Source organism: Streptomyces sp. ID05-39B (genome assembly GCF_033794725.1).
GTDB lineage: Bacteria > Actinomycetota > Actinomycetes > Streptomycetales > Streptomycetaceae > Streptomyces > Streptomyces bobili.
Genome location: NZ_JARGEF010000004.1, coordinates 1 through 57,671 on the forward strand (window position 1 = coordinate 1; position 57,671 = coordinate 57,671).

45 protein-coding genes and 6 pseudogenes (1 of these 51 running past the window's edge) are annotated in these 57,671 nt (G+C 69.7%); 30 read left to right on the top strand and 21 right to left on the bottom strand.

What is annotated here, in order from left to right; translation table 11 throughout:
* Nucleotides 1–596 precede the first annotated feature (596 nt).
* From P1P75_RS01955 to P1P75_RS01970, 4 genes are all read left to right on the top strand, one after another.
* The gene (locus tag P1P75_RS01955; RefSeq protein ID WP_319251158.1) at nucleotides 597–1,175 is read left to right on the top strand and encodes a TetR/AcrR family transcriptional regulator; all 579 of its coding nucleotides are present in this window, start codon (nucleotides 597–599) and stop codon (nucleotides 1,173–1,175) included.
* A 42-nt stretch (nucleotides 1,176–1,217) separates the two neighbouring features.
* Nucleotides 1,218–1,889 (top strand): enoyl-CoA hydratase-related protein, encoded by a 672-nt coding sequence (locus P1P75_RS01960; RefSeq protein ID WP_319251160.1) that lies wholly within the window; start codon nucleotides 1,218–1,220, stop codon nucleotides 1,887–1,889.
* Between the two features lie 251 nt (nucleotides 1,890–2,140).
* Entirely contained in the window at nucleotides 2,141–4,396 is a 2,256-nt protein-coding gene (locus P1P75_RS01965) for a molybdopterin-dependent oxidoreductase (protein ID WP_319251162.1), read from the top strand.
* Nucleotides 4,397–4,647: 251 nt separating this feature from the next.
* A complete protein-coding gene (locus tag P1P75_RS01970) occupies nucleotides 4,648–4,830 on the top strand; it encodes a hypothetical protein (protein ID WP_319251164.1) in 183 nt (60 codons plus the stop codon).
* A gap of 58 nt (nucleotides 4,831–4,888) precedes the next feature.
* On the opposite strand, the gene P1P75_RS01975 is transcribed toward P1P75_RS01970, so the two are convergent.
* On the bottom strand, nucleotides 4,889–5,098 hold the full coding sequence (locus tag P1P75_RS01975; protein ID WP_319251166.1) for a helix-turn-helix domain-containing protein: 210 nt from the start codon (nucleotides 5,096–5,098) through the stop codon (nucleotides 4,889–4,891).
* A 481-nt stretch (nucleotides 5,099–5,579) separates the two neighbouring features.
* Here P1P75_RS01975 and P1P75_RS01980 point away from each other — a divergent pair, with 481 nt between their 5' ends.
* The 8 genes from P1P75_RS01980 (at nucleotide 5,580) to P1P75_RS02015 (ending at nucleotide 15,133) form a co-directional block, all read left to right on the top strand.
* Nucleotides 5,580–5,987 (top strand): FAD-binding oxidoreductase, encoded by a 408-nt coding sequence (locus tag P1P75_RS01980; RefSeq protein ID WP_319251342.1) that lies wholly within the window; start codon nucleotides 5,580–5,582, stop codon nucleotides 5,985–5,987.
* A 159-nt stretch (nucleotides 5,988–6,146) separates the two neighbouring features.
* On the top strand, nucleotides 6,147–7,304 hold the full coding sequence (locus tag P1P75_RS01985; RefSeq protein WP_319251168.1) for an XdhC/CoxI family protein: 1,158 nt from the start codon (nucleotides 6,147–6,149) through the stop codon (nucleotides 7,302–7,304).
* 110 nt (nucleotides 7,305–7,414) lie between these two features.
* Complete coding sequence (locus P1P75_RS01990) at nucleotides 7,415–7,942, top strand: nuclear transport factor 2 family protein (protein WP_319251170.1); 528 nt, start codon at nucleotides 7,415–7,417, stop codon at nucleotides 7,940–7,942.
* Between the two features lie 282 nt (nucleotides 7,943–8,224).
* On the top strand, nucleotides 8,225–8,866 hold the full coding sequence (locus tag P1P75_RS01995) for a (2Fe-2S)-binding protein (protein ID WP_319251171.1): 642 nt from the start codon (nucleotides 8,225–8,227) through the stop codon (nucleotides 8,864–8,866).
* 9 nt (nucleotides 8,867–8,875) lie between these two features.
* Nucleotides 8,876–9,856, top strand: coding sequence for a xanthine dehydrogenase family protein subunit M (locus P1P75_RS02000; protein ID WP_319251173.1), 981 nt, complete (start codon nucleotides 8,876–8,878; stop codon nucleotides 9,854–9,856).
* Complete coding sequence (locus P1P75_RS02005) at nucleotides 9,853–12,045, top strand: xanthine dehydrogenase family protein molybdopterin-binding subunit (RefSeq protein WP_319251175.1); 2,193 nt, start codon at nucleotides 9,853–9,855, stop codon at nucleotides 12,043–12,045. Before P1P75_RS02000 ends, P1P75_RS02005 begins: the two co-directional genes overlap by 4 nt.
* 778 nt (nucleotides 12,046–12,823) lie before the next feature.
* Complete coding sequence (locus tag P1P75_RS02010; protein WP_319251177.1) at nucleotides 12,824–14,212, top strand: amidohydrolase family protein; 1,389 nt, start codon at nucleotides 12,824–12,826, stop codon at nucleotides 14,210–14,212.
* Nucleotides 14,213–14,605: 393 nt separating this feature from the next.
* Complete coding sequence (locus P1P75_RS02015) at nucleotides 14,606–15,133, top strand: MarR family transcriptional regulator (protein ID WP_319251179.1); 528 nt, start codon at nucleotides 14,606–14,608, stop codon at nucleotides 15,131–15,133.
* A 680-nt stretch (nucleotides 15,134–15,813) separates the two neighbouring features.
* Here the strand turns inward: P1P75_RS02015 and P1P75_RS02020 are convergent.
* The 3 genes from P1P75_RS02020 to P1P75_RS02030 all read right to left on the bottom strand — a co-directional run bounded on the left by P1P75_RS02020 (nucleotide 15,814) and on the right by P1P75_RS02030 (nucleotide 19,252).
* Nucleotides 15,814–16,560 (bottom strand): SDR family oxidoreductase, encoded by a 747-nt coding sequence (locus P1P75_RS02020; RefSeq protein WP_319251181.1) that lies wholly within the window; start codon nucleotides 16,558–16,560, stop codon nucleotides 15,814–15,816.
* A gap of 284 nt (nucleotides 16,561–16,844) precedes the next feature.
* Nucleotides 16,845–18,116 carry an amidohydrolase family protein gene (locus tag P1P75_RS02025; protein WP_319251183.1) on the bottom strand — a complete coding sequence of 424 codons (1,272 nt, stop codon included), beginning with the start codon at nucleotides 18,114–18,116 and terminating at the stop codon, nucleotides 16,845–16,847.
* Between the two features lie 464 nt (nucleotides 18,117–18,580).
* Nucleotides 18,581–19,252, bottom strand: a complete 672-nt coding sequence (locus P1P75_RS02030) for a DNA-binding response regulator (protein ID WP_319251185.1) — start codon at nucleotides 19,250–19,252, stop codon at nucleotides 18,581–18,583.
* A 72-nt stretch (nucleotides 19,253–19,324) separates the two neighbouring features.
* On the opposite strand from P1P75_RS02030, the gene P1P75_RS02035 reads away from it, so the two are divergent.
* From P1P75_RS02035 to P1P75_RS02045, 3 genes and pseudogenes are all read left to right on the top strand, one after another.
* Nucleotides 19,325–20,173: an aldo/keto reductase gene (locus P1P75_RS02035; RefSeq protein WP_319251187.1), complete on the top strand. Its 849-nt coding sequence runs from the start codon at nucleotides 19,325–19,327 to the stop codon at nucleotides 20,171–20,173.
* A gap of 730 nt (nucleotides 20,174–20,903) precedes the next feature.
* Nucleotides 20,904–21,098, top strand: a pseudogene (locus P1P75_RS02040) (metallophosphoesterase); the annotation flags it as partial.
* Between the two features lie 1,671 nt (nucleotides 21,099–22,769).
* A pseudogene (locus P1P75_RS02045) lies at nucleotides 22,770–23,033 on the top strand (ABC transporter ATP-binding protein); the annotation flags it as partial.
* A 30-nt stretch (nucleotides 23,034–23,063) separates the two neighbouring features.
* Here the strand turns inward: P1P75_RS02045 and P1P75_RS02050 are convergent.
* A pseudogene (locus P1P75_RS02050) lies at nucleotides 23,064–23,186 on the bottom strand (XdhC family protein); the annotation flags it as partial.
* 385 nt (nucleotides 23,187–23,571) lie between these two features.
* On the opposite strand from P1P75_RS02050, the gene P1P75_RS02055 reads away from it, so the two are divergent.
* The 3 genes from P1P75_RS02055 (at nucleotide 23,572) to P1P75_RS02065 (ending at nucleotide 25,659) form a co-directional block, all read left to right on the top strand.
* A complete protein-coding gene (locus tag P1P75_RS02055) occupies nucleotides 23,572–24,153 on the top strand; it encodes a TetR/AcrR family transcriptional regulator (RefSeq protein ID WP_319251189.1) in 582 nt (193 codons plus the stop codon).
* 171 nt (nucleotides 24,154–24,324) lie between these two features.
* A complete protein-coding gene (locus P1P75_RS02060) occupies nucleotides 24,325–24,978 on the top strand; it encodes a phytanoyl-CoA dioxygenase family protein (protein WP_319251190.1) in 654 nt (217 codons plus the stop codon).
* Nucleotides 24,979–25,182: 204 nt separating this feature from the next.
* Nucleotides 25,183–25,659: a tautomerase family protein gene (locus tag P1P75_RS02065; RefSeq protein ID WP_319251192.1), complete on the top strand. Its 477-nt coding sequence runs from the start codon at nucleotides 25,183–25,185 to the stop codon at nucleotides 25,657–25,659.
* A gap of 28 nt (nucleotides 25,660–25,687) precedes the next feature.
* Here the strand turns inward: P1P75_RS02065 and P1P75_RS02070 are convergent, their stop codons facing one another.
* Nucleotides 25,688–26,272 (bottom strand): TetR/AcrR family transcriptional regulator, encoded by a 585-nt coding sequence (locus tag P1P75_RS02070; protein WP_319251194.1) that lies wholly within the window; start codon nucleotides 26,270–26,272, stop codon nucleotides 25,688–25,690.
* A gap of 388 nt (nucleotides 26,273–26,660) precedes the next feature.
* On the opposite strand from P1P75_RS02070, the gene P1P75_RS02075 reads away from it, so the two are divergent.
* The 8 genes and pseudogenes from P1P75_RS02075 (at nucleotide 26,661) to P1P75_RS02105 (ending at nucleotide 33,473) form a co-directional block, all read left to right on the top strand.
* Nucleotides 26,661–27,173 carry a PaaI family thioesterase gene (locus P1P75_RS02075; RefSeq protein ID WP_319251196.1) on the top strand — a complete coding sequence of 171 codons (513 nt, stop codon included), beginning with the start codon at nucleotides 26,661–26,663 and terminating at the stop codon, nucleotides 27,171–27,173.
* A gap of 172 nt (nucleotides 27,174–27,345) precedes the next feature.
* Entirely contained in the window at nucleotides 27,346–28,389 is a 1,044-nt protein-coding gene (locus P1P75_RS02080; RefSeq protein WP_319251198.1) for an AraC family transcriptional regulator, read from the top strand.
* A 104-nt stretch (nucleotides 28,390–28,493) separates the two neighbouring features.
* The gene (locus P1P75_RS02085; RefSeq protein ID WP_319251200.1) at nucleotides 28,494–29,987 is read left to right on the top strand and encodes an NAD(P)/FAD-dependent oxidoreductase; all 1,494 of its coding nucleotides are present in this window, start codon (nucleotides 28,494–28,496) and stop codon (nucleotides 29,985–29,987) included.
* Between the two features lie 2 nt (nucleotides 29,988–29,989).
* A complete protein-coding gene (locus P1P75_RS02090; protein WP_319251201.1) occupies nucleotides 29,990–31,129 on the top strand; it encodes a serine hydrolase domain-containing protein in 1,140 nt (379 codons plus the stop codon).
* Between the two features lie 51 nt (nucleotides 31,130–31,180).
* Nucleotides 31,181–31,423 (top strand): annotated as a pseudogene (locus tag P1P75_RS41965) (AMP-binding protein); the annotation flags it as partial.
* Between the two features lie 67 nt (nucleotides 31,424–31,490).
* Nucleotides 31,491–31,883: a hypothetical protein gene (locus P1P75_RS02095; protein ID WP_319251203.1), complete on the top strand. Its 393-nt coding sequence runs from the start codon at nucleotides 31,491–31,493 to the stop codon at nucleotides 31,881–31,883.
* Nucleotides 31,884–32,055: 172 nt separating this feature from the next.
* On the top strand, nucleotides 32,056–32,379 hold the full coding sequence (locus tag P1P75_RS02100) for an antibiotic biosynthesis monooxygenase family protein (RefSeq protein WP_319251205.1): 324 nt from the start codon (nucleotides 32,056–32,058) through the stop codon (nucleotides 32,377–32,379).
* Between the two features lie 74 nt (nucleotides 32,380–32,453).
* Nucleotides 32,454–33,473: an alcohol dehydrogenase catalytic domain-containing protein gene (locus P1P75_RS02105; RefSeq protein ID WP_319251207.1), complete on the top strand. Its 1,020-nt coding sequence runs from the start codon at nucleotides 32,454–32,456 to the stop codon at nucleotides 33,471–33,473.
* A gap of 547 nt (nucleotides 33,474–34,020) precedes the next feature.
* Here the strand turns inward: P1P75_RS02105 and P1P75_RS02110 are convergent.
* The gene (locus P1P75_RS02110; protein WP_319251209.1) at nucleotides 34,021–34,812 is read right to left on the bottom strand and encodes an alpha/beta hydrolase; all 792 of its coding nucleotides are present in this window, start codon (nucleotides 34,810–34,812) and stop codon (nucleotides 34,021–34,023) included.
* 689 nt (nucleotides 34,813–35,501) lie between these two features.
* Here P1P75_RS02110 and P1P75_RS02115 point away from each other — a divergent pair.
* Nucleotides 35,502–37,814 carry a beta-L-arabinofuranosidase domain-containing protein gene (locus P1P75_RS02115; RefSeq protein ID WP_319251211.1) on the top strand — a complete coding sequence of 771 codons (2,313 nt, stop codon included), beginning with the start codon at nucleotides 35,502–35,504 and terminating at the stop codon, nucleotides 37,812–37,814.
* Nucleotides 37,815–37,912: 98 nt separating this feature from the next.
* Here P1P75_RS02115 and P1P75_RS02120 read toward each other — a convergent pair whose 3' ends face one another.
* The 3 genes and pseudogenes from P1P75_RS02120 to P1P75_RS02130 all read right to left on the bottom strand — a co-directional run bounded on the left by P1P75_RS02120 (nucleotide 37,913) and on the right by P1P75_RS02130 (nucleotide 40,528).
* Nucleotides 37,913–39,424, bottom strand: coding sequence for a glycoside hydrolase family 43 protein (locus tag P1P75_RS02120; protein WP_319251213.1), 1,512 nt, complete (start codon nucleotides 39,422–39,424; stop codon nucleotides 37,913–37,915).
* 286 nt (nucleotides 39,425–39,710) lie between these two features.
* Nucleotides 39,711–40,178, bottom strand: a pseudogene (locus tag P1P75_RS02125) (GAF domain-containing protein); the annotation flags it as partial.
* Nucleotides 40,179–40,345: 167 nt separating this feature from the next.
* Nucleotides 40,346–40,528: a hypothetical protein gene (locus tag P1P75_RS02130; RefSeq protein ID WP_319251215.1), complete on the bottom strand. Its 183-nt coding sequence runs from the start codon at nucleotides 40,526–40,528 to the stop codon at nucleotides 40,346–40,348.
* 348 nt (nucleotides 40,529–40,876) lie between these two features.
* Between P1P75_RS02130 and P1P75_RS02135 the strand changes: the two genes are divergently transcribed.
* On the top strand, nucleotides 40,877–42,061 hold the full coding sequence (locus tag P1P75_RS02135) for a type III polyketide synthase (protein WP_319251216.1): 1,185 nt from the start codon (nucleotides 40,877–40,879) through the stop codon (nucleotides 42,059–42,061).
* A 105-nt stretch (nucleotides 42,062–42,166) separates the two neighbouring features.
* On the opposite strand, the gene P1P75_RS02140 is transcribed toward P1P75_RS02135, so the two are convergent.
* From P1P75_RS02140 to P1P75_RS02170, 7 genes and pseudogenes are all read right to left on the bottom strand, one after another.
* Nucleotides 42,167–44,344 (bottom strand): SpoIIE family protein phosphatase, encoded by a 2,178-nt coding sequence (locus tag P1P75_RS02140; RefSeq protein ID WP_319251218.1) that lies wholly within the window; start codon nucleotides 44,342–44,344, stop codon nucleotides 42,167–42,169.
* 223 nt (nucleotides 44,345–44,567) lie between these two features.
* A complete protein-coding gene (locus tag P1P75_RS02145; protein WP_319251220.1) occupies nucleotides 44,568–46,376 on the bottom strand; it encodes an RICIN domain-containing protein in 1,809 nt (602 codons plus the stop codon).
* Nucleotides 46,377–46,415: 39 nt separating this feature from the next.
* Entirely contained in the window at nucleotides 46,416–48,551 is a 2,136-nt protein-coding gene (locus P1P75_RS02150; RefSeq protein ID WP_319251222.1) for a beta-galactosidase, read from the bottom strand.
* Nucleotides 48,552–48,604: 53 nt separating this feature from the next.
* A complete protein-coding gene (locus tag P1P75_RS02155; protein WP_319251344.1) occupies nucleotides 48,605–49,492 on the bottom strand; it encodes a carbohydrate ABC transporter permease in 888 nt (295 codons plus the stop codon).
* Between the two features lie 62 nt (nucleotides 49,493–49,554).
* On the bottom strand, nucleotides 49,555–50,424 hold the full coding sequence (locus P1P75_RS02160) for a sugar ABC transporter permease (protein WP_319251224.1): 870 nt from the start codon (nucleotides 50,422–50,424) through the stop codon (nucleotides 49,555–49,557).
* A gap of 1 nt (nucleotide 50,425) precedes the next feature.
* Nucleotides 50,426–51,813 (bottom strand): annotated as a pseudogene (locus P1P75_RS02165) (ABC transporter substrate-binding protein).
* A gap of 362 nt (nucleotides 51,814–52,175) precedes the next feature.
* On the bottom strand, nucleotides 52,176–53,333 hold the full coding sequence (locus tag P1P75_RS02170; RefSeq protein ID WP_319251226.1) for a LacI family DNA-binding transcriptional regulator: 1,158 nt from the start codon (nucleotides 53,331–53,333) through the stop codon (nucleotides 52,176–52,178).
* Between the two features lie 251 nt (nucleotides 53,334–53,584).
* Between P1P75_RS02170 and P1P75_RS02175 the strand changes: the two genes are divergently transcribed.
* The gene (locus tag P1P75_RS02175) at nucleotides 53,585–54,388 is read left to right on the top strand and encodes a VOC family protein (RefSeq protein ID WP_319251228.1); all 804 of its coding nucleotides are present in this window, start codon (nucleotides 53,585–53,587) and stop codon (nucleotides 54,386–54,388) included.
* Nucleotides 54,389–54,398: 10 nt separating this feature from the next.
* Here P1P75_RS02175 and P1P75_RS02180 read toward each other — a convergent pair whose 3' ends face one another.
* Nucleotides 54,399–54,527, bottom strand: coding sequence for a hypothetical protein (locus tag P1P75_RS02180; protein WP_319251230.1), 129 nt, complete (start codon nucleotides 54,525–54,527; stop codon nucleotides 54,399–54,401).
* Between the two features lie 174 nt (nucleotides 54,528–54,701).
* Between P1P75_RS02180 and P1P75_RS02185 the strand changes: the two genes are divergently transcribed.
* The gene (locus tag P1P75_RS02185; RefSeq protein WP_319251232.1) at nucleotides 54,702–54,965 is read left to right on the top strand and encodes a hypothetical protein; all 264 of its coding nucleotides are present in this window, start codon (nucleotides 54,702–54,704) and stop codon (nucleotides 54,963–54,965) included.
* Nucleotides 54,966–55,098: 133 nt separating this feature from the next.
* Here the strand turns inward: P1P75_RS02185 and P1P75_RS02190 are convergent, their stop codons facing one another.
* The 3 genes from P1P75_RS02190 to P1P75_RS02200 form a co-directional block, all read right to left on the bottom strand.
* A complete protein-coding gene (locus tag P1P75_RS02190) occupies nucleotides 55,099–56,577 on the bottom strand; it encodes a glutamate--cysteine ligase (protein WP_319251234.1) in 1,479 nt (492 codons plus the stop codon).
* Between the two features lie 100 nt (nucleotides 56,578–56,677).
* Nucleotides 56,678–56,932: an EF-hand domain-containing protein gene (locus P1P75_RS02195; RefSeq protein ID WP_086771806.1), complete on the bottom strand. Its 255-nt coding sequence runs from the start codon at nucleotides 56,930–56,932 to the stop codon at nucleotides 56,678–56,680.
* Nucleotides 56,933–57,105: 173 nt separating this feature from the next.
* Nucleotides 57,106–57,671, bottom strand: the 3' portion of a protein-coding gene (locus tag P1P75_RS02200; RefSeq protein ID WP_319251236.1) for an SAM-dependent methyltransferase. It continues 250 nt past the right edge of the window; only the last 566 of its 816 coding nucleotides appear in the window; the start codon falls outside the window, past its right edge — the gene reads right to left on this strand; it ends in the stop codon at nucleotides 57,106–57,108.

Here is a 57,671-nt window from a genome sequence, read left to right on the forward strand (position 1 = left end):
CGGTGGTTCCGGAGGCCATGTGCGCCACTTCCTCGTGTGCGGTGGGGACGGGTGGGTGTCGGAACACCGTAGGAAAGCGCAGGTCAAGGGCACATGTGGTGGGGCAACATAGTTCGCGGGCGGTGTGTGCGTGCGGCCACCATGCCGGCTCGGGGAAAGGCGGTTCAGGGGATCGATGGTGGTCGAAACGAGCGCCGTCCGGGACGCGTAGTTCGGGGTGATTTGGTGGTGCGGTGCTGACTCCCGTGCTGTTTTGGTGCTGACCAAAAGCCCATGTCATCACCCGTCTTCACCTGTCCCGTGCTGACTACGCTCCGTTGGTATGGGCAGGGTGCTGCGCCCAGGCGCGGTGCGCGTTCGTCCCGGCAGATTCTTCGTCTGCTGGTGGTACACCGTCCCGACCGCTCCTGGCCTGCGAAAATGGCCTATGTCATGTAGCATAAGTTACCGTTAGGTAGCTTCATGGTGTACTTCACCCATGCAAGGAAGGCGCACAGCATGGTCAACAGTCCGCTGTCCGAGCGCGGGCTCTTCGGACACGCAATCGTCGGGGTAGCGGCCGTATGAGCCCGCGCAAGGGTGGCAGCCGGGATCGAATGGTGCTCAGTGCCGCGGTGCTGCTGCGCGAGTACGGAGCGAGCGCGACCAGCATCGACCGCGTGCTCGGGCACAGCGGTGCCCCGCGCGGCTCGGTCTACTACCACTTTCCCGGCGGGCGGGCGCAGTTGATCGACGAGGCAGTGACGTTCGCCGGTGACTTCATCGGCAGTCTGATCGAGAACATGACGCAGGCCCACGACCCGGTGGAGGCGATCGACGCCTTCTTCTCCATGTGGCGCGAGCAGCTCGTTGACAGCGAGTTCCGGGCCGGCTGCCCGATCGTGGCTGTGGCAGTGGAGAGCAACGACGAGGCCCCGCAATTGGCCCGTTCCGCGGCCGCGGTCTTCGGGCGATGGCAGGAGGCGCTTGCCGCCAAGTTCGTCCGGCACGGACTGCCCGAGGAGCGGAGCAAGCGGCTGGCCGCCTTCGTCGTCGCCGCGGTCGAAGGCGCGGTGATCATGTGCCGGGCCGAGCAGAGCGCCGCCCCGTTGGAGGCGGCCGCAGCGGAGATCCATGACCTGTTGACCTACGCCCTGCGCGACCTGCCCGACACCGGCCCAACACAACGACCTTGACCACCTGTCACCCGGATTTCCCTCCCATCACAAGGAACCGCAATGCCCACGCTCGATCGCCAGGACAACGTCTTCGTCCTCGACCTCGGGGACGGCGAGAATCGCTTCCACCCCGACTGGCTCGCCGCCGTCAATGCCGCGCTGGACGAGGTGGAGAAGGCGGACGGGTCGCGTGCTCTGGTGACCACCGCCACTGGGAAGTTCTACTCCAACGGCCTGGACCTGGACTGGCTGTTCGCCCACGCCGACCAGCGAAAGGAGTATGTCGCCAGCGTCCACGCACTCCTCGCACGGATGCTGTCGCTGCCTGTGATCACCGTGGCCGCCCTGCAGGGGCACACCTTCGCAGCCGGCGCGATGTTCTCCCTCGCGCACGACTTCCGTGTGATGCGGGCCGACCGCGGCTACTGGTGTCTGCCCGAGGCCGACATCAACATCCCCTTCACCCCGGGGATGTCCGCGCTGATCCAGTCCCGGCTGACCCCGCAGACCGCGCACGAGGCCATGACCACGGCCCGCCGCTACGGGGGCCAGGACGCCCTCGCCGTAGCCCTCGTCGACCGCGCGGTGGACGAGGATGCCGTAAGCCGGACCGCCATCGAGATCGCCCATGCTCAGGTCGGAAAGGCCGGCGACACGCTCGGCACCATCAAGGCCCGTATGTACGCATCCGCTCTGGACGCCTTGCGGGACGGGGACATCTCTCTCGGCTGACTCCGCCCCGGGCACCGGGTGCCCGTTCGTGAACGGCTCGTCTCCGTGGTCGATCCCGGACAGCGGCGGCGAGCGGGCAACGTGTCGGGCCGCCCGGAACGGTCCGCCAACCTGCGCGGCTTGAGTGCGCAGGTCCACTGCCTGCGTCCGCACACGGCACCTGTCGTTCGCGGACGCGGAAGCGGACCGAACCAGTACAGCCGCACGGCTGTTGAGACGGCCACACGGCTGTCGATGAGGAGGACGAGCAGATGACGCACCCGCCCCAGGCCACCGAGGCCACCTGGCACAAGACCGCCTGCATTCTGTGCGAGAACAATTGCGGGGTGCAGATCCAGACCGACGGCCGCCGCTTCGCGAAGATCCGCGGCGACAAGGACCACGTCCTGACCAACGGATACACCTGCAACAAGGCCCTGCGCCTGGACCACTACCAAAACGGTGCGGAGCGGCTGACCACGCCCCTGCGCCGGGAGGCGGACGGCAGCTTCACCCCGCTCGACTGGGACACCGCCATCCGCGAGATCGCCGCCCGGCTGAAGGCGGTGCGCGACACCCATGGCGGTGAGTCGATCTTCTACTACGGCGGCGCGGGGCAGGGCAATCACCTCGGTGGCGCGTACAACGGCGCCCTCATGCGCGCCCTGGGCGCCCGCTACTCCTCCAACGCTCTTGCCCAGGAGAAGCTCGGCGAGGCCTGGGTCGACGCCCATCTGACCGGTGGGCACACCGCGGGCGAGTTCGAGCATGCCGAAGTATCGATGTTCATCGGCAAGAACCCCTGGCAGACACACGGTGTGCCGCGCGCTCGCACCGTGCTCAAGGAGATCGCCAAGGACCCGACCCGCACGATGATCGTGATGGATCCGGTGCGCACCGAGACCGCCGACCTCGCCGACGTTCACCTTCAGGTGAAGCCAGGGACCGACGCCTGGTGCCTGGCCGGCATCCTCGGCGTCCTGGTCCAGGAAGACCTGATCGACCACGCGTTCCTCGAGGCCCACACGGTGCAGGCCGAGGAGGTGCTTCCGCACCTGAAATCCGTGAACGTCGCCCGGTGCGCCGAGGTGTCCGGCCTGGACGAGGATCTGCTGCGCACCACCGCGCGGCGCATCGCCGCCGCCTCCAGCGTGTCGACGTACGAGGACCTGGGCGTGCAGCAGGGCCCCAACAGCACGCTCATCTCGTACCTCATCAAGCTGATATGGCTGCTGACCGGGAATTTCGCCAAGCCGGGAGCCATGCAGCCGCACTCGTGGAGTGCCCCGCTGGCCCGTTACACCACCCGGATCCGCCGCACCCCCGTCACCGGTGCCCGCATGCTCGGAGGCGTGGTGCCCTGCAACGTCATCGCCGAGGAGATCCTCACCGACCATCCGAAGCGGTTCCGCGCGATGCTCATCGAGTCGTCCAACCCGGCCCACTCCCTGGCGGACTCCGCCGCCTTCCGGGAGGCGCTCGCGGCCCTCGACCTGGTCGTCGTCATCGACATCGCGATGACCGAGACCGGCCGCCTGGCCGACTACGTGCTGCCCGCGTCCTCGCAGTTCGAGAAGTGGGAGGCCACCTTCTTCAACTTCGAGTTCCCGCGCAACTCCTTCCATCTGCGGGCCCCGGTCCTCGACCCGCTGCCCGGCACGCTGCCCGAACCGGAGATCCACGCCCGCCTTGTCCGGGAACTGGGAGTCGTCCCCAACATCCATCTGGCGGTGCTCCGCACAGCAGCCCGCCTGGGCCGGACCCCCTTCAAGCTGGCGTTCGCCGCACTGGCGGCTGTCGACAAGAAGGTCCTCGGCATGGCCCCGTACCTGCTGTACGAGACCCTCGGCCCGACCCTGCCCGACGGCGCCCGGTCGGCCGCCGTGCTGTGGGCGCTCGCCCAGCGCATCGGCCGCGAGTATCCCCAGGCCATGCGCAGGGCCGGACACACGAATGCCGACGCCCTCTTCGACGCGATGCTGGCCGGCCGTTCCGGCATCACCTTCACCCAGGACGAGTACGAGGACGCCTGGCGGTACGTGGCCCACCCCGGCCACCGCATCCCGCTGCCCATCCCCGAACTTCTCGGCCTGCTCGATGCCTTGGACAAGACTGCATCGGTGCACACCACGGAAGAGTTTCCCTTCGTCCTGGCCGCCGGACAGCGCCGGGCATTCACCGCGAACGCCATCTTCCGCGACAACACCTGGCGCAAGCGCGATCCCGACGGCGCCCTACGGATCAACCCGCACGATGCGGAGCAACTCGGCCTGACCGACGGCGCCCGCGCCCAGATCACCACCGGGCGGGGAACCGCCCAGGCCACCGTGGAGGTCGACGGCCGCATGCAGCCCGGCCACGCCGCCCTGCCCAACGGCTTCGGCCTCGACCTCCCCACCGCGGACGGCACCACCGAACGCACCGGCGTCGCCCTGAACACCCTCACCGACCTGCGCTGGCGCGACCCGATCGCCGGCACGCCGTGGCACAAGCACGTGCCTGCCCGCATAGAGGCCCTCCGGGACTGAGGAGCGCTGGGTGACCACAGACCGGTGCAGGAACCGAGACCCGGTCCGCCAGCGAGCGGACCGGACCCGTCGGGCAGTACCCGGCGATGAAACAGCGGCCGCCGTAGATCATCTCAGTGTGGCCGTCGCCGAACGGCAGGTAGCAGTCCCCGCGAGCTGGAGCGTCTCACAGTGAGACTCCCCCCTTCGGTGCCCTCCGACATGCTCAGGACGACGCCTCACGGTGGAGCGTGACGAGTGGGAGGGCGGACATGGCGAAACAGCTGTGGGGGCACCGAGAACGGCTGTTGGCCCTGGGCGGTGCGGTGGCGACGGTCGCGGGTGCCCCGGCCGGTCCCGGGGTCGCCGTCACGGGTGTCGTACTGGGGTGCTGGGAGGCGTGCGGCCTGTGGCTGTGGAACGCCTGGACCCGAGGAGCGAGGAAGGGCACATGACGCTGACGGCGTCCACCCACCGGATCGAACGCTGTGGGCGCCACGTCACCTCCCGGCGTCAACCCTTCTCCGGCCCCAGCCGGATCCCGTACGCCGTGATCTTGCGGTAGATCGTCGCCCGGGAGATGCCCAGCGCCTTGGCCGCCTTCGCCCTGTCTCCGCCGTGGTCGAGGAGGGACTGGACGATCAGGTCGCGTTCTGTTGACTCCCAGGCGGACAGGGGGTGTTGAGCCTGGGAGAGCAGGGACGGCGGGAGGTCGGACTCCACGATCAGGGGCCCGAACGGTGCGCCTGCGCGTATCGGAGTGAGCCGTCGAGTTGGCGGACGTTCCCTGGCCAAGGCGTCCGGGAGAGGGCTCGCAACGCGTCGTCCGTGCACCGGATGCCTCCGCTGTCGCCACCCTGGCGGGACAGCAGGCAGGTCACGAGCGCAGGGATGTCGGTCGTACGGTGTCGCAGCGACGGGACCGTGACCTCGGCCCCGAACCGCGCCCGCACCGCGGCGGCGGGTTTCGCCTGCCGGGACGAGACCCGGCCGGCGGGACGAGCGCGGCCGGGACGGCGGGGACGGGGACCCCCGCCCCGTCGGCTACGTCCTGCTGTGCCGTGTGCACGCTTACGGCGATCTCCACGTCGAGCTCATCAACTACGACGAGGAGATGCTCCTCTCCGGCATCCCGCCGCGTGAGGCCCGCACCACCGTCGCCGCGGTACAGCCCCTCACCCATGACATCGTCCGGCTCGGCCTGATGATCGACCCGGCTGACGAACTGCCGTACCGCACCGGGCAGTACCTGGACATCCAGGTGCCCGGCACCGACCAGTGGCGGTCGTTCTCCATGGCGGGCCTGCCCGCTGAAGGGCCCGGCGGCCGACTGGAGTTCATCATCAGGCGCTACCCCGGCGGACTGTTCTCCAGTTTCAGCAGCTCGGGGAGTCGTTGGCAACGCGTCGTGACAACAGCGTCTTGCCGTCGGTGTCCAGCGCGAGGCTGTGATGGTGTCCCTTGCCGCTGTCGAGTCCCGCCCGTATCCGTTTCCGATTGCGCTGCGCGTTCGAGCGCTGAGGCTCGTCCCGCCTCAACTCCACTCGCTCTCCTCCTGGGTTCACTTCAGCCCTTGCTAAGCGGACTGCAGTCCGCTACGTTCTCGCAGTAGCGGACAACGATCCGTTTAGCGGCACTTCAGCACCGGATACGGCTAAGACCCATGGCCGACTACCGGCCTTCGTGCCCAGCAATGCGCCGGTACGCGACCGGCGTACGTCACCACACCTGCCCATCCGACCCAATCGCGTTCTGTCTGCGGAGGGACCAAGTGCTTGACATCGCCCAAGAGTTGAGTCGATGGGCCGAGGAGGGCCGCGAGTTCGCCGTGGCCACCGTTGCCGGTGTGAGCGGCAGCGCGCCACGCGGACTCGGGGCGGCCCTGGCCGTCGACCGCGACGGCACCGCCATCGGATCGGTCTCCGGCGGTTGTGTGGAAGGAGCCGTCTACGACCTCTGCACGCAAGCGCTCGCGGATGGCAGGTCGGTCGTCGAACGGTTCGGCTACAGCGATGAGGACGCCTTCGCTGTCGGTCTCACCTGCGGCGGGATCATCGACATCCTGGTCACGCCGGTCACCGTCGACGCACCGGTCAGGACGGTGTTCCGGTCCGCACTGACCAGCGCCGCCCGCAACGAGCCGGCCGCCCTCACGCAGGTGATCCGCGGCCCGGCCGAGCTCCTGGGCAAGAGCCTGCTCGTTCGCCCCGACGGCACGTACGAGGGATCGCACGGAGACGACCAGGCTGTGCTGGACCGGACCGCGGCCGCCCAGGCGCACGCCCTGCTGGAGGCCGGCCGTACCGGCACCGTCGAGATCTCCGAGGACGGATCGCTCTGCCCCGGTGGTCTCGCCCTGCTCGTCGAGGCGAACACGCCTCCTGCCCGCATGATCGTGTTCGGGGCGATCGACTTCGCGGCGGCGCTGGTCAGGGTCGGCAAGTTCCTCGGCTACCACGTCACCGTGTGCGACGCCCGCCCCCTCTTCGCCACCCGGGCCCGCTTCCCGGACGCCGACGACATCGTCGTCGACTGGCCCCACCGCTACCTCCGGAGCACATCGACCGACGCGCGCACCGTCCTGTGCGTTCTCACCCACGACGCCAAGTTCGACGTACCCCTGTTGCAGGAGGCCCTGCGGATGCCGGTCGCCTACATCGGTGCCATGGGCTCCCGCCGCACCCACGCCGACCGCGAGCGCCGATTGCACGAAGTCGGCCTGAGCGAGCGTGAGTTGGCTCGGCTCAGGTCACCGATCGGCCTCGACCTCGGCGCCCGTACGCCCGAGGAGACCGCCCTGTCCATCGCGGCGGAGATCATCGCCACCCGACACGGCGGCACAGGCGTCCCTCTCACCGACGCCCAGATGCCAATCCACCGCGACGCAGGTCAGCTGGCCGTACTGCGAGCCGTACTGGGAGTCGCCTGAAGGCCGCGCCCGACGCGTCACCAGCAAGGCAACCGAGCCTCTCCGGGCCTTTCGGGTGTGGAGACGAGCAAGACCACATCCATATACCGCAGATCAATTTGGAGACTGTCATGAAGTCCCACATTCTCAGCCGCCGCGTCACTCTCATCGGCGTCGGTGTCCTCACCGCAGCCGCACTGACCGTGGGCACCACTGCCTTCGCCGGCACGGACACCACACCGAAGTCGTCCGCCGCGGCTTCGTTCGCCTCCCAGGAGGCCAAGGAAGCGCGCAACAAGCGAATCGCGCTCGCCTTCGTGGACCTCGCCCTCAACAAGAAGCAGCCGCAGAAGGCCGCCGACCTTTATCTGCGCGATCCCTACATCCAGCACAATCCCCAGATCACCAACGGCAAGGCGGCGTTCGTCACCTGGGCGACGAACTTCATCAAGGCTGTACCGGACGTCGAAGTGGACTTCAAGCGGGCCATCGCCGACGGCGACCTCGTAATGATCCACAGTCGGCTGACCACCTCCGCGACGGACCGTGGCACCGCGGTTGCCGACATTGTCCGGTTCAGGAACGGCAAGATCGTCGAGCACTGGGACGTCCTTCAGGCCGTGCCCGAGACCGCGGCCAACGGCAACACCATGTTCTGACCTCGTAGGAGCCCTGCACCTGATGGCGCCGCCCTGTGCGGGTCCTGTCCGGCTCGCCGTGCTGCGGCCGGGGGAGTCGGAGTGCCGAGGGTCGGTCCGCCGCGCTCAACGCAAACCTGGTCGCGGTATCCCGCCCTGCCGTCCGGCGACAACCACCCTGTTCCTGCCGCTCGTTGACGGAACAGCAGCCCGCCTGGGCAACGGGCACGGGGCACCCTCGCTGGGCACGGCCACCGGTAGGCCCCTGACAACCACCCGTACCCCAACGAGGGAGAGTGGACGATGTCCATCGAACTTCCCGACTCAGCCGTATCCGAATCCGCCGAGCCCTCCTCGGCGCCGACCCGGCGTACCTTCATCGCGACGACCACTGTGGTCGGAGGGGTGGCCCTGGCCGGCGGCCTGGTCGCGGTGTCGCCCGGGCTCGGTGCCGATGAGGCGGAGGCCGCCGAGGCGCCGCCCGGCAGTCGCGTTTCTCTGACGGTCAACGGTGTCCGGCGCACAGTCACGGTCGACAACCGCACCTCGCTGCTGGACCTGCTGCGCGAGCACCTGGATCTGACGGGTTCCAAGAAGGGTTGCAACGCCGGTGCCTGCGGCGCCTGTACGGTCCTGGTCGACGGACGCCGGGTCAATTCCTGTCTGACGCTGGCGGTGCGGCTGGAGGGTGCCGAGGTCACCACGATCGAGGGCCTGGAGAAGGGCGAGCGGCTCCACCCGCTGCAGCAGGCGTTCATCGACCAGGACGCCTTCCAGTGCGGCTTCTGCACCCCCGGCCAGATCGTGTCCGGTACCGCGTGCATCCAGGAGGGCCACACCGGCTCCTCGGAGGAGATCCGGGAGTGGATGAGCGGCAACCTCTGCCGCTGTGGCTGCTATGTGAAGATCGTGCGCGCGGTCGAGCAGACCGCCCGCGGGAAATGAGGCCCGGCCATGTATCCCTTCTCCTTCACCAAGGTCTCCGACACCCGGGGCGCGCTCGACGCCGGTCGCCGAGGCGGGCGTTACATCGCCGGTGGCACCACGCTGGTCGACCTGATGCGTGAGACCGTCGAACGCCCTGACACGCTGGTCGACATCAGCGCTCTGCCCCTGCGCGAGGTGACGGCCACCGAGCGCGGCGGTCTGCGGATCGGCGCGCTGGTGCCGATGGCCGAGGCCGCGGCCCACTCCAAGGTGCGCACCCTGTATCCCGTGATTTCCGAGGCGCTGGAGCTGAGCGCGTCGCCCCAGCTGCGGAACATGGCCACCATCGGCGGCAACATCATGCAGCGCACCCGCTGCACCTACTTCCGCGACGTGTCCGCCGACTGCAACAAACGCGAGCCGGGCTCCGGTTGTGCGGCCCGCGAGGGCTTCAACCGCACCCACGCGATCCTGGGCACGTCCGAGTCCTGTGTGGCGACGCACCCTTCCGATGTCGCCGTGGCCTTCGCGGCGCTGGAGGCGAGCGTGCACCTGCTGGGCCCGGACGGCGGGCGCACCGTTGCGTTCGCCGACTTCCTGCTGCGGCCGGGCAGCACCCCGAACGACGAACAGGCGCTGCGGAAGGGTGAGTTGATCACCGCCGTGGAGATCCCGGCCCTCCCGCGCCCGCTCAGGTCCGGCTATCTGAAGGTGCGTGACCGGCAGTCGTACGAGTTCGCCCTCACCTCGGCGGCCGTCGCGCTGCACATCCGCGGTGGTGTGATCCGGGAGGCGAAGGTGGCCGCCGGAGGCGTGGGCACCGTGCCCTGGAAGCTGCCCGCCGTCGAACGGCAACTGATCGGCGAGCGGCCCTCGAAGGCCCTGTGGGCCGAGGCCGCCGAGCACGCCGCGGCCGGGGCCCGCCCCCTTCGGCACAACCGTTTCAAGGCCGAGCTGCTCAAACGCACCGTCGAACGCCAGTTGCGTACCGTAGGAGGCACCAAGTGAGCCAGCCACAGGCAGCCGTCGGCGCGTCGGTGCCCCGGGTCGACGCACGGCTGAGGGTCACCGGGAGATCGAAGTACGCCGGCGACAACAGCCCCGACGGGGTCGTGCACGCGGTCATCGTCGACAGCACGGTCGGCCGCGGCCGTATCACCGGCATCGACGCCCGCGCCGCCGAAGCCCAGACCGGCGTGGTGAGGGTGATCAGCTACCTCAACGCGCCCAAGCTCCCGCCTCTGGAGGGGTGGTATCCGCCCCCCTCAACGCTGCGCGCCTTCCAGGACGATCGGGTCCGGTTCTTCGGGCAGCCCGTCGCGGTGGTGGTGGCGTCCACGCTGGAGGTGGCACAGCACGCCGCGAGTCTGGTGAAGGTCTCCTACGACGCCCAGCCTCCCTCGACCGACATCAGCGCCGCCGAGCCTGCGGATGATCCCGAGACCTATGCGCGCGGCGACGCGGAGGCGGCTCTGGAGGCCGCCGACGTCAAGCTGGACCTGGCGTACCGGATGGCCCGCAACCACCACAACCCGATGGAACCGGCCAACACCGTCGCCCGCTGGGACGGTGACAAGCTCACCCTCTGGGAGAAGACCAACTGGGTGAGTGGCACCGTGATGGCCATGACCGCCGAGTTCGGCCTGCCGCCGGGCAATGTCCGCGTCATCGCGCCGGTCCTCGGCGGCGGCTTCGGCAGCGCCGGCCGGACCTGGGTGCACACCGCCATCGCGGCCATGGCCGCCCGCGAGGTGAAGCGCCCCGTGAAACTCGCGCTCACCCGCAAGCAGACGTACTTCGGCGTGGGATTCCGGCCCGCATACGAGTACGGACTGCGGCTGGGCAGCGACCGGCGGGGCCGCCTGCGCGCGTCGGCGCACGACGTCCTCGCCGAGACCTCCAGCTACGAAACGCACAGCGAAGGCGTTCTCGAACCCGGCCGGATGCTCTACAGCACGCCCAACGTCCGTCAGGTGTACGCGCACGTACCGCTGAACGTGAACACGCCGACCTACATGCGCGGCCCTGGCTACGCCAACGGCGCCTTCCCGGTCGAGTCGGCGATGGACGAACTCGCCCACGAACTGGGCCTCGACCCGATCGAGCTCCGGCTGCGCAACGAACCCGCCGAGGACGAGTCCACCGGGCTGCCGTTCTCCACCCGCCGCCTGCGCGACTGCTACCGCGTGGGCGCCCGTGAGTTCGGCTGGCACCGGCGCAAGCCCAAGCCCCGCTCGACGCGCGACGGTGACTGGCTCATCGGTATGGGTATGGCCTCCGGGGTCTACGACACCGCGCGCAGCGAGGCCGAGGTCTCGGTCAGGCTGGACGCCGACGGCACCGCCCTGCTGCAGTCCGGCACCAGCGACATGGGTCCCGGCACGGCCACGTCCATGAGCCAGGTCGCCGCCGACGCCCTCGGCCTGACCATGCGTCAGGTCACCTTTCGGCTCGGCGACTCCCTCATGCCCCAGGCCCCCGTCCACGCCGCCTCGCAGACCATGGCCAGTGTCGGCTCCGCCGTCCAGGACGGCAGCGACAAGCTGCGCAAGCAGGCGATCAAGCTCGCGGTCGAGGACGAAGGGTCACCGCTGCACGGCGTCGACCCCGCCGACGTCGTGGTACGCGGCGGCCGGCTGCACGTCAAGAACACCCCCGCGCGCGGGGAGACCTACCAGCGGCTCCTGGCCCGCAACGACCGCACCCACCTCGAAGCGCTCGGCTCGTACGCCGGGGCGCCCGAAACGGGGGGGAAGTTCTCCTTCTACGCCTACGCCGCGACCTTCGTGGAAGTAGCCGTCGACGCCCGCCTCGGCCTGGTACGGGTCCGGCGCATGGTCGGTGTGTACGACGCCGGCCGGATCATCAGCCCGAGACTCGCCGACAGCCAGGGCATCGGGGCGATGATCGGCGGCATCGGCCAGGCCCTCCTGGAGCACACGGTCACCGACCACCGCGACGGCAGGATCGTCAACGCCAACCTCGCCGACTACCTCGTGCCGACCCACGCCGACATCCCCAAGGACCTGAAGGCCTTCTTCATCGACGGGGAGGACTATGCGGCCGACCCGATCGGCGTCAAGGGCCTCGGTGAGATCGTCATCGTCGGAGTGGCGCCCGCCATCGCCAACGCGGTCTTCAACGCCACCGGCCGCCGCATCCGCGAACTGCCCATCACCCCCGAAGCACTGCTCTGAACGCCAGGCCGGGTGGGTCCACCCGCTGGCCACCCGGGCGTTCCCACCCACGTCCGGCGGCTTACTCCCCCTCGCCGCCGGGCATCAGGGCCGCCGCCGAACCACCCTCCCCCGGGGCGCGACGGCGGCCCGCCCAAGCAACCCGCCTCTGATCATTGCGCATCATCGTCACCGGGCGCTGGACTACCGGGGCTCCGCCGCCGTCACCGCGGCCGGGTATGACGACGTCACCATGGCGCAGAGCAAACTCCCGCAGCACGTGTACGCCGACGCCATCCGCCTCGGTGAACTGGCTCGAGCCCCTCTGGTGACCAAGCAGGCCGTTGTCTACCTGTCGACGGGACCCGACGCGGCCGTGATGAGTTGCCGTACCTCATCCCGTGCATCCGTTCGCGCCGGCTCGGGACTCACGACCGAAGCCCTTGTTAAGCGGACTGCTGTCCGCTAGGTTTTGTCGTACCGGACTATTGTTCGGTTGTGTCTTTCGTCGGTGGTGGCCGCATGCGGCGTGAAGGCGAGTGATCACGACCGGCGCCGACGGGCGGCGTCGCCGGTCCGCCTGACGCCGGCCCTTAGCTGTGAGCCGATCGGCCGCGCCGTCAGCTTTGGGTGACCCCGGAAGGCCTTCTCGGCATCCAAGGGGCGTGAGCGACGTCGGGCATCTTCGGACGCCATGGTCGCGGCCACACGTTGACGGGATGCGATACATCGCCCTCGCCCTTTGCGTCCCGAGCCACGTCCAACATCGCCAGTCCTTCCGAGACAACGGAGATGAACCATGAATCTGCCCCGCCGAAACGTGTTGACCGGGGCGGCCGCCGCCGCGGCCGCTGTCACTCTGAGCGGATCACCGGCGAGTGCGGCGCCCGGTGGAAGTCCGCACACCGGCTCAACCCACCTGGCGAGAGAGTCTGGCAGTGGCACGCCGAAAGGCCGCATCCTGATCCGCAACGGCCACGTCATCGACACTGAGCCCCAGCCGGTCGCCCACGCCCACACCGACGTCCTGATCGAGGGGGGCAAGATCACCGCCGTGGGGCGCAACCTCCGCTCCAAGGGCGCCGTGGTCATCGATGCCACGGACCGCATCGTGCTCCCGGGCTTCGTGGACACCCACCGGCACGTGTGGCACTCGGCGCTGCGCAGCGCGGCCATCGACATCGAACTCGGCGCCTACTTCCGCCTCCTGGGGCAGGTCGGCCCGAGGTTTCGGCCGCAGGACGTGCGCATCGCGACCCTGGCCGGGGCGCTGGAGTGCCTCGACGCCGGCATCACCACCCAGCTGGACTTCGCGCACATCGCGTACTCGCCCGAACTGGCGAACGCCGCCGTCGACGCACTGGAGGAGGCGGGGCTGCGCGCGGTTTTCGCCTACGGCACGCCGGTCAACGTCACCGGGGGCGGGAAGCTCGCCGACGTCCGCCGGATCCGCGAGCGTCTGGCCGACGACAACGCGCTCGTCACCATGGCCTACGCCCCGCTCGGCCCCCTGTCCACCCCGATGGAGACGGTGGCCAGGGACTGGCGGATAGCCGACGAGCTGGACCTTCCGCTGACGATCCACCTCGCCAGCAGCCCCACCAACGAACAACCCCTCTTCGCCCTGCGCGAGGCCGGCCTGCTCCGCGAGAAGACCCTCTACGTCCACGCCAACGGCATCGGCGACGACGAGCTGAAGCTGATCGCCGACTCGGGCGCCACCGCCTCGGCCACGCCGGGCGACGAGGCCGGCCGCCTGCGGCGCGCTGGTATCACCACCGGCACCGGCATCGACACCGTCGCCTTCGCCCCCGGCGACATGTTCTCCACGATGCGGGCAGCACACCTCGCCGGCCAGATCGCCGAAGATCCCCAGCTGACCGCCAAGGACGTCCTGCGGATGGCCACCCTGGACGGCGCCGCCGCGATGGGACTGGCCGACCGCACCGGATCACTCCGCCCCGGCAAGCAGGCCGACGTCATCCTGCTCCGCCTGGACGACCTCAACATGCTCACCGCCGAGCGCGACCCCATCGGAGCCGTGGTCACGGAGGCGCAGCCGCACAACGTGGACACGGTGCTTGTGGCAGGCAAGGTCGTGAAGGCCGGGGGCCGACTGGTCCACGCCGATCTCCGCCGTACCGCCCGGGCCCTGCGCGCCACCGCGTCCACGATCAACGGTCGCTGACGGGAACCACGGCCTCCGACCCTGACCGCAGCCAGTCGCGTTCGAGGGTGGTCATCTTGTTATCCCGTTCCGCGCGGGGGAGTTCGTAGGGCGATCCGCGTCCGGGTCGGACACCGCGGTGATGCGCAGAGCGGGTCCGATGCCGCCGACGCGTTCAGCCGTGTGTCAGATTGGCTTCGGCGAGGGCCCCGGCAGGCACCCGCGTTCGTAAGGCTGCCCCGAGGGTTCGGACGTGTGCGCCATTCCGGGCGCATCCTGGGGGTGGCGCCCCGGGCTGACGCCTACCAAGGGGCCGAGGTCGGGACGGCGATGCCGCTACCTTAGGTGAAAGCTTTCAGTGAAGCTATCGCGCTAGTGACCTATAGTGTAGAGGTGACAGCGACATCAGATCCCGTGGACGCATGGATGCAGGCGTGGCGTGCGGAACTGCCCGAGGTCGTGTTTCCCTCGTCGGAGCTGAGTAAGCGGATCATGTTCCTCTCCGCAGCCCTGGACCGCGTGACGCGGCGCGATCTGACTGAATTCGGGCTGACGGTCGCCGAGTTCGACGTGCTGGTGACGTTGCGCAGAGCCGGTGAGCCGTATCGCATGAAGCCCAACCAGTTGGCTCGCTCCCTGATGCTCTCCACCGGCGGTACCACCAACGTCATCCACCGCCTGGTGGCCCGCGGCGCCGTCGAGCGGGAGGACGACCCTGCTGACGCCCGAAGTACCTGGATACGGTTGACGCCGGATGGCGTCGAACTCGCCGGGCGCGCGGTCCTTGCCATGTCGGCCGAGCACGATGCCTTTTTCGAGGGCGTGCCGGCAGAAGTCGTCGATGCCGCGACCGCCGCGCTTCGGGACCTCATCACCGCCTGCCCGGGCCTGCTCCCCCGCGGCTCAGCGGCGCGGGACGCCCGAGCCCAGGGCCGAGTCTGAGGATCGCCGCATCACGGGGTGTGCGGGCGCCTCGAAGAGCACCGGGCGGGACCGTGGTCGTGGCGTGTCTGACCTGTAGTGCTGATGTGCACGCGGGCGGCGGCATCGCGTCGTGACAGTGGACAGGACGATGGGCGGGAGGGCCCGAACAGCACGCTCCAGCGGGACTTGGCCAACGACCGGGGGAGTCGGCGTGGGCCGCGATCGTGGCCGTCAGTGAGTCCGGGCAGTCGGACGGTCCTGTGCTGTGTGAGTCGCTAGGGGGCATGGACGTCGCCGCCGTCACGCACAGGGGCGCCGGTGCCGAGAGGCTTCCGGGATCTCGATGACGTATCCGCCCTGTGCGCGGCCGTCGTCGGGGGCGCGGGCGGTGTGTGCGATTCCTGCTCGCGGCAGGCGTGCTCCGCGGCTGTCCTCGGTGGGGAGCCGCGCCCCACCTCTCCGGCCGCCGACGACCGGCGGGGACGGTCCCTGTCATCGCGATGCGAGCGGCGACCGGCCGACTGCCTCTCGTGTCCGGAGCCCTGGAAGCGGAGCACGCCATGGGCGGCGGTCGGAATGCTCCCGAATATCGCCATTGATCTTGCGAGGGGCCCCGCGCGTGAACGTACGGGGCCCCTCGGGCTGAACTCGGGCCGTGTGCAAGACCCGTCTGTACGACGAGCTGCGTGCCCCTGGTTTCAGCGACGTCGCAGGCCGCCGTCGACGAGGTGGACCTGGCCGGTGATGAACGAGGCGTCGTCGGAGGCGAGGAACGCGACGAGGTTGGCGACGTCTTCTGGGGCCTGCTGCCGCTTCAGGTTCTGAACGTCGACGTAGTGGGCGAAGGCCTCCTCGGAGAGGTGGGTCAGGGTGGCGGGGGTGGGGACGACGCTCGGAGCGAGGGCGTTGACCGTGATGTCGTAAGGTGCCAGGTCCGTGGCCAGCGCATGGGTGAAGCCGTTGATGGCGCCCTTGGCGGAGACATAGGCGACGAAGGCCGCCGGGGCCTCCCAGTAGCTCGACGAGGACATGCTGATCACCCGCCCGTGGGAAGACCTCTTGAGGTCCTCGACGAAGGCCTTCGTGACCAGGAACGCGCCGGTGACGTTGATCGAGAACAGGTTCGTCCACTGTTCGAGCGATGTGTCCTCAATGACGGCCAGCAAGGGGATGGCCGCGTTGTTGACGACTATGTCGACCTCGCCCAGCTCTGCGTGGACCTGTTCGGCGAACGAGTTCACCGACTCCTGGTCGGAGATGTCGCCTTTCGCGCTGAAGAAGCGTCGGCCGTTCGCCTCGACGATCGCCCGGCTTTCCTCTGCGGGGTTGACGTCGAGGACTGCGATGTCGGCGCCTTCCTCAGACAGCTTCTGCGCGATCGCGCGGCCGATTCCGGCGGCGCCGCCCGTCACGACTGCGATCCGGCCGTTCAGTTTCTTCGTCATGATGTTCGTTCCGTTTCATGTGGGTGTGATGGCGATGCGGATTCTGGGAGACGCACGCGAGGGGGTGGTCTGGACTCGTGAGCGAACTCCGTGTGCTTGCAACCCCTTCGAGCCTGGAGTCGCATGGGCACTTCGACCGGCTGCGCAACCGATAGGGCGTACAGGCCTTCGCCTGCCGGTGAGTTGGGCGCTGAAGAGTCGTGCGGACCCGACAACGTTCGATCAGTGCCGACCGGACCGCCGCTCGCGACGCAGTTCCGCCTGCGAGGCGTTCGGGCCGCGGGTCAGTGATCGTTGACGGCGACGGCGGTGTCGCGCAGGGAACGGACGGCCCGGGTGAGGTCGCCGTGGAGGAGCTTGCCGTTGGCCTTCACGACCTGTCCGGCCACGAGGACGGTGTCGACGTTGTCGGGGTTCGCGGCCGTGACCACAGCGGCGATCGGGTCGCGTTCGGCAGTGAGCATGTTGAGGTCGTCCAGTCGCAGCAGGATGACGTCGGCCTGCTTGCCGGGGCTCAGCGAGCCGATGCGGTCGGCCAGTCCCAGGGCGGCTGCGCCGTCGAGCGTGGCCATCTTCAGGACGTCCCCCACGGTCAGCGGAGGGTTGTCGGCGATCTGGCTGGCCAGCAACGCCGCGCGCATCACGGAGAACATGTCGCCGGGCAGCGAGGAGACCGCGTCGACGCCGAGGCCGACGGTGACGCCGGCGCTGCGCAGTCGGCCGGCCACGGGCGCGCCGACCCGCATCTGAGCCTCTGTGGCAGGTGTGACCGAGGCGGTGCCGCCGGACTCGGCGATCAGCTTCAGTTCGTCGTCGTCGAGCGAGTTCCCGTGCACGTACAGGGTGTTGCTGCGGAGCAGGCCGTGCTCCCGCAGGGCGGTGATCGGCCGTGTGGCGACCGGACCGCTGCTGACGTGGATCGTCAGGGGGAGGCCCAGCTCATCGGCCAGGTGCCAGTCGGCGGTCACGGTCTCGATCGGTGAGAACGACGGCCCGGCCGGGGCCAGCGACATGGTGACCAGGGCCTGGTCGTCGGACAGGCGCTCGCTGCGGATCCGGCGTATGTCGGCGGGGTGCTGGTCGCCGTGGAACGGGAAGCCGTAGCCGAACACGGTGCGCAGCCCTGACGTGTGGAGGGCGTCGATTGCCGCGTCGGCGTGCTCGGGGGTGTGCAGCGCGTGCGAGTAGTCGATCAGGGTGGTGATGCCGGCGTCCAAGGCGTCCAGCGCGCCGACCAGGGTGGCGGCGTGGATGTCCTGCGGCCGGAACCGTGGACCGTACTGCCCCAGGACCAGCCCCATGTAAGCGCCCAGGTCCAGGTCTGCGGCGCCGGCACGCACCGCCGTCTGCCACAGGTGCCGGTGGGTGTCGACGAACCCCGGCAGCACGATCCGGTCGGTGGCGTCGATCACGGTAGCGCCGTCCGCCGACAGTCTTGGCCCCACCTCGACGATCCGGTTGCCCTCGATCAGGACATCAGTGCCGGGCCGGACGATCGGCGCGGGATCGGTGTCGATGACGTAGCCGTTACGCAGCAGAAATCGGGAGGCGGCCATGGCAGCGTCTTCCTTTCATCGGAAAGCTTTATGGAAAGCTACCTTGAAAGTGACGTGGTGGGCAACAGCCTCCTTGTCGGAACTGGCGAAACGGTCGTGCGCCTCGGCGGCGTGGTGGACCGAGCGGTGGGCCCGTTGGCCCAGTTGGCTCGATTCCGGCGGGCTCGTGCCCCGTGGCGGTCATCGTGACGGGACGGTTCCGTCCGGACGATGCCCCGGTGACCGCGTCCACCGTGGCCGGGATGTGCAACCGGGTCGGCTGGTGGAATCACCGCGGCGACCACCGCCGCACGGATGTGGAAGCCGCCGGGCATGCGGTCGAACCGGCGATGAGGATGTGGTCGCAGGACCGGACACCGGAGGATGCCGGGCCCAAGGCGGTGTCAGACCCAATCAGGCAGGACCCCCACCCCTTCGAACCGAGCCTCGGCGCCTGGCCCGCCTTCACCCGGGCGAAGGTCTGCTCACCCGCGGGTCAGGCCCAACGCGCCCGCACGCATGCCGGCCTGGAAGCGTGAGTCCGCGCCCAGGGCGACGAGCAGCTCGGCGACCCTGCGGCGGTAGGTGCGCAGAGACATGCCCAGTTCGCCAGAGGCTGTCACGTCGGTCATGCCGGAGCCCAGTGCGTACAGCACTTCGCGGGCTTGCGCGTCGATCCGGGGTCGGTCGGGGTCGAAGAAGGCCGCCAAGTCGGTGGCTGACTCCCACGCGGCTTCGAACAGCGCGTACACCCCGCTGACCAGGGCGGGATCGGCGCTCATCGTGTAAGTGCGGTGACGACGACCGTGAGCGGACGGCGGCGGGGGAGTGGGGTCGGTGAGGAACATGGTTCGCCGGTCGATGAAGACCGTTCCCTGGGGCAACGGGGCGGCAGTGATCCGCACCTGGATGCCGTGAGTGGCCATCTCCCGCAGTAGCTCCCGGTCGTGCTCCTCGCCGAGCGCGGCGGGACTGTACAGCTTGCGGGCCTGACGTGCTCCGTCACGTCGTATCCGCAGGCGGGCGGACTCGCGGGCGCCGGGCCAGGTGTCGAGGTCGCGGGCGGCGCTGACCCATTCCGCGTCAAACAACTCCACCAAGGGCTTGATCCGCGCGCGGAGCTCAAGATCACCTTTCAGGGCCATGTTCTGTGGCATGCGCTCATTGTGCCTCTGGCAGCAAGGTGCCACAGTCTCGCCAGCGAGTTGCGGGCCGTGCACGCTGGGCCCATGAGCAATGAATTCCGCCTCGGCGGCGACCTGGCCGTCAACCGCCTCGGCTTCGGCACCATGCGCCTGCCGTCCAAGGAGGGTATGGGCGGTCCCGCCCGCGACCCCGAGACCGGCCGTGCCGTACTGCGCCGTGCCGTCGAGCTGGGCGTCAATCACATAGACACTGCCGACTTCTACTTCAGCGCCGGTGGTGCGGTTCGCGCGAACACCCTGATGCGCGAGGCCCTCCATCCCTACGCGTCCGACCTGGTCATCGCCACCAAGGTGGGCCCCGTCATCCGCGACGGCGGACTCCACCACGCCGCCCCGGCCGACATGCGTGGCCTTGTCGAGGCCAACCTCGAAGGTCTGGGCGTGGACCGCCTCGACCTGGTCTACCTGCGCATCGGCCCCATGGAACCCCCGCGCGGCGAGTCCCTCGCCGACCGCTTCGAGGCCCTCACGGCGCTGCGCGAGGAGGGTCTGATCCGTCACCTCGGCCTCAGCAACGTCGACGCCGACCATCTCGCGGAGGCCCGCGCGATCGCCCCGGTCGTGGCAGTGCAGAACGAGTTCCACGCCGCCAAGCGCAACGACGTGGAACTGCTGGCCGTCTGCGAGGAGGCCGACATCGCGTTCGTGCCCTTCTTCCCGCTCGGTGGCGGTCGGGAACTCGACGACGAGCGGTTGGCCAAGGTCGCTGCCCGGCACGGCGCCACCGTGGCGCAGATCGGCCTGGCCTGGCTGCTGGCCTCCTCGCCGGTGACCCTGGCCATCCCTGGCACGGGCTCCCTCTCGCACGTGGAGGACAACATGGCCGCCGCCGGGATCACCCTCACCGAGGAAGATCTCGCCGACCTCTCGTGACATCCGGGGCTGTCGAAGCCCTTCAAGGAGAACCGCCCCACGAGCATCGTCGTGATGACGGGCGCGACCGCCGGGAACGGTAGGGACGCGGCCCGTCATCACGACGGCCGTCCGCGGTTCCCGAACGGACCGGCGCAGTGCCGGCAACCATGAGGCACCTTTCGTCGTCAGCCATCTCGTCCACTGCCTGTCGGCACGGCTTCTCCTGCTCGCCACGGCAGACGGCTGCTCATCACCAGGAGCGGTACACCCGACCCAGTCATGACGGCGAGGCCCCCCCCAGGACGCTTCGAGCCACGGGCCTTCGCGCGTCCCTCCCGGAGGGCCGTGGCGCGAGCTCGGACTTTCGCGCGCTTCGAGGCGCACATCGTGCGTTCGACGCCCCAGCGGCCATGCCCAGGTGGGTGCCGTGTGGTTGTCCTCGTTCGGCGATCGCCGGCCGGACGCCGCGTTTGCGAGGGAAGGGCTGCGCCAGGCCGTGGTCATCGTCTTCGTCGTCAGCGCAGTCGCCGTTCTGGCGGTGCTCGTCACGCTCCACTGGTACGTGTGGCGCCGTCTCATACGCGAAACCTCGCCCCCGCGCTCCGTCCACCGGAGAATCGGCAATGCCGTCTTCGTGGCCGCACCGGTGCTCACGATCGGTTCTCTGGCGGGCGGATCGGCGGGAGTCCCGTTCGTCCTCCAGCGCGTCATTGCCTGGCCCGGAGACCTGTGGCCGGCCCTCTTCCTGCTCTCCGGGCACACCCACGGCGGCCGGCTCTGGCCCGGCAATCTCCTCGCGGAGCTGGCCAACCCCCCTGTCGCCGCCGGCCTGGAGCGGTACGGCGACACCCCGCTGTACGTGAGCCGCGGCGCAGGGGCCTGGGCCCGCCGGTCCGCGCTGTCCGACATCACCGTCGTCGAACTCGCCTCGAAGCAGGCATAGCCCCTGAACGACGCCCCTTGGTGACGGGCCGATGTCCAGCGCGGCCTGGATCGGGCACGCATCACCTCCCCGCTTCCATGTTCAACGGCCGCGCCACGACCTCGCCGGCGCGGTCAGGGGCGCGGAGCGGGGCCTCCGTGAGCTGTTCCCGGGTGCCACGAGCCGGGTGACGCGGGCGTGCCCTCCTCATAGGCGGTCTGCGGGCGGGAGCGCACAGGCGCTGGCACTCCGGTCCGTGGGACCGACGAGGCAGTGGGCGTCGATGATTCTCGTGCTGCCGGCGTCCTCATGTCCTGTGCATCGCCGGATTCGACCTTGTCTACCGGACGGCTGTCCGGTACTTTCTTCGTAGCGGATACCTGTCCGGTTAAGTCCGAGGTCACGGATCGCATGCGCCCGGCGGCGCAGACGGGCGTTCGCTCACTGCTCTTCTCCTTCCTCCCCACGCGGAAGATCTCCTTGCCATGCGATTACTCATCCCAGGTATGACCGGCCCACCGGTCGCCATGTCGTCGACCTGGCCCTGAGTTCCAAAGATTCGGTCACGGCCTTCGTGAATGGCCACGAATCGCAGGGCTTCGGCCTCTCCTCCCGACCGGGTTCGGGAGGACCGGGCATCCGCGCCATTGCCGCGCGTGCCCTGGCCCTGCGCCGCTTCGGGGCGAGGGTCCTTGCGACTGGGCTTCGCGCCGCATTCCAGACCGTGCTTCCCCACCTTGCCGATCTGTCGACGCCCCACATGGACATCGGAACCGATGACCTGCCAGAGGTGAAAGGCCGTCCTTGCGGTCATGGGGGCAGGCGCCATATCGGACAGACCACCTGGAGCAGAGTTGACACAGAATCACGGAGGCGGCCGGGCGATCGGCATGCTGCTGGCCCCTGTCTTCGCCGGAGTCCTGGTGCTCACCTTCACTGTCATGCAGGCCAGAACAACGACTGTCCATGCTCCGGGGCCGGGAGGGCGACGGGAGGACGGTAGCGACGTCTACGCGGTACGGCTCAGTGACACCTTCGGTGACACGCCCGACGCTTTCACCGCCCGGCTCACAGGCCGGCAGGTCGCGGCACTCTCCGCCACGTCCGGCGTGGTGTCGGTGTCCCGGCTCCCGGCCCGTGCGACGCTCGCGCCGACGCCGTCGGACTGCTACCCGGTGACCAGCCCCGCCGGCCCTGCCCCTGTTCCTTCGCCATCGCCCTTGCCCGCGCCTTCCCTGCCGGCGGAGGACGGTGTCGGGGTCCCAGACCGCGGCCACGCTGCACAGATACCGTCTCCGGCTGCCATCCCCAGTCGTACCGGTGCTCCGACCGGGTCCAAGAAGGAGACCGCGTCGGCCGCGACAGCTCCATCCGACGTCACCCGTCGTCTCCACGGCCAGCCCGTCGGGACAGGGGTGAGCCGTGGTCCGGCGACATCGAAGGCGCCGGCGAAGAGGTGATGGCGCATGGTGCCAACTGATCCGAAGAACCTGGGTCCATGGACGGGGTCCGTCGATCGTCCTCCTGTGACCGGTGCCCAGCGCGGCGGTGCCCGCACCGCGCTCCGGAAAGGCGGAAACCTGATACGGAGCCGTCCCGGAACCGGCGGCCCTCGACCAGGCCGGGTCGGTCACGACAACCCGGCAATCGGCTGCGGGCGACACCGTCACCGTCGCGAACCGTCCCGAGCGTCTCTCCGTGCCGGCGGCCCCCGACCAGGCGGCGCCGGGCGCCAACGTCATCAGCGCCGAGGTCCTCACCACGTCCTACCTGGGCTCCCGGTCCCAGTACGACCTCAAGGTCGGCGACCTGGTCGTCCAGGTCGTCACCAACCGCGGCGGACTCACCGGCCAGGTCAGCCTCGGCGTCCAGCCCGAGGCCTGCTTGCTCCACACCGACACCGCCGTGCTCTCCGAGGATGCCCAGGCTCTGCTGACCGTCACCGTCACCGGCTGAACCCCCGCTCCCGCGGAGGTCATGCACGGTTCCTTCCACGCAACCGCTGGAGGCCGATCCGATGACATTGCCGTTGCGGTCCATGGCGAGGGCCGCTCCGAGTCGCCGTGGCGTGCTGCCGCTGACGCCGGCAACGGTGGCCACGGCGAACTCTCTGGCCTCTTGGAGTCATCGACTCAACTTGCGGGTTATATCAAGCACTTGGACTCTCCGCAGTCAGCACGCGATCGGGACGGACGGGCGGATGGCGTCGAAGTAGGTCGGGGCGTGCTGGACCGTAGGGCGCGTACCGCCGCCACGCCCACAATTCCGATCTCGCCGGTTCCTTGACCCTGACGAGGCGTCGGAGCCGGGCCCATCCACCCGTGCGCCTTGATGGCCTGAGCGAATGCCGGTCGCGTGCCACCGGCCGCTCGCCTTGACTGCAGCCGGCGCTATGGTGGACCTAAGTGGACCGATGTCCGCTACCCGGAACGTACCGGACAGTTATCCGGTTGGCAAGGGGTCGTGGGGGGTGTGAGCCCGGAAGGAGGGGGACGTGGAGTCCAGGAACGGCGGGCCTCAGCGCTCGGACGCACAGCGCAATAGGGAGCGGATTTTGGAGGTGGCGCTGGCTGAGTTGTCGCGTGCTGTGGATGTTCCGCTGAGTCTGATCGCCAAGAAGGCGGGGGTTGGGCAGGGCACGTTCTATCGCAACTTTCCCAACCGTGAAGCGCTCGTCCTGGAGGTCTATGGCCACGAGGTGCGACTGCTCACGGACGCTGCGACGGAACTGCTCAAAACCCGGACGCCCGACCAGGCCCTCCGTGCATGGCTGGACCAACTCGCCCGCTTCGCCGTCGCCAAGGCCGGCTTGTCGGACGCGATGCGTCAGATCGTCGGTACGGCGGATGGTCCCGCGCAGCCGGGATACGCGCCGGTGGTCGCGGCGATCGGAGCTTTGGTCGCGGCCAATCACGAGGCCGGCACCATCCGTCCGGGACTGACCGTCGACGACTTCGTCTTGGCCATCGCCGGCATTTGGCAGATCGATGCCCGTGGGGACTGGCAAGCCCAGAGCGCTCGGCTCCTGGACCTTGTCATGGACGGGCTGCGAGCGGGCGCCCCAGGGAGAGGGTGACGATCGGGGAGCCGAGATCCGCGGGATCGGGGCCAATCTCTGTCGCGCATGGGGATTCCCCTGCCGTGAAGATGTTCATCTCCGGCGCGACGGTCCCATCGGTCGCCGTCTCGTCGACTTCGCCGCGGGATCCGGTGACTCGGTCAGTGTGAAGACGTCCGGGCAGCCGTGATGCCTCTGCTGGACAGGACAGGTCGTAACACGTTCGAGGGCCGGCTGACCCAGCGCGTCTACAGCGTCCTGAACAAGACCCGAGCCTGTGACCGTCTGGTCGATCACCCGAGAGTGCTGGCCCTGCTGGACCGGCTGCTCCTGCCCAACCACCTGCTCTCCCAACTCCAGGTCATCAACATCCAACCCGGCGAGAATGCCCAGTTGCTGCACCACGACGATGGCATGTACCCCGTGCCCCGTCCCCGGTCACCACTGAGCGCGGCCACGGTGTGGGCCATCGACGCCTTCACCGAGGGGAACGGCGCAACAGTGGTCCTGCCGGGTACGAACCGCTGGGGCGACCGTCAACCGGCAGACGGCGACGCCCGGGTGAAGGCCGTCATGTCACCGGGCTCCTGCGTCTTCTTTGTGGGCACTCTGTGGCATGGGGGCGGCGCCAATGCGTCCGCCGATGCCCGCTTGGCCGTCACCGCCCAGTACTGCGAGCCGTGGCTTCGGCCGCAGGAGGCGTTCACTCTGTCCACCACCCGTGACACGGTCCGCGTGGTGTCTGAGGGCATCCGCCGGATGCTCGGCTACAGCATCCATCCGCCCTTCCTCGGAATGGTCGACGGCATGCACCCCAAGCGCCTGCTCGACGGCCGCTCCTGAAGGCTCATCACCCGAGTGTTTCGCTCCGCTCCCATGAGCGCGCTGGGGGCCTGCCCGCACAAGCCGGTCGAGGCCATGCGTCTCTGTGCGTGGCGGCGCGGTGGCTGGCGCGAACGCCTGTCGTCGAGCCAAGACTAGATATGACAGTCGTTATAGGCGGGTGTATTCTGCTGCTCTCTATAACGACCGTCATAGGAGGATGCCATGACCATCATCACCGTGAACGCACCGAAGGGACGCCTGAGCCTTGAGCAGCGCCGAGAGCTGGCCGAGACACTGACGGACGCGGTACTGGTACCCGAGGTGGGGCAGCGTGTTCCCGCCGCCCGGCCCGGGTTCCAGGTGCATTTCGTCGAGCGCGAGCGGGACATGATGGCGATCGGCGGCCGGCTCCTGGCGGACGCCGACCCGGAGCTCGACGTGATGGCGATCGACCTCGCGGTCATGGATGCCGCCTGGCAGCCGGACGTGCGGGCCGAGGTCATCGAGCGCGTCCTGGCCGCACTGGCGGCGGCCTGCGGACTGGAGAAGCCGTCGCCGGCGTGGTGGGTCAACTTCCGTGTGATCGACGAAGGCAGTTGGGGGTCGTCCGGCGGCGTGCTGTCCATCCTGTCGCTCCTTGAGAGCGGGGTGTTCACGGAGGAGAGGGTCAAGGCGGTCCGCGCCGCGCTCGGTGCCTGAAGGTCGCAGTCGTAGAAGGTGGCTCCGATCAGTCCTTGATGGTGGCGAGGATGAGTGCCTGCAACTGCTCGGCGGTGTCGTCGAGGGGCTGGGTGCTGCGCTTGGCGCGGCACATGGCGACGGTTCCCTCGACGGCCGCGACGATGAGCGTCGCGAGTTGTGCCGCCTGTTCTCGTTCGGCTCCGTGCTCGCGTAGCGAGGCGGCCAGCAGGCTCTCCCACTCGGTGAAGACGTCGGCGGCGGCCGCGAGGGCAGCGGGCGTCTCGTCGGTGGTGGGTTCCTCGATGGAGACGGCGAGGACGGGGCAGCCGGCCCGGAAGTCGCTGTCGACGACGATCTTGCGCCACAGCGCGAGGAAGGCCCGCAGGCCGGCGACCGGACCTGCCTCCAGTGCCTTGCGCAGGCTGCGTGCGGCCCATGCGCCCGTATAGCGGACGGCTTCCGTGGCCAACTGCTGCTTGCCCTCGGGGAAGTAGTGGTACGTCGAGCCGAGTGGCGCCCGGGCGTGCTTGGCCATTTCGCGGATGCTCGTCGCGTTCAGGCCGCGCCGGCTGATCATGTCGGCGGCTCCGGCGACGATCCGCTCGCGCGCCGTCGGGGTGGGCTTGGTCACGTACGTGATCCCTTCTGGCTTCGCTGGCTATAACGGTTGTCATAGTCTACCGTGATCGTCGTCTATAGCGACTGTCATAGTCCGAAATGTCGTCGAACGAAACGAAGCGAGGTAGGTCTCGTGATGATGATCCGTCCAACGGCACCGGCCGATGCCCTGACCGATGTCTGACCGCACTCACCGCTCGCCCGGCCCCACCGCACCGAGAAACCCGATGCGTGCTTCCCTTGCCGACCCGTCGGCCGCCGACGCAGACACGCCATCCGCGCGAGCGACGGACGAGGATCTGGAACACCAGAAAGCGGCCATCACTCGCCTTGGCCGCGAACTGCGCGCTTTGGTGGAGGCCACGGTTCGCACCGCCGCCTCCCCGGAGACCCTCCACCGCGTGGCAGATGACGTCCGTCGGGTCACCGGCCGACTGACGGGACGGCGGCGTGCGCGGGCGGAGATCCCCGAGGTGGACGAGTTTCCCGGGGGGACACGGATCTACAGCCCGGTCGTCGGAGCCGGCAGCCCGCTGGCACCGCCCGTGCACATCACGCCCACCGAAGACGGCCTGGTCGGTCACTGCACCCTGGGCATCGCCCACACAGGCCCGCCCGGCTACGGCCACGGCGGTATGAGCGCCATGCTCCTGGACGAACTCATGGGGCGCACCTGCGCGGCAGCCGGAATGGCCGGCCTGACCGTCTCCCTGCAGATGCGCTACCACCGACCCGTCCCGCTGGAGACACCCCTGCAGATTCTCGCTCGCGTCACCGGGACGGAGAACCGCAAGATCTTCGTGGCCGGATCGATCACCACTTTGGCGGACCGCACCACAGACCTGGTCACAGCTGAAGGTGTCTTCGTCGCACCCGACCCTCACCGGACCCGCGCCCTGTTCCCCGACCTGTAAGGGGAAGGTGAGCGAACGCTTCTCGCCGACGAGCCGGCGGACGTGAGCGTGTTTCAGGCGGCCGGACGGCTTCCTGTCGGCCTGCGGACGTTCCACGTGCGTACTCGGTGGACCGGGCCCGGCTTACGAAGCCGGCGGCCTGGCGATGGGGAGATGGGGAGATGGTTGACGTATGCAGATGGAGATCCGGGCCGCTGCAATCCGGGGTATCGATCGATTGATCGACGATCTCGGGGGTGACGGGGCGAGACTGTTGGCCGAGTTCGGCGTTTCGCCCAGCGATCTGGATTCCGAGGACGGACTGTTGCCGACGGCGACGGCCGGGCGCATTCTGCGCAGTGCGGCGAAGAGATTGAACTGTCCGGACCTCGGCTTGCGTTTGGCTGCCTGTCAGGACATGTCGACGCTCGGCCCATTGGCTTTGGCGGTCGGCAATTGTGACACGGTCGGCGAAGGGCTGGACTGTGCGTCCAGATTCCTGTTCGTGCACAACCAGGCCATTCGTCTGTCGCGTGAGCCTGATCCCGAGCGCTATGCGGGGGTGGGGGCAGTCGAATACCGGATGTTGCATCCGGATATTCCGTATGAGCCCCAGACCATCGACGCGGGCCTGGGGCAGCTGCATCGTATTCTCATCACGATGAGCGGCGGATACGAACTGCTCGGGGTCTATATGCCCCATCCGCCGCTGACGGACGAGTCGGTGTACGCCGAGTTCTTCGGCGCGCCGGTCCGGTTCAACGCCGGCCAGGCCCTGCTACGGGTGCCGACGAAGCTCTTCGCCCAGCCGATGTCGACCCCGGTCAATCCCGAACTGCGGCGCATGGTCGTGGAGTACTTGGAGTCGCACTACACCGACCCCCGCGACAGTGTCTCGACCATGGTGCGGTCGGCGGTCAGTCGTGCGCTGGGTACGGTACCCGCGCGGATCGACATGATCGCGCAGTGGCTGCACATGCATCCGCGTACGCTGCAGCGGCGACTGGCGGAAGAGGGCAGCTCGTTCCAGGCGATCCTCGACGACGTACGTAAGAACTCAGCCCACCGGTTGCTGACGGGGACCGATATGCCGTTTTCTCAGGTCGCGTCATTGGTGGAGTTGGCCGGACAGGCGGCGCTCACGCGCGCGGCCCGCCGATGGTTCGGCAGAACCCCCACGCAGGTCCGTCGTGACGCCAAGATCGGACCTGCACGAAACGGTGTCGCGCGGAGTTAAATTTTTGTCGCCCAAGGTTAAGCAGAGGGTTTGGAACGTCCCGATACTCGGGTGCCATGACGAGTTCCGCACACCCTTCTCCGCTGCCCGATCACGTCGACGTCGTGATCGTCGGCGCGGGGATCTCCGGGATCGACGCCGCGTACCGGGTGCAGTCGCAGTGTCCCGATCGTTCGTATGCCGTGCTGGAGGCCCGTGAGTCCCTGGGCGGGACGTGGGACCTGTTCCGGTATCCCGGAGTGCGTGCCGACTCCGATATCTACACGCTGAGTTTTCCGTTCCAGCCGTGGACCGGCGGGAATTCCATGGCCGACGGAGGCGAGATCCTCGACTACCTGCGGCGCACCGTCGAGCAGTTCGGTATCGACCGCCATGTCCATTGCGGCACCAAGGTGGTGGCGGCTGACTGGTGCAGTGAGACGGCCCGCTGGACGGTGACCATCGAGCGGGCCGGAGGCGAGGACGGGACTCAGCGGTCCACTGTCACGTGCTCGTTCCTTTTCACATGCACCGGCTACTACGACTACGAGCGCGGACATGACCCGCAGTTCCCGGGAATCGAGTCGTTCACCGGCACGGTGGTGCATCCGCAGTTCTGGCCCGACGAACTCGACCACGCCGGCAAGCGTGTTGTTGTGATCGGCAGCGGTGCGACCGCGATCACGGTGGTTCCCGCGATGGCCCGCGACGCGGCGAAGGTGACCATGCTGCAGCGCACGCCCACATGGGTCAGTTCGCTGCCGCGCCGGGACCGGTTCGCCGACAAGCTTCGGAGGCGTCTGCCCGCCGGGTTGGCGCATCGGGTCATCCGGGCTCGGAACGCCGCCTACGCCAACGGGTTCTACCACTACTGTCGGCGGTTCCCGGACCGGGCGCGGACGTTGCTGACCACAGCCGCCACACGGCGGATCGGTGAGGACGCGGTGCGTGAGCACTTCACGCCGCCCTACGCGCCGTGGGACCAACGGGTGTGCATCACGGCCGACGCGGACCTGTTCAAGGCGATCAAGCGCGCGGAAGTCGACGTGGTCACCGATCACATCGACGCCTTCGTGGCCGAGGGCATTCAGCTGCGGTCGGGGGCGGTGCTACCGGCCGACATCGTGGTGACGGCGACCGGGCTTCGCATGCTGGCGCTGGGCCACATCGACGTGAGCGTCGACGGCAAGCCGGTCGAGCCCGCGCGTCACATGCTGTGGCGGGGCGCCATGCTGAGCGACGTGCCGAACTTCGCGCTCTGCTTCGGCTACGTCAACCTGTCCTGGACGATGCGGGCGGATCTCACCGCGCGACTGGTGTGCCGGATCCTCAACCACATGCGCCGCGCGGACCTCGCGGTGGTCACCGCACCTGCGGAGCCCGGGGTGCGCGAGAAGCCCATGATCGAGTTGGCGTCGAGCTACGTCCGGCGGGGCGTGGCCACCTTCCCCCGGCAGGGCGACCGCAGTCCGTGGCGGATGCACCAGACCTATCCGTTGGACGCTGCCGACGTCGCACGCGCGAGTCTGCGCCGCGAGCTGCGCGGAGTGCCCCGCGCGTCGTTGGCACTGCCCGATGCCGGCTCACCTGCCGGTGCCGATCGCCGACTGGGAGGCTGACCGTGGCACACGTGGACGGCGTGTGTGACCCACGCTTCGCGGAGATGGGCGCACTGCTCTCCGAGAACCTCGACTCGGGCGAGGAGCTCGGCGCCTCGCTCGCGGTCGCCATCGACGGAGAGCCGGTGGTCGATCTGTGGGGCGGATGGACCGACCCGAGCCGTACCGTGCCGTGGCGGCGCGACACGATCACGAATGTCTGGTCGTGTACGAAAACGGTTACGTCCCTGGCGGCATTGCTGCTGGTCGAGCGTGGACTGCTGGACGTCGACGCCCCGGTGGCCCGGTACTGGCCGGAGTTCTCGGCCCAGGGCAAGGAGAGTGTGCTGGTCCGGCACCTGTTGTCCCACACCTCCGGTGTCTCGGGTTGGGAGCGGCCGGTGACCGTCGCGGACGTCTGCGACGTGCCGACGTCGACAGCCAGGTTGGCCGCGCAGGCGCCGTGGTGGCCCCCGGGGACGGCCTCGGGATATCACCTGCTGAACTACGGGCACATGGTGGGCGAGTTGATCCGGCGGATCGACGGGCGGACACTGGGCCGGTTCGTCGCGGAGGAGATCGCCGGTCCGTTGGACGCCGACTTCCACATCGGCTTGCCTGACTCCGAATTCGGCAGGGTCGCCGATGTCGTTCCACCGCCGCCGTTCCGGTCGACGGACCTTGCCGGCGCCGATGCGGACAGCGTGTGGATGAAGACCTTCACCGGCCCTCTGGGCACGGCGGACGAGTCGTGGACTCCCGAATGGCGTCGCGCCGAGATCGGCGCCGCCAACGGCCACGGCAACGCCCGGTCACTCGCCAGAATCCACTCGGTCATCGCCTGCGGCGGCACCCTCGACAGGGTATGGCTGCTGTCGCCGCAGACCATCGAGCTGATCTTCAGACAGCAGTCCGACGGCCCGGATCTGGTCCTCGGGACGCATCTGCGATTCGGCATCGGTTACGGCCTGCCGTCGCCGGCGGTGCCGTATCTCCCGCGAGGGCGGATCTGCTTCTGGACTGGATGGGGCGGGTCGGTGGTCGTGATCGATACCGAACGCCGGGCCACGATCTCCTACGTCATGAACAACATGGGCGCCGGGCTGCTCGGTAGCGACCGCACGATTCAGTACGTCAGCGCAGCTTTCGCGGCGCTGGAATAGCAAAAGACCATCGATCAGTGGTCAGGGAACGTTTGAATCGAAGGTGCATGCATGAGTTTCGCCAGTCCCCATGCCGACGTGGAGCTGCCTGATCTGGCGCTGCACGAATTCCTGTTCGCGGGTCTGAGTTCCGCTGACCTTGAGCGGGTCGCGCTGGTCTCCGCGGAATCCGGAGAATCGTTGACGTACGGGTCATTGAAGCCGCGCGTCGACGGATTCGCCGCCGAACTGATGGAGCGTGGCATCGGCCCCAGTGACGCGGTGGCGCTGCTGTGCCCGAACACCCCGGCGTTCGCGGTCGCCTTCCACGGAATCCTGCGGGCCGGAGCCACCGTGACCACGGTGAACCTGCACAGGCGACTTGGCGAGGGTCGATTCCACTGGATGCGTCTACATCGTCGACCGCATCAAGGAGCTGATCAAGTACAAGGGCTACCAGGTCGCGTCGGCCGAACTCGAGGCGCTGCTGCTGACCCACCCGGACATCGCCGACGCCGCTGTGATCGGTGTGGTCGACGCCGAGGGCGAAGAGATCCCGAAGACGTTCGTCGTCACGGGTAATGCCGCGTTGAGCGCGGAGCAGGTGATGGACTTCCTGGCCGCACAGGTCGCGCCGTACAAAAAGGTGAGGGACGTCGAATTCACGGCCGCGATACCCAAATCGTCGGCAGGCAAGCTTCTGCGCCAGGAACTGCGGGCAGGGGCCCGTGGGCACGCTAGCGGGTCGGCGGGCCACTCGCCGACCGGTGAGTGATTCAGCCGGGCCCGCCGGAGCGCACGGAGAGCATCGGAGCCGTGTCTACCACCGCGACGTCCTCGATGTCGGCTGCGGCGAGGTCGCCCACGGAGCGCTGTGAACGGCGGAGTACTTTATCTGCCACTGTTTATAACGAATGTTATATTGCTGAAGTTGAGAGGGGTATCCGATGGCCAATCCGGTTGTCGTAGTGGCGACGCTGGTCGCCAAGCCCGGCCAGGAAGAGCTGGTCGAGAAAGCGTTGAAGGCGGCGGTGCCCGCAGTGCACGCCGAGCCCGGATGCCTGCGGTATGCGCTGCACCGCAAGACGGACGCCACCAGTGAATTCGTCGTGATCGAGAAGTGGGCCTCCCAGGAGGCGCTGGGCGCGCACTTGAAGGGTGCCGCGATGCGGGAGATCGGCGCCGCACTGGCGCAGGCACTCGCCGCACCCCTGCAGGCAGCGTTCCTGGACGCGATCCCCGCCGGCGACCCGGACACCGGCGCCGTCTGACCGACCAACGGGGGACCGGGCCGGCAGGCAGATCGGCCGACCCGGTCCCCTCCACGAAAACGAGGAGCATTCCCATGAAGAGCCTGATGTTCGTCGCGCCCGGACAGCTGCGCTTCGACGAGGTCGACGCCCCCACCATCGTCGAGGGCACCGACGCGCTCGTCCGCCCGCTCGCGGCCACGACGTGCGATCTCGACCACCATGTCATCGGCGACAAGACCCCGTTCTCTGGATTCGGCCCGTTCCCGATCGGCCACGAGTGCGTAGGCACAGTGGTCGAGGTCGGCCCCGACTGCACGGACGTAGCGGTCGGCGACGTCGTCGGCGTCGCGTGGCACATAGCGTGCGGCACCTGCGCCCAATGCAAGCTCGGACACCCCGCCCGCTGTCTCCTCCACGGCGACGCCCAGTACGGTCTTCCGGTGAACGGGGCCTGGGGCGGGACCTTCGACGAACTCATCCGCGTCCCCTACGCGGACTTCAACCTGGCGAAGCTGCCCGCCGGAGTCGACCCGGTCCATCTGGCCTCGATCGGCGACAACCTCGCGCTCGGCTGGGAGACGGTGATGCCGACCGTCGCCGGGATCCCCGACCCGAAGATCGCGGTCTTCGGCGGCACCGGTTCCATCGGCCTGTACTGCGTCGACGTTGCGGTCCACTGCGCCGGCGCCCGCACCGTCTACTACGACGACGACCCGGTCAGGATGAAGGTCGCCGAGCAGCTCGGCGCCGAGGTCCACGACATCCACGGCAAGCGTGAGAAGGACTTCCACCTCGCCGTGGACGCCAGCTGCGACCCCGAGCGGCTGCGCAAGGCACTGCTGTCGGTCATGCCCGAGGGCCACGTCAACAGCGTCGGCATCTACTTCGACGACGTCCAGCTTCCCCTGCTCGCGCTGTACCAGCGCGGGGTCCACTTCCACAACGGCAAGGGACACGCGCGACCGAACATGACACCCACCCTCGAGGCGGTGGCCGCAGGGACGCTCCACCCCGAGCTGGTCACCAGCGGCATCTACGGCTGGGCCGAAATCCCCGACGTGCTGACCTCCGACCGAGCCGGCCACAAGCCGATCTTCGTCCTGGAGAACTGAGGCACCGGGACCCTCGGTCCGTTGCGGCGTTCACCGCTCGAACGGCGACGTCGACCTGATCGGCGGCACGTTCGAGTGGTGCGAGACCGTAGTGATCTCCCGTCGGCTCGGTACAGGTCCATCAAGGCACCGGCCTCATCTATAGGCGCAGTGGCTCCCCAAGCGTGGCTTCGCTGCCCGGAAGAGCCGTCCGCGAACCTCGTTCGACCGCTTGGGGTAGGCATTTTCCTTGCGCAGAGCGGTCGGCTCGGCGCGGTTGTGCGGGGAGTGAGCAGGTCGACGGCGTCAGCCTCGGCCTCGCGGATGCAGCCGCGCAGAGCCTCGTGATGAACACCGAGTTCCTCGGCCACGGACGGATCACGGGCTTCGGCCACCCTCCTCCTCGCGCAGTTCGAGACCTCCAGCTCGACCTTCTCGTCTCCGGAGACCGTGCGCGGGCTGACCGGGCGATCGAATGCGCGGCCCGCCTCCTCGGCCGCCCCACTGCCTGACGCGCTGGGCGAACGAGGACAACAGCGTCAGCCCTTTTTGAGGAGGCCGCCGGGCATCACTGGGAGATGTCCTTCACGATGCGGGTGGCCGCGGCCCGGCCTTCGGGGGTGGGGGTCAGCGGGTAGACGTGCACGGCGCCCGGACAGACCGTCACTTCGAGCGGTGCTCCCTCGGCGGTGGCACGCTCGCGCAGCCGGCACACATCCGGGTAGAAGATGTCGCGGGTGCCGATGTACACCGATACCGATGCGAGGCCATTCAGCGGGCTGTTGATCGGGCTCAGGCGCGGGGCGGCCGGATCGTCGCCACCCGCCCACGCGTGGCCCATCTCGACGAGGCCGGCCGGGGACAGCCATGGGTCGTGCGGTGCGACGGTCTGCACCGCCGGTTGGCTGAGCGTGAGGTCGAGCCAGGGGGAGATCAGGACGATCCGGCGGGGCTGCGGCAGCCCCGCCGCAGGGAGTTCCCGGGCGACGCCGAGCGCGAGACCGGCGCCGGCCGAGTCGCCGGCGAGGGTCGCCGCCGCGGCGGGCAACTGCTCCAGCAGTTGCCGGTACACCTCGATCACCAGTGGATACGCCTCGCGGTAGGTGTGCTGCGGGGTCAGGCCGTAGAGAGGCACCTCGACGTGGACGCCCGCGTCGGCCAACGCGCCGATCAGGGCCCAGTGCTGTGTGATGATCTCGCTGGTGTACGCCCCGCCGTGCAGGTACACCGCACCGCGGGTGGCCGCTTTCCCGCGTGGCAGGACGGTCCAGCAGGCGAACCCGGCGACCTGCCGCACGGACACGTCGTGGCGCCGGCGCAGCGCGACCGGTGGCTGTGCGGAACCCTTCGGCTGGTGCATCCTGTTCCGGGCACGCGCCGCGGTCGACGAGCGGGGTTTGGCAGTGACCCGCAAATACAGTGCGACGGCATGCATCGCGAGACTCATCCGTTCCTCCAGAAACAACGCCGCGTCAGTGTATTCGCGTACACCTGGGCCCACCACTGATCATCGGACCAAGCGCTCATCCGGTGCGTCGGCGCGTCCCCGCGCCTTCCGTGGCGTGACGTCCTCACCTGGTGCCTGGCACCCCGCCACGGCCTGATCGCTAAGCGCATGCGGCGCCCGGACGGAGCAGCCCTCGTACCCGCCGGACGTTGACACCCCGGCGACGGCCGGCCCATGCACCACGGGGCCGGCCGTCGCCTCCATCGGACGGGAGTGACGATCGCCTTGCGGCTGCCATCCGGCGGGAGGTGGTGGTCGACTCTCCGGGCCGCCCCAGCAAAGGGCGGCCCGGAGCGGTCCTGTCCAAACCATTGACGGGAACATGACCCACTTTTATCTTCTGATCTCAGAATGATCGTAATGACGAACCCTGTTCGAAATTACGGACAATGGCGGTCTCGTATGTCTCGCACGCTCAGCCCGTGCGCGGCAATCGACGCGCGCAGCCGTCCCACGCCCGGCAGGTACGACACGACCGCGGACGTGTGACCCCACGCACCACCGACCAGGCAGTCGCTCTCGCGTCACCGAAAGGGTGCAAGATGTCTTCCTCCGTCAGCAGGCGGCGCCTTCTGCAGATAGCCGGGGGCGCCGTCGCCGCCTCTGCCACCGGATCCCTCATCGGCGGTTCTCCCGCCCACGCGGCCATCCCTCCGGCGAGGACCGACATCGGGGTCTTGGCGCACCCCTTCGCACTCGACCAGGTGCGGCTCACCGCAAGCCGGTGGCTGGACAACCAGAACCGTACGCGGAACTACCTGCGCTTCGTCGATGTCGACCGGCTGCTGTACAACTTCCGCGCCAACCACCGGCTGTCCACCAACGGCGCGGCTGCCAACGGTGGTTGGGACGCGCCCGACTTCCCCTTCCGCACCCACGTGCAAGGGCACTTCCTCACGGCCTGGGCACAGCTGTACGCCGTGACCGGGGACACCACGTGCCGCGACAAGGCAACCCGCATGGTCGCGGAGCTGGCCAGATGCCAGGCCAACAACAGCACCGCCGGCTTCAACGCGGGGTACCTCTCCGGCTATCCCGAGTCCGACTTCACCGCTCTCGAACAACGGAACCTGACCAACGGCAACGTGCCGTACTACACCATCCACAAGACGCTCGTCGGCCTGTTGGACGTATGGCGTCACATCGGCAGCACCCAGGCCCGCGACGTGCTGCTCGCGCTGGCGGGCTGGGTCGACTGGCGCACCGGCCGGCTGAGCGGCCAGCAGATGCAGGCCATGTTGCAGACCGAGTTCGGCGGCATGAACACCGTGCTGACCGACCTCTACCAGCAGACGGGCGACGCGCGGTGGCTCACCGTCGCCCGGCGGTTCGACCACGCGGCGGTCTTCGACCCGCTGGCGTCCAACCAGGACCAGCTCAACGGACTGCACGCCAACACCCAGGTACCCAAGTGGATCGGGGCGGCCCGGGAGTACAAGGCCACCGGCACCGCCCGCTACCGGGACATCGCCACCAACGCCTGGAACATCTGCGTCGGCACGCACACCTATGCCATCGGCGGCAACAGCCAGGCGGAACATTTCCGCGCTCCCAACGCCATCGCCGGCTACCTGAACCAGGACACCTGCGAAAGCTGCAACACCTTCAACATGCTCACCCTCACCAGGGAACTGTTCGCCCTGGACCCGGGCCGGGTCGCCCTGTTCGACTACTACGAGCGGGCGTGGCTGAACCAGATGATCGGTCAGCAGAACCCGGCCGACGACCACGGCCACGTCACCTACTTCACCCCGCTGAACGCGGGTGGCCGACGCGGGGTGGGCCCGGCGTGGGGCGGTGGAACCTGGAGCACCGACTACGGCACCTTCTGGTGCTGCCAGGGCACGGGCCTGGAGATGCACACCAGGCTGATGGACTCCATCTACTTCCGCAGTGACGACACGCTGATCGTGAACCTCTTCGTGCCCTCGGTGCTCAACTGGTCGGAGCGCGGGATCACGGTCACCCAGACCACGTCGTACCCGACCAGCGACACCACGTCCCTCCAGGTCACCGGCAACGTCAGTGGCACCTGGGCGATGCGCGTCCGCATCCCGGGCTGGACCACCGGGGCCACTGTCAGCGTCAACGGCGTCGTGCAGAGCATAGTCACCACCCCCGGCAGCTACGCCACGCTGAACCGCTCGTGGACCTCCGGCGACACGGTCACCGTCCGCCTGCCCATGCGGGTCGCCATGCGGGCCGCCAACGACAACGCGAACGTCGCCGCGGTCACCTACGGCCCGGTGGTCCTGTCGGGCAACTACGGGAACTCCTCACTCAGTTCCCTCCCGTCTCTGAACACATCCTCGATCACCCGGACCAGCAGCGGTTCACTCGCCTTCACCGCCACCGCCAACGGCTCCACCGTCAACCTGGGCCCGTTCCACGACGCGCACGGCCACAACTACACCGTCTACTGGAACACCAACGGCACCGGCACCGTCCGACTCGCCAACGTGGGCAGCGGTCTCGTGCTGGGCGTCCAGAACATGTCCACGGCCGACGGTGCCCGCGCTCTGCAGTGGTCCGACTCGGGCACCGCCGACCACGACTGGCAGATGATCGCCGACGGAAACGCCTTCCGCTTCCGCAATGCCAACAGCGGCAAGGTGCTCGGCGTCCAGGACATGGCCACGACGGACGGCGCGACCGTCCTGCAATGGTCGGACACCGGCACCGCCGACCACAAGTGGACGCTGCTCGACCAGGGAGACGGGACCTACAAGATCCGCAACGTGAACAGCGGCAAGTTGCTCGCCATCGCGAACAACTCCACCGCCGTCGGCGCGTTCGCAGTCCAGGACTCGGACAACGGCACCGCCGACAACCGGTGGCGCATCGTGGGGAACTAGGGCGATTTCCGAAAGTCCCGTCTGCCGGGCGGCGGCTGGCACGTACTCCCGGCCGCCGATCCGCAGATGCCAGAGGTCCCATTGTCCCGTGGACCGGTTCAGCCCCCGAGGGGTTCGTAGTCGAACCAGTCGAAGTGGACGGTGCCTGCGGTGGCGTACACGCCGATGACCCGGCCGGTGAAGCCGCCGGCGACCTCGGTCGACAGATAGCGGCCGTCGAGGGCCGCGAACTCGGTGAACGTGCCGTCGGGTTGTTCGATGCCGAGGGAGACGACGTCGGGTCCGGTGCACGGTCCGTGCGGGGGCGGTGGTTCCGTGACGGTGAGGGCGAGGACCAGGGGCCCGGCGGGTACGGAGCGTTCGGCCAGGACCGTGCGCAGGGAGCCGACGCGCGCGATCACCCGTACGTCCGTCCCGGAGGCCTCGATCGCGTAGTGGTGCCGCTCGTCCAGCCGGACCGCGAGGCCGCCGCGCCCGTCGGACGGGTCGACCAGGGTGCGTGCGCGGCAGGTGAGATCCTGCTGGCGCCGGCCGGCGAACACCGCGTCGGGCTCGTCCAGGGAGCCGCCCCGCGCGCGGAGCGTCAGCCAGCCGGGGCGCTCCTCGCTGGTAAAGAGCTCGGCAGGGCGGTCCCGCACGGAGATCCAGGCCGGCCCGAGTTCGCCGAGTCCGAAGTCGTCGCGCCGTTCCTCGGCGGGAGCGGGTGAGAGCGGCCAGGGGAGCTCGGACAGGTCCGAGGTGACCTGGCCGACGACCGGCCAGCCCTGCTCCCAGGTCACGGGAGCCAGGAAGGTCTCCCGGCCGAGTACGTGCCAGCCGGGGGTGCCGCCGCGCGGTCGTACGCCGAGGAAGACCATCCACCAGGAGCCGTCCGGTGCCTGGACCAGGTCCGCGTGCCCGGTGTTCTGCACGGGGTGGTCGGTGCCGCGGTGGGTGAGGACCGGGTTGGCGGGGCACGGCTCGAACGGGCCGGTCGGCGTACGGCCGCGGGCGATCGACACGCCGTGACCACGCTCGGTACCGCCCTCGGCGATGAGCAGGTACCAGTAGTCGCCGATCCGGTACAGGTGCGGCGCCTCCGGGGCCTTGGCGCCGGGCCCACCCGACCAGAGCGCCCGAGGGGTCCCGTACGTCTCGCCCGTGGACGGGTCGATACGGACCTGCGACACCCCCGCGACCGTGCACCAGCAGGTGCCGTCCTCGTCCCAGGCAAGGTCCGGATCGATTCCGGGCACGCCTGGTGCCGGGATCGGGTCCGACCATGGTCCGGCCGGGTCGGTGGCCGTGACGATCAGGTTGCCGCCGCCCTCTCGGGCATTGGTGACGATCAGCCAGAAACGGCCGTCGTGATGGCGCAGGGTGGGGGCGTAGATGCCCCCCGAGGACGGCATGGAGACCGGCAGACGCAACTGCTCCGGCCGGTCCAGTACGTTGCCGATCTGCCGCCAGTGCACCAGGTCACGGCTGTGGAAAAGGGGTACGCCGGGGAAGTACTCGAAGCTGGAGCAGGCGAGGTAGTAGTCGTCGCCGACACGGCAGACGCTCGGGTCGGGATGGAAGCCGGAGATCACGGGGTTGGTGGGGCGGGCGGGCTGACTCTGAGCGGGCACCCTTGGTCGTCCTTCCGTCGGGTGAGGAACAGGGCGGAGCTCAGGGAGCGTCCGTCTGGTGCGGGTGATGCGGAGCAGCGCCGCGGATGTGAGACGGAGACTGTCGAAGCGCTTCACCTGGAACGGGAAGGTAGCGGACTTATTTCTTGCGGAACAAGAGCTTCGATGTGAGAAAATCCTTCGCCACCTGTTCATTGACAGATTGTCAGCAACAGCATCGGCATCGATGCACTTCGACACCTCCCGCCCGCCAGTCCCACTCCTGTGCGAGGGTCTGCGCGCACCAGATCCGCTGGAGCAGCAGACTGCGTTGCAGGGTCAGCGCGGTCGTACGCTCACGCGTGTACCGGCAGGCGTTGTCGATGGCGACGGCTGCCTTCGCGGTCAGTTCCTCGGCGAGGATCAGATCGTCGGCGGTGAAGGCCTCCGGCCGGTCGCTGCGGGAGAACACGACGACGCCGAGCAGCGCGCCGCGGGCCCGGAGCGGGACGGTGATCCGGCCGGTCAGCCCTTCAGCGGCGATGGACTCGTCGATCAGCGGATTGCCTGGCGGCCAGTGGGCCGGATCGGCGGCGAGTCCGGGTCCGAAGGTCCATTCGCCGCCGTGGCCGGGCTCCGCCGCGAGGTGAACCGTGGACCTGCCGACGGCCATGCAGCGGGCGGCGACGGAACCAGGAGCGTGAGCGACCGGCATCGGAGGCGAGGGAGTCCGGTCGGTGTCCTGCTTCGCGCCGTGCTGTGCGGCGCGGATGAGTCAAAATCCCGTGCGCGGGCTCGTTCGGCACGGATGACGGCGTCGCCGGGCTGCGTCGGCCGAGTTGGGCCCCCGGATGCGGGGACCCGGATCGGCGTCCGGGTGCAGGCCACGGCGGGCGGCCCGACCTACGAGGTGGGGATCGAGGACATCGCCGGCACGGAAACCTACGGCTGCGCCGAGATGAGGCGGGCGAGGCCCACCCCGGCAGCACCCCACGGGCCTGCTTGCCGCCCGCGTCGGCCGGCGGTGAGCGGGAGTGCGTCGAGGCCCGCGTGGACGGGCCGAGATGACGACCCGGTCGCCGTCTCCGTCTCCTCGGCGGTGGCAGGCACTCGGACGGCGTCCATGTCGAACTCCTCGGCCGGCACGCGGCGTCCTCGTCCGTGAGTCTCGGCTTCGGCCCGGTGGCCGTGCGGTCGACGCGGGTGCCGAGGCCTGCCTGACGACCAGTCACGTGACGCGTGTGCCCGTGGAGGGACTCTGAGGGCTCCTGTTGTGGCGGTGTGTGCCGTATCACGCCCATAAAGGGCGCCCAAGTTGTCTGCATCACAGCGTAAATGTCCACTTGGCGTCCATGCTCGACGGAGACAGCGACTCCCGAAGCGGAGCCCGACGGTATGGGCGCGAAGTTCCGAAGTGGCCCATGGCGCAGCCCTCTTGACGTTCCACCTCGCTTCCCCCGAAAGGTGTTCCACATGGCCGCTTACCTCTGTCCCCCTGCCGTGATACACGGTGAGCACGCCGTGCGAACCAGCCAGATCGTGGCGGAGGTGCGCGACCGGCACCCGCACGCGACGTGGGCGCCGCGCATCGACGGCATCGCGGCCAGCACGGGCATAGAAACCCGCGGATGGATGCTGCCGCTGGAGACCGCCGTCGCGCCCGGCGACGGCGGCGGCCTGCGGAGCGTCGGCGTCGAACCCGCCCGACAGGCGCTGGCACGCGACGGCTTCACCCAGCAGGACGTGGACCGCGTGGTCGCCGCCCTGGAGGCGATACCCGCGCCGCAGACGGTCCAGGAGCGCACCGCGCCGGCCTGGGAGGCCGTGCAGTCCTACGGGGAGCGCGCGGCGCGCGGTGCCCTGCAGATCGCCGGGCTGGACGTCGCGGACGTCGACTGCCTGATCACCAGTCACTCCACCACCCCGGCGTTGCCGGGTCTGGACGTCGCCCTGTCCAACAGGCTTTCGCTCCGCGACGACGTGATGCTGCTGCCGGCCACGCAGTGGGCCTGCGTGGCGGGGACCCGTTCCCTCGCCCTGGCGGCGGACCTCGTGGCCGCGGATCCCGATCGGGTGGTGCTGGTCGTGATAGCGGAGGCGCTGAGCACGACGTACCAGCCCGCGGACGACACCCTCGAGTCCCTCATCGTCCGGCTGCTGTTCGCGGACACCGCGGTCGCCGCGGTGGTCACCGGCCGCCCGAGGCGCGAGTCGGTGCTGCGACTGGACGCCGCCTGGCACCACACCCTGTCCGGCACCAACGACCTCCACCGCCTGGAGACGCGCGAGGACGGCACCCACTTCGTCATGGACCGGCGCGGGCCGCGCGCCGTACAGGAGACGGTGACCGCCATGTGGGAGTGGCTGCGCGTCCGTTACCAGGACGACCCCGACTCCTGGCACCCCGACGTGCTGCTCGCTCACCCCGGCGGCACGCGGGTGCTGGAGTACATGGAGCAGACGATGCCCGACGCATGGCCGTCGGGGCTGCTGGAGTACAGCCGGGACAGTTACACCAGCGGCAACCGCGGTGGCGCCGCCGTGTTCGACATCCTGAGGCGGGCGTACGACGCCGGGCAGAAGCCGGGCAACCGCGCCGTTCTGTACGCGGCGGCACCGGGCCTCACGGCCACCGCCCTGGAAGGGGAGTGGCTGTAGGGGAGGCGCGGGCCCCCCGTACCCGCGAGCGAGCTGCCCGAGTCACCGGTCACGCCATCCGTACCCGCGAACGGGCCGCCCGCGCCCTCAGCCGTACGCCTCTTCTCACCCCCCGCCGCACCTGGCGGCGACGTCCGCCCAGACGACCTTGCCGGTGTCCGTCCACCGCACGCCCCACCGGGTGGTGAGCCGGTGCAGGACGTGCAGCCCACGCCCGCCGTCGTCGAGCAGGCCACCCCGGCTCAGGCGTGGTCTGCCGTTGCCGGTGTCGCCCACCTCGCACAGCAGGCCGTGACCGGTCCTGATCAGCCGCACCGTGATGGGACCGGCGGCGAAGCGCACCGCGTTCGTGACCAGCTCGCTGACCAGCAGCGGCACGTCGTCCAGGGCGTGGCCCGTGGTGTGCCAGCGTCGCAGCAGCGCGGAGGCGTGCGCGCGGGCACGGGCGGGCGCGTCGTCGCGGGCGGGCAGCCGCCAGGTCGCGGTGTCCTCCTTGCGGTAGCCGATCAGGCGCGCGAGCAGCAGGGTCACGTCGTCGCGCTGGCGCCCTGGGGCGAGCGCGGATACGACGTGCCGGGCGGCCGGGTGCAGGGCGTCCCAGGGGTGCACCGTGGACACGGCGTCCGTCAGCCTGCTGATGCCCTCGTCGATGGAGAGGTCCCGGTCCTCGACCAGGCCGTCGGTGTAGAGCGCGAGCAGGGAGCCCGCAGGTGCGTCGAAGGTGCGTACGTCGAACGGTTCCCGCAGGGCGAACTCGGCGCCCAGGCCGGGGTGGGGACGGACCGCGAGCAGGCGCGCGTGCCCGTCCGGAAGCACCAGGACAGGGGGGAGATGACCGGCGCTGGAGAGCGTCAGGTGGTGGCTGACCGGGTCGTAGAGGGCGATGCAGCAGGTGGAGCCGAGGGCGCTGTAGCCGGCCGTCAGCCCGGACTCCGCGTCGTCCAGCAGCGTCACGGTCTCGTCCAGGTGTTCCAGTACCTCGTCGGGGGCCAGCCCCGCGGACAGCAGCGCGCGGGCCTCCATGCTCAGCTGGCCCATCGCCGCCGCGGCTCCCAGTCCGTGCCCGACGACGTCACCGACCACCAGCGCGGTACGGCCGTCCGGCAGCGGAAAACTGTTGACCCAGTCGCCGCCGACACCGGCGCTGTCGGGGGTGGCGGGTTGGTAGACGCTGGCGATCTCCAGGGTGTCGCCGCCGCTGCGGGGCAGCAGTCTGCGCTGCAAGGTCAGCACCTGCGTGTGCTCGCGCTGGTGCTGACGGGCCAGGTCGACGTGATGGGCGGTCCTGGCCACCAGTTCCTGGAGGTCGAACAGCTCGCTGTCGCGGAAGGGGCGGTCCGCCCGCCGCCAGACCTCCGCCACACCCAGAACGACGGGTGGCGGGCCGTCCAGCACCAGCGGTATGCACGCCACACCCGCCGACCGGTCACCGGGAACCAGGGCCCGGATCACTCGCGGACTCCCGAGCATCCGCTCGACCGTCTCCCGGTCGGGGACGACGATGGCCTGCGGGGCGTCGTCCCGCCCTACGGCCTGCGCCAGCAGGCGGCTCGCGTCGCTCGGAAGGTCGTCGCCCGGAGTCGCATAGCCCTCGGGCCAGGCCCGGTCCGGTACCAGGGCGGCCCGCCGCAGCCGGATGCGCCCCGGCGCCTGCTCGGTGACTCCCTCGCCCGTCCACACGGCGAAGTCGAGGTCGACGGCGGCCACGTCCCCCCAGGCCAGTAGCGACTCGGCCAGCGACTGCGCGGTCTCGCCGATGTCCAGGGACGTGCCGATCGCGGTCTCGGCGGCGTACAGGTGCAGCCTCCTGGCCATGGCGATGAGGGACACGGTCAGGCCCTCCTGAGGCGCCGCGGCGGGCAGGATGCTCATCGAGACCACCAGTTCCGACCCGTCGTCGCGGCGCAGGCGCTGGATCCGGGCGACGTGCGCCTCACCGGTCTCCACAACCATCCGCAAGCGCCGGGTGACCGTCGGTACGTCACCGGGAGGCAGGAGATCGGCGAAGGCACTCCCCGTCGGGGCCTCCAGACCCGCGAATACGGGGGCGTCCAGATTGCTGTGGGTGACGCGCAGGTCGCCGTCCAGACCGACCACGCCGAGTATCTGATCCTGCCGGTCGCCCGCCGGGTCGTCGGGTGCGCGCGGACGGGCCGCGCGGTCGCCCTCCGCGTCGGCCGGACCGGCGCCCGCTGCCGCTCCGCCGCGCGGGCGGTAGCGCCTCAGAGCGCTGCTGACCAGATCGAACGGCGATGAGGACGAGGGGGAGGGCGTGGAGTCCATGCGGCTCTCTCGGCAGTCCCCGGCGCAGCGCCGGGGCCGTACTCGGACCCGTGCGACGGGGCCCCGAGCTCCCTGACCGCACACCCCATTGAATAACACCGGGGCTCGCTTCGCCCACACCAGCGGATCGCGCGGTGAACACGGACGGTGAGGAAGCGCCCCGGGGTGCGATACCTGCCTACGCCCCTGTACCGGCTCGGAGACGGTGTCCACCAGGCGGTGCCTACCTCCTGAGGTACCAGTCCTGTGAGCCGTCCCCGGCCGCCTCCTGGAGCGTGAGCGGCGCGCCGGCGCTCGCGCCGGTCAGGTAGAGGTCCGGGTTCTTGACCGACCGGAGTCGGTGGGAGCCGTCGTCGTTCCTGACCAGGTTCCAGCTGCCGGTGGCGCTGTCGTCGACCCACTGGCCGATCCGCCGGCCCGCCGTCGCGTTGCCGGTCCAGACGGCCGCCGCGCGACCGCCCGACTTGTTCAACAGGGTCACAGCGCCGTTCGGCTTCGTGACCACGTGCCAGTACTGCGTGTCCTTGTCCGCCGTCGCGCCGGGTGCCTCCAGGCGGACGTCCGGTACGTCCGCGTTGCCGATGTTGGCGTCGTTGGTGCGCCCGCCGGTGCCGATCACCTGGCCCGTCCTCCGGTTGACGAGCCGGTGGTAGGCGCCGTCCGAGTGGCCGAGATCGACCTCGGCGTAGGCGATGTGCGAGACATCCTGGTTGTTGAGGATCGAGATACGGCCGGTGCCCTCGACGTACTGGAGGCTGCGGCTGTATCCGGCCCGTGAGGTCGTCTGGTACTCCTTCCAGACGCCGTCGCTGCGACCGCTCTCGTTGACCCATACGTTGCCGCTGCCGGCGGCGTTGTAGACCAGACGCCCGTCCGGGAGGCGGATGACGACCGGGCTGCCTCCCGTCGCGAGGGGACGCGAGCCGGTGTCGACCGGCAGGGAGGTGACGGCCTCGCCGGTGGGGGAGCCGCGGTAGAACGTCAGCGGGTCGTCGGCGACGACGTACCGGGTGTTGACGCCGCCGCCCCAGTACTCGAAGGGGAGCAGCCACTTGCCGTCCGTCGTGCGGACGACGTTCGTCATGCCCGGCCGGCCGCCGCCGATCTCCGTCTTCCCGCCTCCCATGTCCTGGGCCGACCCGGCGACGTCGACGACGGGGGCGCTCCAGCGGGCGGCGCGCCCGTCCCAGGTCCGGTGGGCGAGGATCTGCCCGTGCGAGTCCGGGGCGGTGTCGTTCGCGGGGTCGAGCCGCGGGACGCCGGTGGCCGGGTCAAAGCCGACGTAGTCGTTCTCGTCGGAGTAGAAGCAGACCAGCCGCCCCTTGTGGACCATCAGGTACGGCTCCCAGAGGGGGTCCACCTGCCGGTGGGTGTTGGCCGACGCGATGTTCTGGCCGACCGCGCCCGCGCTGCCGCCCTGCCAGCCACCGGTCGCGATGACGTTGACGACCTTCCAGGTACGGCCGTCGTCGGTGCTGGAGTACAGGGCGATCGCCATGTCCGCGCGGTCACCGTCGTTGGACGGCGTCCAGTGGGGGTCGGCGGCCTTGTGGTCCGTGTAGTAGGCGTCGTCCCCCGACACGACGCTCGCCAGGAGCAGCGTGCCGGCCTTCAACTTCCCGACCTGTCGCGGAAGGACGTAGAGGTACGGGTTCGTCCAGTTGCTCGTGTACTTCGCGTACCGCGGGTCGCTGGAGAGGTACGCCGGTGCCTCGACCTCCGACAGCGGCTGCCAGGTCGTCCCGTGGTCGTCGCTCCTGTACACCGGGAGGGTCTGGCCGTCCGCGCTGCCGGTTCCCGGCACGACCGTGGACTTCTCGAAGGAGGCGACCAGCCGCCCGCTCGGCAGCTGCGCCGACTTCGGGTAGACCGCGCAGTTGCCCCGTCCCTTCAGACACGGCTCGTCGCCGAGCTGGTAGACGGTCCCGCCCGTCGGGGCGTACGCCTGCGCGGTGCCCATGGGCAGCGCCAGCAGCGCGGACGCCGCGATGAACGTGCCCAGCGCCTGCCCTGCTCTTGTCCTGCTCTTCATAGCCCCTCCTCGGGGGTGGCGGGTGATGACAAGCGGCGGTCAGGAGACGAGTACGCGTACGTCCCAGGCGCCGAGTTCCAGTGGTGTGCCCGCGGGGACGGAGGTGCCGTCGAGGGCGTCGGAGAGGTCCACCGGGGCCTGGACGCGGGCCGGTTCCCAGCTCCAGTTGTGGACGATGTGGACACGGCTGCCGTCGGGCGAGGTGCCGGTCGAAGCGGTGACGGAGGCCGGCAGGTCCCGCCAGGCGCCGCGCGGGGCCGGTGCCATCCAGCCGGCCAGCGCGCGGGCGAGGTCACGGCCGGGGACGGTGCCGACGCAGGTGACGCGGCCCGCGCCGTGGGTGCGGGTGGTGACGGCCGGCCAGCGGCCGAAGTGCGGGTGGTCGTACGACACCAGCACGTCGGCGTCGGTGACGGTCAGGCCGTCCGCCCAGAGCGTCGCCGTCGCGCCCTCGGGGAGGTCGAGCGGTCCGCCGGGCGCCGGCCGTACCGGGATCTCCCGGCGCAGGTTGCTGAACTCGTCGTAGGAGACGCCCGCCGCCTCGGTGAGGCGTCCGGGGGCCGCCTCCTGCCGGGCGCGCGCCTCGTGGTCGGCGTATCCGGTGCGCGGGCCGACGACCAGGTGGCCGCCCGCCTCGGCGTACGCCGCGAGCCAGTCGAGGGTGGAGTTGGCGGCGAGGTACAGCGCCGGGACGACGAGGACGCGATGGCGGCGGACGGCCTCCTGAGGCGTCAGGCCCTCCCTCTCCCCGCGCGGGTCGTGCAGTTGGCGGGCGTGCACGATGCGTACCTGGCGGCCCGTCTCGAAGGCGCCGCGGTAGAAGGGGTCGAAGACGCGGTGGTAGGCGGCCGGGTCCGGTCCGCCGTCCGGCTCGGCGAGCGGCGGATACTTCTCCATGAGCCACTTGCTGGGCGTCGAGTACACCATCGTGATGTCGGCGTCCGGTTCGAGCCCGGCGACGAGCGCCCCGGCCGACTGGAACTCGGCGCCCAGCCGGGCGACTTCGGCGTACGCGCGGCCCGGCTGCCCGGTGTGCGGCAGGACGCCGCCCCAGTACGTCTCCGCGCCGAAGTGCAGCGTGTTCCAGTGCCAGTACTCGATCATGCGGGCGCCGCGGGCCACCAGCGCCCAGGCGGCCTGCCGCCACTGTCCGTCGTAGGCGGGACGGTTGTCCCAGGGGAAGCCGATGGAGCCCGCGTTGGTCTCGGTGACCAGGAACGGTTCCTGGCGCGAGGAGAACATCCAGTCGGCGCTCTGGTACAGCGCGGGGACGCCGGTGGTCTGCCAGATCTGGCGGTGGTCGTCCGGCGTGGGGTCGGGCAGTAGCAGACTGTCCTGCATGCCGTAGTACGGGTTGCCGGAGGCGATGTCGAGTCGGTCGGTCAGCTCGTCGTCCTCCACGGCCGGCCGGGTGTAGGAGATGCAGGTGGTCACGAACTGCTCGGGACGGGCGTACTCCCGGACGATGTCGGCCTGCCAGCCGATGAACTCGGTGACCTGACGGGCCTGGAACGCGCGCCAGGCGACGTCGTACTGGGGCTGCGCGTTGCCGTCCGGCGTCCACAGGTCCGCCCAGGTCGACAGCCGGTGCGACCAGTAGACCAGCCCCCACTCGCGGTTGAGGGTCTCGACGTCGCCGTAGGTCTCGCGCAGATGGTCGACGAAGCGCTGGAACACGCCGTGGTTGTGCAGGAGTTCGTTGCCCGGCTCGTTGTCGACCTGGAAGCCGATCACCGCGGGGTGGCCGGCGTACCGGGCGACGACCTTGCGGATGACCCGCTCGGCGTGGAAGCGGAACGCGGGGTGGGTGAAGTCGACCTCCTGCCGGGCACCCCAGCCGATGCGCTCACCGGTGCGCCGCTCGCCGGTGATCTCCGGGTACTGGCGGGCCAGCCACGGCGGCACTGCGTACGTCGGTGTCCCGAGGACGACGCAGATGCCGCGTTCGTGGGCGCCGTCCAGGACGGGCTGGAGCCAGTCGAGGTCGAACCGCCCGCTGGAGGGCTCCCAGGTGGACCACACCGACTCGCCGACCCGGATGACGGTGACATGCGCGTCGGCCATGAGGTCGAGGTCGGTCTTGAGGCGTTCGTCGGGGTGCTCGGTGCCGTACGGGGGCCGGTACTCGTGGTAGTACGCGGCACCGAAGAGGACGCGGGCGGGCAGCTCCGCCATGAAGGAAACCTCCGGGAGGGAAGTGAGGGGAAGTGACGTGAGAGGTGGAGGCGTTACTGCTTGACGCCGCCGGCGGCGAGCCCGCTCTGCCAGTACCGCTGGAGCAGCAGGAACGCCACGACGAGCGGGACGATCGACAGCATGGAGCCGGTCACCACCAGCGCGAGCATGTCGCTGCTGGAGCCGGCCCCGCCGTTCTGCGCCTGCGCGGCCCAGGACGACAGACCGACGGTGACCGGGTACAGGTCCGGGTCGTTCAGCATGATCAGCGGCAGGAAGTAGTTGTTCCAGGTCGCCACCAGGGTGAACAGCACCACCGTCACCAGGCCGGGGCCCAGCAGACGCAGCACGATGCCGAAGAAGATCCGGGCCTCGCCGGCGCCGTCGATCCGGGCGGCCTCCAGGAGACTGTCGGGGACGGCGTCCTGGGCGTAGATCCGCATGAGGTACAGTCCGAACGGGTTGACCAGCGAGGGCAGGATGACGGCCCACGGCGTGTTGACCAGGCCCGCCTGGGCGAACAGCAGGTAGGTGGGGATCGCCAGGGCGGTCGTCGGGACCATGACGGCGCCGAGGACGAGGTTGAAGGCGACCCGGTCGCCGCGGAAGCGGAACTTCGCGAATCCGTACCCGCCGGCGGCGGCCAGCAGCGCTGCTCCCAGCGAGCTGACACCGGCGTAGATCACCGTGTTGAGCAGCCAGTGCGCGAAGACGCCGTCGTCCTGGGCGAAGGTCGCCCTGATGTTGGTCAGCAGTTGCGGGGCGTGCGAGAACCACAGGCCGAAGCTGTTGAACAGGTCCTGTGTGCTCTTGGTCGAGGCGATCAGGAGCCAGAACAGGGGGAGGAGGAAGTAGGCGAGGACGGCCAGCATCGCGACCGTCAGCGGGGTGCTGCGGCGGGGCGGGCGCTTCGTGGCGGGCGCGGTGCCGGTCGGCTCCACCGCTTCCGGCGCGACCGTGGCCGCCGGGGTCGATGGGGGAGAAGCCGAGAGCTTGGGGGAGGTCACGGGGTCCTCCTGCGGTTCGCGGTGAGCAGGACGGCGTAGGAGGCGATCACGATGACGAGACCGAGGAGGAAGGACACCGTGGCCGCGTAGTTGACCTGCTGGCCGGTGAAGGCGAGCGAGTAGGCGTACAGGTTGGCGGTGTAGGAGCTGCTGATGACGTCGGGGGCGACCTTCATCAGCAGGTTCGGCTCGTTGAACAGCTGGAAGCTGCCGATCACCGAGAACAGCAGGGTCAGCATCAGCGCCGGGCGGAGCGCGGGCAGTTTGATCGACCAGGCGATGCGCCAGGCGCCGGCCCCGTCCATGGCGGCGGCCTCGTACAGCTCGGGCGGGACCGTGCGCAGGGCGGCGTACAGGATGATCATGTTGTAGCCGACGAACTCCCAGGTCACGATGTTCGCCAGGCTGGCGAGCATCCAGCCCTCGCTGAGGAAGTCGGGCACCGGCAGGGACAGTTCCCGGCCCAGCTGGGCGAACGGTCCGAAGTCCGGGCCGTACAGGTAGCCCCACATCAGGGCGGCGACCACGCTCGGCACGGCGTACGGGATGAAGATGCCGAGCCGGATCACGCGGGCCAGGCGGAGCAGGCCGCTGTCGAGGGCCAGCGCGAACGCGAGCGCCAGCAGCAGCATCAGGGGGACCTGGATCACGAAGAACAGGGCGACGCGTCCGAGGCCGTGCAGGAGCAGCGGGTCGCTCAGCGCGGTGACGTAGTTGTCGAGACCGACGAACGCCGTCCCGCCGATCAGGCGTTCCTGGAACAGGCTGAGGTAGGCGGCGTAGCCGAGCGGGGTGAGGAAGAGCAGCAGGAACAGCACCATGAACGGGGCGACGAACAGCGGTCCCGCCGTACGGCGACGGCTCATCTCAGCCCCCCTTCACGGTGAAGCCCTGGCCCTTGGCGTACGTGGTGAGGCGTGACTGCCAGGTGCCGAGCGCGCGGACGGTGTCGGTCCCGTCGGCGAGGGACTTGCCGACGGTCTCGGTCCAGTCGGTGGCCGCCTGGTCGAGGAACGGGGCCACTGGAAGTCCGCCTCGACCGTGGAACCGATGTCGGCGAACAGCTGGTTGACCTTCTGGCCGCCGTAGAACGACGGTGTCTGGCCGATGAACTCGGGGTCCGTGAGGAGGGCCTTGGTCGCCGGGAAGAAGAACTGCTCGGTGGCGAACATGCGGGCGCTGGCCGGGTCGCTGTTGAGGAACTGCGCGAACACGGCCGCCGCTATGGGGTTCTTGCCGGCGCGGATGACCGCGGTGGTCGAGCCGCCCCAGTTGCCCGAACTGGGCTTGGCCGCGTCCCACTGCGGCAGCGGGGCCGCCCGCCACTTGCCCGCGGTGGCCTTGGCGGAGCCGGAGAGGAAGACGGGCCCCCAGGCGGCGGTGATCCAGGTGGCGTACTTGCCTTTGTTGAGGGCGGCGTACCAGGCGTCGGTGAAGTCCGGCTCGACACCGATGACCCCTTCCTTCGCGAGCCCGCCCCAGAACTCGCCGAGCTTCCTCGACGCGGCGTCGTCGACGCTGATGGTGATGTCGCTCTTGCCGGAGGTCGCATAGGGCTTGGCGCCCGCCTGCCACTGGAGGCCGTGCCAGGCCGCGGGCTGGTTCGCCGCGAGGTTGGTGAGGTAGACGTCGGGGTCGGCCCTGTGGAGCTTGCGCGCCGCCGCCGCGAACTCGTCCCAGGTGGTGGGCACGTCGATGCCGTGCTCGTCGAAGATGTCCTGCCGGTACAGCATGCCCATCGGGCCGGTGTCCTGCGGGATCGCCCACACCTCACCGCCGGCTCCGCTGACCTGGCTCCACGTCCAGTCGACGAACTGTCCCTCGAGTGCGGCGGCGCCGTACGGCCGCAGGTCCAGCAGGCTGTCGGTGATGGTGAACGTGGGAATGGCCTGGTACTCGATCTGGACCAGGTCCGGGGCCCCGCTGCCGGCCTTCAGCGCCGTACGCAGCTTGGTGTACTGGGGGGTGCCCTGGCCGGCGTTGACGACCTTGACCTTGACGGCCGGGTACTTCTTCTCGAAGAGCGCGACCTCCTTGGCGATGTCGGGGACCCAGGTCCAGAACGTCAGCTCGGTCGGTGTTCGCATCGCCTTGTCGATGTCGGCCTGGGCCACCGGCTCGGTGGCGGCGGGGGAACCGCCGGAGTCGCCGCCGCACGCGGTGAGCGCGGCGCCGAGCGACAGGGCACCCGTCGTGGTGAGGAACAGACGACGGTTCATCCCGGAAGGGCTGGGCAGTGACGCGGAAAAGGGCATGGTGAACTCCCGCCGGTGGCATGGGTGACAGGCACGCCGGACGAGGGCGTGCGCAGGATGTGAGGGAGGGCGCGGTCGCGACAGCCGGGGCTCGGATGCCGGCGGTCGGATACGGGTCCGGGCGGACCGGCACCGACGGACGTTCCGCGGGGAGCGGAGGCGGAGGTCGCGGCCACAGAGAAGGGGCTGGGACGGAGCCGAGGCGGATACGGGGGCCTGGCTCGGGGGCCTGCCGGGTCACGGGCGGAAGGTGCGCCGCCAGGGCAGGGGCCGTCCGACAGGAGCGGGACGCTACCGGTACAGCGGCTCGGCGTGCGCGCACGCGCCGGATGAAGCCTCGCCGTCCGGGTCGGTCGGGGTGGTCAATGGTGGCGGGGCGGGCCTCCGTCCGGGAGCGGGGGAGGCGACGCGTCACCGCGGGATCCGGAGGGCGCACGCCGTCCGAGAGCCGGGGGCGTCCGGTTCGGCGGGGGCTGCGGTGGGGGCGCCGTCGAGGCGCGGACGACGAGGTCGACCGGTGGGTCGCTCGACGGCACAGGGTCCGCCGCCGGGTTCTCGACGGCGTGCACGAGACGCTTGAGCCCTTCCTGCGCCACGGTGTCGAACGGCTGCCGCACCGTGGTCAGCGGAGGCGTCACATAGGCGGCGACCGGGACGTCGTCGAAGCCGACGACGCTGACATCCTCGGGTACCCGACGGCCGGCCTCCGTCAGCGCCCGGATCAGTCCGATCGCCATGTCGTCGTTGGCGGCGAACACCGCGGTGACGGCGGGGTCCTGGGCGAGTTCGCGTCCCGCCCGGTATCCGGACGCGGCCGACCAGTCGCCTTCGGTGACCGGCGGTACGTCTCTTCCTCGCGCGGTCAGCGTCGCGCGCCAGCCGTTGAGGCGGTCTCGGGCGGCGAACCACCGCTGCGGCCCGGCGAGGTGATGGACCGTCACATGTCCGAGGTCCAGAAGGTGTTCGGTGGCGGTCCTGGCCATCAGATCGGCCCCGTCCCCCGCGGTCAGCAGCGTGGGCGCGGCGACCGCCGAGGGAGCGCCGAGGATGAGGACCGGCACGTCGACGCGGAGGGACACATCGCTGTCGGTGCCCTCCTCCTCGTCGATGGGCTCCGAGATGACGATGCCGTCCACGCCCTGGTCGAGGAGCGAGTCCACGGCGCCGGCGATGCCCGCCGGGTCGCCTTCCATGGTGTTGACCACGCGGAGCGCGTAGCCGGTGTCCCGGACGGCCCGCTCGACGCCCATGAGGAGTGAGGCGGGGCCGTACAGGGCCGTACCCAGCGTGACCACGCCGATCGAGCGGGTCCGTCCGGAGGCCAGCGCGCGGGCGGCGTTGTTGCGCCGGTAGCCGAGCTGTTCGGCGGCTTCGAGGACCCGTCGGCGTACGTCGGCGGAGACGTACTGCTCGTCGTTGAAGACCCGCGACACCGTCTTCTGCGAGACCCCGGCCAGCCGGGCCACGTCCACGCTCCGCGGCGCCGGGGAGCTGGTGCCCCGCCCTGTTCCTCGCGTCATGGTGTGTCTCCCGGTGGCCGAACGGTCGAGCCGATGATGTCAGACGCCGACTGGCTGACTGCGCAGTCATGTCTGCGCTGTCATGCCGACGGGACATGTCTACGCAGTCATGTGGACGCCGTCAAGAGACCGGAACGTATCCGTAACGAGGCGGACGCTCCCGCCCGGCCGCCACGCGGCCCGGCCGACGCGCGATTGCCGGTGGCCGGTGGCACGCTGAACCGACATCGGATCTGCGAAAGGGAACAGCTGTGATCACCACCGACCTCACGCCCGGCTCCCCCTGCTGGCTCGACCTCGGCGCCCCCGACGTCCGGGCCGCCGCGGCCTTCTACGGCGCGGTGCTCGGCTGGGAGTACGAGGCGATGGGCGGCGAGGGCGAGGCGATGGAAGGCGGGATGTTCAAGAAGGACGGCAAGACCGTCGCCGGGCTCGGCAAGCTGTCCGAGGAGGGCGCCCGCTCGGCCTGGATGATCTACTACACGGTCACCGACGCGGACGCCACCACCCAGGCGGTGGAAGGCGCCGGCGGCACGGTCCGGGTGCCCCCGAGGGACCTCGGGGATTGGGGGCGGATGGCGCAGTACACCGACCCGTCGGGCGGCCAGTTCGCCGCCTGGCAGCCGGGGAAGGACGTGGGCTTCGAGCTGGCCGACGAGTCGGGCTCACTGTCCTGGACCGAGCTGTACACGAGCGACGCCGCCGCCGCGCGGCAGTTCTACGGCTCCGTCTTCGGCTGGCAGTTCAGCGACATGGAGATGCCGGGCGGCGGTGGCACGTACACCATCATCACGCCGGCCGGGAAGACCGAGGACCGGATGCAGGGCGGCCTGATGCAGCTCGGCCAGGAGGACCTCTCGCTGGCGGACGGGCGGTCGTACTGGCATCCGGTGTTCGCCGTCGACGACTGCGACGCCGCCGTCGCCGCGGTCACCGGGAACGGCGGCAGTGTGCAGATGGGGCCGGTGGACGCGGAGGGCGTCGGCCGCCTCGCCGTCTGCCTCGACCGGTCGAAGGCCGACTTCGTGGTACTCACCCCGTCCTCCCAGAGCTGAGCCGCTCCGCTCAGGGCGGCAGCGGGACGCACAGCAGCGCCGCCGGAGCCGGTGCGCCGCCCAGACGGGTGGTGAAGGCGATCCCCGCCCCGTACTCGCCGGCCGCGCACCGCTGCGAGGCCGGTTCCGGCGGCGCCATCCGTGGGCGGGCGCCCGGGGTGGGACGTTTGCCCCTACTTCCCCTGGAAATAAGCCTGTTGGGCCTAGGACCGGAGCTGCCTCGACGCCGTCGCACCGACCGGGCCGACGCCCCGCGGGCGACCGGACCCCGCAAGAGCCGCGCTCCGGATCGCCCTGGGAAGGGAGGAGCGTCGTGCCGCAGCCCGACGACGAGTGCCCCGCCGGTCTCGAAGGGCAGTCGGCGTGCCACGACCCCCACCCCGCCCGGCCGCGCGCACGGCGCCGCACCGGTGCCTGGCAGACCCTGGCGGCCGGACTGGCCGCCCTGATCACCGGCGTCGCCCTGGCCGAGGGCCTGCTCATCGCCACGGGACTGGTCCTGGCAGGCATCGGCGTGCAGTTGCTCGACGCCCGGAGCGAGGCGGCGGGCGAACGGGGCGGTCGGCGACCCGGCTGAGAGAGGGATTCCCCGGGCAGGGGCTCGCGGCGCCGCGAGCTGGACGGGTCGGGTGACCAGGTCCAAGGGGTGATCGTTTCGGCGGTCGCGGGAGGTTCCGGGGACCCGTCCGGCCCGGTACTGGGCCCTCAGGTCAGTCGACCGGCCAGGTGTGCGCGGGCGCGTTGAGATGCATGTAGTCGATGTACTGCCGTGTCATCCGCCGCAAGGCCTCGGGGCGGTCGACGCCCGGGGAGGCGGTCAGGTGGTGGAACATCTCCTTCTGCCAGACCGCGCCGTTGCGGGCGGTGACGCAGCGCTGCTCGATGATGCCGAGCAGCGGTTCGCGCCAGGCCGTGTCCATCCCGGACAGCTCCAGGCCGCGGTGCGCCAGCGGCAGCAGCCGCCGCAGGACCAGCTCGGACACGGGCACCTCGCCCATCCCCGGCCAGTACAGGCGCGCCTCGATGCCGTGCCGCGCCCCCATGTGCAGGTTGTCCTCGGCGGCGGCGAAGGACATCCGCGACCACACCGGCCGTTCCTCGTCCACCAGGGCACGGGTGAGGCCGTAGTAGAAGGCGCCGTTGGCCAGCGTGTCGGCGACGGTCGGGCCGGCCGGCAGCACCCGGTTCTCCACCCTGACGTGCGGTGTGCCGTCGGCGACGGCGTAGACCGGGCGGTTCCAGCGGTAGATGGTGCCGTTGTGCAGGCTCAGCTCGGCCAGTTCGGGGATGTCACCGCGCTCCAGCGTCTCCGTCGGGTCCTGCTCGTCGCAGAGCGGCAGGAGCGCCGGGAAGTAGCGCAGGTTCTCCTCGAAGAGGTCGAAGACGCTGGTGATCCACCGCTCCCCGAACCACACTCGGGGCCGCACCCCCTGCACCTTGATCTCCTGCGGGCGGGTGTCGGTGGCCTGCTCGAACAGCGGGATCCGGGTCTCGTGCCACAGCTCTCTGCCGAACAGGAACGGCGCGTTGGCGGCCAGCCCGATCTGCACGCCGGCGACGGCCTGTGCCGCGTTCCAGTACGCGGGAAACTCCTCCGGGGAGACCTGGAGATGGAACTGCGTGCTGGTGCACGCGGCCTCCGGGGTGATCGTGTCCGCGTAGGTGCGCAGCCGGTCGGCGCCGTCCACCTCGATCCGCAGGTCCTCGCCGCGGGCTGCGAAGACCTGGTCGTTGAGCAGCCGGTAGCGGGGGTTCTCCGACAGCGCCGACTCGCCGATGTGCTCCTGCCGCAGCGTGGGCAGGATGCCGACCATGATCAGCTGCGCGCCGACCGACCTGGCCCGCTCGTCGGCGTGGTTCAGGGCGGCGCGGATCTCCGACTCCCACGCGTCGGGGCCGCCCTCCGTCAGCCGGCGGGGCGGCACGTTGATCTCGAGGTTGAACCGGCCCAGCTCGGTGTCCCACGCGGGGTCGGCGATCGCCTCCAGCACGTCGCTGTTGCGCATGGCCGGTTCGGCGGCCTCGTCGACCAGGTTCAGCTCGATCTCCAGCCCGACCCGGGGCCGCTCGGACGCGAACCGTGCCTCGCGCAGCATCTGGGCGAACGCGTCAAGGCACTCCTGCATCTTGATCCGGTACCGGCGCCGGTCCTCGCGGGTGAAGACCATCGCCGGGACGTCCCGCCCCATGGGGCCTCCCGGGGGTCCGGGTCTGTCCTTCGACAGCTGTCACGTCCAGCGTCGCACCACCGGGCGCCCCCGACCACGTGAGCGCGGTGCGGCCCTGGTGTCAGGCCCAGCCGAAGCGGCGGTCCACGACCGCGGCGAACTCCTCCAGGGTCAGCACGGCGTCCCCGTTCTGGTCGGCCGCGTCGAACAGCGCCGAGGCGGCGTCGGCGTCCCCCAGGGCCCAGACCGGCAGGTCCCCCCTGGCGGCCAGGGTGGGGCCCTTGGTCCGCAGTGCGGTGATCACCTCTTCGCGGGTCAGTGTCCCGTTCGCGTCGAGGTCGAGTGCCTCGAACAGCTTGCGCGCCTTGTCGCTCATGATGCTTCCCCGTTTCACGATGCTTCCAGGTACCCCGTCGCCGACGGGCGGGAAGGGCCCCCGGCCCGCTCCCGGAGGAAGACGCCTGCGCTCTCCTCCGGGTTCCCCACCGCCGGCACCGTATCGGGTCACGGCTCGCCGGAGGCCTCCGTGCTCGGCCGCACCGTACCGGGTCACGGCTTGCGGGCGAGGCCTCCGTGCTCGGCGATGATCTCCGGGGCGGGCGCGGAGGGGTCCGGACGCCACAGGGGCACGGACACGACGCCGGGCTCGATCAGCTCCAGCCCGTCGAAGAACGAGGTGATGTCCTCCACCGTCCGCAGGTTGTACGGGGCGGCGCCGCTGGCGTTGTAGGCGTCCTGGGCCGCCTCGAAGACGGGGTCGACACCCCGGGAGCCGTCGTTGATCGAGAGGTAGCTGCCCGACGGCAGGGCTCCCATGAGCCGGGTCACCAGCTCGCGGCCCTGCTCGTAGTCGGAGACATGACCCAGGATGTTGCTCAGGATGAGCGCGGTGGGCCGGCTCAGGTCCAGCGTCTCGGCGGCCGCCGCCAGAATGCGGTCGGGGTCGACGACGTCGGCGTCGATGTAGGCGGTCGCGCCCTCGGAGGTGGAGTAGAGCAGCGCGCGGGCGTGCGCCAGGACCATCGGGTCGTTGTCGACGTAGACGATCCGGGCCTCGGGGGCGATGCCCTGGGCGACCTGGTGGGTGTTCTCCGCGGTCGGCAGGCCGGTGCCGA

Coding starts and splice junctions, on each gene's coding strand:
- P1P75_RS01955 (WP_319251158.1), top strand. CDS start 597: ATGGTGCTCAGTGCCGCGGTGCTGCTGCGCGAGTACGGAGCGAGCGCG.
- P1P75_RS01960 (WP_319251160.1), top strand. CDS start 1,218: ATGCCCACGCTCGATCGCCAGGACAACGTCTTCGTCCTCGACCTCGGG.
- P1P75_RS01965 (WP_319251162.1), top strand. CDS start 2,141: ATGACGCACCCGCCCCAGGCCACCGAGGCCACCTGGCACAAGACCGCC.
- P1P75_RS01970 (WP_319251164.1), top strand. CDS start 4,648: ATGGCGAAACAGCTGTGGGGGCACCGAGAACGGCTGTTGGCCCTGGGC.
- P1P75_RS01980 (WP_319251342.1), top strand. CDS start 5,580: ATGATCGACCCGGCTGACGAACTGCCGTACCGCACCGGGCAGTACCTG.
- P1P75_RS01990 (WP_319251170.1), top strand. CDS start 7,415: ATGAAGTCCCACATTCTCAGCCGCCGCGTCACTCTCATCGGCGTCGGT.
- P1P75_RS01995 (WP_319251171.1), top strand. CDS start 8,225: ATGTCCATCGAACTTCCCGACTCAGCCGTATCCGAATCCGCCGAGCCC.
- P1P75_RS02000 (WP_319251173.1), top strand. CDS start 8,876: ATGTATCCCTTCTCCTTCACCAAGGTCTCCGACACCCGGGGCGCGCTC.
- P1P75_RS02010 (WP_319251177.1), top strand. CDS start 12,824: ATGAATCTGCCCCGCCGAAACGTGTTGACCGGGGCGGCCGCCGCCGCG.
- P1P75_RS02020 (WP_319251181.1), bottom strand. CDS start 16,560: ATGACGAAGAAACTGAACGGCCGGATCGCAGTCGTGACGGGCGGCGCC.
- P1P75_RS02025 (WP_319251183.1), bottom strand. CDS start 18,116: ATGGCCGCCTCCCGATTTCTGCTGCGTAACGGCTACGTCATCGACACC.
- P1P75_RS02030 (WP_319251185.1), bottom strand. CDS start 19,252: ATGCCACAGAACATGGCCCTGAAAGGTGATCTTGAGCTCCGCGCGCGG.
- P1P75_RS02035 (WP_319251187.1), top strand. CDS start 19,325: ATGAGCAATGAATTCCGCCTCGGCGGCGACCTGGCCGTCAACCGCCTC.
- P1P75_RS02060 (WP_319251190.1), top strand. CDS start 24,325: ATGCCTCTGCTGGACAGGACAGGTCGTAACACGTTCGAGGGCCGGCTG.
- P1P75_RS02065 (WP_319251192.1), top strand. CDS start 25,183: ATGACCATCATCACCGTGAACGCACCGAAGGGACGCCTGAGCCTTGAG.
- P1P75_RS02080 (WP_319251198.1), top strand. CDS start 27,346: ATGCAGATGGAGATCCGGGCCGCTGCAATCCGGGGTATCGATCGATTG.
- P1P75_RS02100 (WP_319251205.1), top strand. CDS start 32,056: ATGGCCAATCCGGTTGTCGTAGTGGCGACGCTGGTCGCCAAGCCCGGC.
- P1P75_RS02105 (WP_319251207.1), top strand. CDS start 32,454: ATGAAGAGCCTGATGTTCGTCGCGCCCGGACAGCTGCGCTTCGACGAG.
- P1P75_RS02110 (WP_319251209.1), bottom strand. CDS start 34,812: ATGCACCAGCCGAAGGGTTCCGCACAGCCACCGGTCGCGCTGCGCCGG.
- P1P75_RS02115 (WP_319251211.1), top strand. CDS start 35,502: ATGTCTTCCTCCGTCAGCAGGCGGCGCCTTCTGCAGATAGCCGGGGGC.
- P1P75_RS02130 (WP_319251215.1), bottom strand. CDS start 40,528: ATGGACGCCGTCCGAGTGCCTGCCACCGCCGAGGAGACGGAGACGGCG.
- P1P75_RS02135 (WP_319251216.1), top strand. CDS start 40,877: ATGGCCGCTTACCTCTGTCCCCCTGCCGTGATACACGGTGAGCACGCC.
- P1P75_RS02140 (WP_319251218.1), bottom strand. CDS start 44,344: ATGGACTCCACGCCCTCCCCCTCGTCCTCATCGCCGTTCGATCTGGTC.
- P1P75_RS02145 (WP_319251220.1), bottom strand. CDS start 46,376: ATGAAGAGCAGGACAAGAGCAGGGCAGGCGCTGGGCACGTTCATCGCG.
- P1P75_RS02150 (WP_319251222.1), bottom strand. CDS start 48,551: ATGGCGGAGCTGCCCGCCCGCGTCCTCTTCGGTGCCGCGTACTACCAC.
- P1P75_RS02160 (WP_319251224.1), bottom strand. CDS start 50,424: ATGAGCCGTCGCCGTACGGCGGGACCGCTGTTCGTCGCCCCGTTCATG.
- P1P75_RS02170 (WP_319251226.1), bottom strand. CDS start 53,333: ATGACGCGAGGAACAGGGCGGGGCACCAGCTCCCCGGCGCCGCGGAGC.
- P1P75_RS02180 (WP_319251230.1), bottom strand. CDS start 54,527: ATGGCGCCGCCGGAACCGGCCTCGCAGCGGTGCGCGGCCGGCGAGTAC.
- P1P75_RS02190 (WP_319251234.1), bottom strand. CDS start 56,577: ATGGGGCGGGACGTCCCGGCGATGGTCTTCACCCGCGAGGACCGGCGC.
- P1P75_RS02195 (WP_086771806.1), bottom strand. CDS start 56,932: ATGAGCGACAAGGCGCGCAAGCTGTTCGAGGCACTCGACCTCGACGCG.